Below are 57671 nucleotides of genomic sequence, written 5' to 3'. Positions count from 1 at the left end.
AGACGCCTGCGCCAGGTCGCCACCGGGGAAGAGGTCGCGCGTGACCATTTCCAGCGTGGCGCGCCGCGCGGGGTTCAGGCCCAGGTCGAAACCACCGAGTTCCGCCATGCCGCCGACACGGATGCGCTCATCGAAACGGGTGATGGCGATCTTGTAGGTCTCGTCCAGCACGGTGGAGAGCGGTGCGAGGGATGCGTCGAGCATGGGAATCGTCAACGAGTAGCCCTTGACGGGATAGACGGGAAGGTTCAGGCCCAGGGGCTGCAGCATGTCGCGCGAATAGCTGCCCATGGCCAGCACATAGCGATCGGCCTGGATCAGCTCCTGGCCCACTTTCACGCCCAGAATGCGGCGCCCGTCGCTGGCGAGCGCGCTGACCTGCTGGCCAAAGCGGAATTTCACGCCGTTTTCCTCTGCCAGCCGGGCGAGTTCGCGGGTGAACATCTGGCAGTCGCCGGTCTCATCGCCGGGCAGGCGCAGGCCGCCGGTCAGGGGGCTGTTGGCGAAGGCCAGCGCCGGCTCCGCGGCCGCCACGCCAGCCGCATCGAGCAGCTCGTAGGCCACGCCGCATTCTTCCAGCACGGCGATGTCGCGTCGGGCGGCTTCGAGTTGGGCCTGCGTTCGGAACAGCTGCAGCGTGCCGCCCGTGCGCTGTTCGTACGCGATGCCCGTGGACGCGCGCAGATCACGCAGGCAGTCGCGGCTGTATTCGGCGACGCGCACCATGCGCTCCTTGTTGACGGCATAGCGCTGCGGGGTGCAATTGCGCAGCATGGCCGCGATCCACTGCAATTGCCACAGGCTGCCGTCCGGACGCACGGCCAGGGGCGCGTGTTTTTGAAACATCCACTTCAAGGCTTTGAGCGGAATCCCGGGGGCTGCCCAGGGCGCGGAGTAGCCGGGCGAGACCTGGCCGGCGTTGGCGAAGCTGGTTTCCAGCCCTGGGGCGGGCTGGCGGTCCAGCACGGTGACTTCGGCCCCGGCCTGCGACAGATAGTAGGCCGTTGCGGTACCTACCACCCCACTACCCAACACAACGATTTTCATGGAAGAATCCATAGTAGCCAATGAATTCAACGAATATATGAGTTCATATCTGGTGTTTTTAATGGAATATTTATAAGATTTCCGTGGATTTCATCGTTGCAATGTAGATTTATGGGGAATGGCCGTGGAATGAGCGATCTGGATAAATTGGATCTGAAAATCCTGTCTCAGCTGCAGAAAAATGGGCGGGTTTCCATCACCGAACTGGCGGAGCACATCGGCCTTTCCGCCTCGGCCTGTGCGGAGCGGGTGCGTCGGCTGGAGCGCGACAAAGTCATCACGGGCTATCACGCGCGCGTCAGTCCCACGGCGGTGGGAAAGACGCTGCTGGTGTTTGTCGAAATCAAGCTGACGACCAAGTCCGAGGAGATCTTCGAGCGCGTCAAACAGGAGTTGCTGCTGGTGCCGGAAGTGATGGAGTGCCACCTTGTGTCCGGTGAATTTGACTACCTGGTGAAGTTCAGACTGCGCGGCATGGAGGAATACCGCCAGCTGCTGGGCACGATCTTGAAGCGGCTGCCGGTGCCGGCGCAATCGCACAGCTATGTCGTCATGGAAGAGATCAAGGACGATCTCTCGCTGCAACTGGGCTGAGGGCGGACATCAGCGCGGGGTGCGGGGCCTATCCACTACACCGCCGCCTCGACCCCCAGCACCGCGGCCACGCGCGATGCCATGTCGGCCTTGACGTAAATGCCCGTGGTGGAAATGTCCGCATGGCCCAGCAGTTGCTGCACCACGGCCAGGTCCTTGCCGCTGGCGCGCAGCGACTGGTGGGCGAAGGTGTGGCGCAACCAGTGGGCCGAGGCCTTGAGGAAGTCGGTCTGGGCCGCGCCGGGCTGCTCCTGCACCTGGCGGAAAAATCCCTTGAGCACGCCGTGCAGCCGCGCCGCCGACAGGGCGCCTGTGGCGTTGGCTTCGCGTCGGGCGTTCGACGCCAGGTCGCCCACGGTGCCGGGGTGGCCCATGGCCAGGCGCTCTTCCAGAATGCCCAGCAGGGGGCAGTCGCTCTTGGGAATGTCGGCGTAGCTCGATAGCTGGCCCGAGGCGATCAGCGCCAGCCGGTCCTGGTAATGGGCTTCGAGCGCCTGCAGCGTTTCGGGCTTGAGCGGCACCATGCGCTCGCGCTGGCCCTTGCCCGAGAATTTCAAGGCCCAGATGTCGGACTCGTTGTTGTCCAGGCGCACGCGCTCTATATGGCCCCAGCTCATGTTCACGGCTTCGGCGCGGCGCAGGCCGGCGGTCTGCAGCAGCAGGATGGCGGCGCGCAGCCGGCGTTTGACCGGGCCGTCGGCCATGTCCTGCAGGGTGGCGCGAATGGCTTGCAGGGCTTCGTTGGAAAACGAGCGCATGACGTCCATTTGCATGTCCCGGCGCTTGCTGCCGCGCACGCTGGCCACGGCGTTGGCGTCCAGGTAGCCGCTGGCATGCCAGTCGCGGTACATGGTGGCGATGGCGCTCATGGTCTGCTGGATGCTCAGGTCGCCCAAGGGGCCACGCAGGGGCCGCCAGTCGGGCGAGCCTTTGGTGACCGGCGCTTTCTGGCACCAGTGGGCCGGCGGGGCGCGCAAGAAAGCCTTGAAAGCGATGAAGTCCTCGGTGGCCAGGGAGGCGAGCGGGGTCTGGCGCTCGACCAGGGCCCACAGGATCAGGCGCTCGACGGCACGGCGGTAGCTGTCCTGCGTGGCCGCGGATTTTTCGGCCAGGGTGGCGAACCAGGCCTGCACGGCTTCGCGGTCGGTATGGGCCTTGAGGGTGTTGGGCCGGTGCGAGCGAAACAGGCCGTCGTCGCCCAGCAGGTGCAAAGGCCAGGCCAGGACTTCGAGCGGAACGACGCCGAACAGCTCGGGAGTCCCCGGGCTGCGCGCGGGCAGGTGATTGGCCACGGTGGCTGCAGGAGCGAACTCGGCGTAAATCATCTCCTGCGCAATGCGGTGGTGGATGTTCACGCCGATCGCGCCCTGGTGGTCGGAGAGCCACAGCAGCAGGCGCTGGGCCCGGGTGCGGCCCACGCCGGGCAGCTGGGCGTACCAGCGCCGCCCTTGCAGATTGATCCACTGGATGGCGTTGCTGAGCGTCAGCACGCCATGCTGGCGCAATTTGGCGCAGATGGCCGCATCCAGCCAGAGCTCGGTGGGGTCCTGGGGCTGGGGGTGCTGGGCCACATGGTCTTGCACCCAGCTGATGGCAGCCAGCCGGCCGCGCAATATGTCCGAGGGGGTGGCGGCCTGGTACTCCTGCTGCGCTGCCTGCCCATCGCTTTTCGCCTGGTCCCGCATCTGCTCTTCGTACAGCGCGATGAGTTCCTTTTCGCTGAACATGTCCTCGGCAAAGCTTTCGGCGAAGGCCTCGAGGCTGGGCAGCTCCGGAGCCGGCGCGGGCTGGGCCAGCAGCTGCGCCAGGATGCGCGCGCCCAGGGCCGCATCGGGCAGGGTTTGCAGGCTCAAATGGATGCGTTGCTCCAGGAGCTCGCGATAGGCGAGGGCCGCGCGCCGGTCCATGCTGCCCAGATGCAGCAGATAGCGCTGGGCGGCGAGCTTCACATCGACGCCCTGGATCACGGCGCGCATGAAGGAGGTCTCGCTGGCCGTGATGCGCGAGCCCGCGCTGGCGATTTTTGCCTTCGAGCCCAGGGGGCGGCCGCGGCGCCGCCGGGGTCGCTCGGAGGCATCCGCAGCAGCGGCGTGCTCCTCGCGGTCCTCTTCGATATCCACGACCTGAATGCCGTCTATCCGCGGGCCCATGGCTCCCCTTTTCTGGGCCTGTTGGCCTGGTCGATTGAATTGCAGTGCGTATTATCCCTTGCGATGGTGAAGCGCAGAGGCGGACTGTTGCCGCGTCACTCGGCTTGAATGCCGGCGTCCTTGGCGACCTTGCCCCACTTCACGGACTCGGCCGCGATGAAATCGCTGAACTGGCGGGCGGATCCCCCGCCGGGCTCTATGCCCGCATCGACCAGGGTCTTGCGCACATCCGCCAACTGCAGGATGCGGTTGACTTCGGCATTGAGCTTGCCGACCACGGCCTTGGGCGTGCCCGCGGGGGCCAGCAGTCCGCCCCAGGTGCTGGTTTCGTAGCCGGCGATGCCGGCCTCCTGCATGGTGGGCACGTTGGGAAACACCGCGGAGCGTTGGGGGGATGTCACGGCCAGGGCGCGCAGGCGATCGGAGTTGACCTGCGCTTTGACCGCGGCCACGGTGTCGAACATCATCGTGGTGCGGCCGCTGATCAGGTCGGGGTGGGCCAGCGTGCTGCCCTTGTAGGGCACATGGGTGATATCGATGGCGGCCAGCGTCTTGAACAGCTCGCCCGACATGTGGGGCGCGCCGCCCTTGCCGCTGGAGGCAAACGTCATCTCGCCCGGATGGGCCTTGCCATGGGCCACCACGTCCTTGACGCTCTTGAAGGGGGCGACAGGAGCGACCACCAGCACCAGCGGAACGACATGGGTCAGCGCGACCGGCTCGAAGCTCTTGAGGACATCGAACGGCAGCTTCTTGAACAGGCTGGGATTGATGGCGTGGCTGCTGGCGACCAAGGCCAGGGTATGGCCATCGGGCGCGGCCTTGGCAATCGCTTCCGTGCCAATGATTCCCGAGGCCCCCGCGCGGTTCTCTATCACCACCGATTGCCCCCAGGTCTCGCCCATTTTCTGGCCGATCAGGCGCGCCGCCAGGTCGATGGCGCCGCCGGGCGAGGAGGGCACGACGATGGTGATGGGTTTGCTGGGGAAATTCTGTGCCAGGGCGGGTACGGTGATGCTGCTGGCTAGCAATGCGGCGGTGACGGTTGCGCGAATCATGGATATCTCCTCGTTGGCTGCGTGATGGGGACCGGGGGAAAAGCGCGGCTGGCGTCGTCAGCGGCCGTGGGCCTTGCGCCATTGGGCAAAGTCGTCCAGCGTTTCGGGGTGGGTCGCGGGATACAGGCCGATGATGGAGCGGCCGTTTTGCACCTGTTCGGCGACGAAGTCCTCGAAGGCCGTCATGCCGGTGGCTTCCAGGGCGATCTCCTCGGCGAGGTGGGCGGGAATGACGACCACGCCGTCGCCATCGCCCACCACGATGTCGCCGGGGAACACGGGTGCGTCGCCGCAGCCTATGGGCACGTTGATGTCGATGGCCTGGTGCAGCGTCAGGTTGGTGGGCGCGGAAGGGCGGGTGTGGAAGGCGGGGATGTCCAGCGTCGCAATCTCGGGCGCGTCGCGAAAGCCGCCGTCGGTGACCACGCCTGCCACGCCGCGCACCTGGAGCCGGCGGATCAGGATGGCTCCCGCGGACGCGGCGCGCGCATCCTTGCGGCTGTCGAAGACCAGCACCGCGCCCGGAGGGCAGTCTTCCACGGCCTTGCGCTGGGGGTGGGCCGGGTTGGTGAACGCGGCCAGGGTGTTCAAGTCCTCGCGCGCCGGCATGTAGCGCAGCGTGAACGCCGGGCCGACCATCGTGGGCTTGGCCGCGCCGCCTACGGGCACGGCGCCCTGAATCACCTGGTTGCGCAATCCGCGCTTGTAGAGGCAGGTGCACAGCGTGGCAATGCTGACGTTGCGCAGCAGTGCCGTGGTTGCCGGGGAAACGCTGGAGGAATTCATAAGACAAGGCCCATCAAAATTGTGTTGCATTCTAGTGTTCTAGAATGCGTTAACGTTTCCGGGGGAAACCCTTGTCTTAGAATCAAAATTTCCTCCCCGCAAAATTCATGGCCCGCCCCAGCTTTGTCTCCGCCGCCACCTTGGAAGGCATTGCGTCCCTGCAGCCTTATGACTCGGCCGAAGGCCGTGGCAAGGCCGCGGACTTCGTCTACGCCGCGTTGCGCCGCGCCATCGTGGAGTGCACGCTGCCGCCCGGCGCGGCCTTGAACGAGCCGGTGGTGGCCGAGCAATTCGCGGTCAGCCGCAGTCCCGTGCGCGAAGCCTTCAGGGCCTTGGCCGCCGACGGCTTGCTCGACATCTTTCCGCAGCGCGGAAGCTTTGTGTCGCGCCTGGAGCGCGGGGCCTTGAACGATGCGCTGTTCGTGCGAGAAGCCATTGAGTGCGCCGCCGTGAGGCTGGCCGCCGCCGCGCCCCTGGCGGAGCGAAAAATGCTGTCCCGAATCGTGCAGCGCCACCGCGAGGCCTTGCGCTTCGAGGACCGCGACGCCAGTCTGGCGGCCGATGAGGATTTCCACAAAAGCATCGTGCTGCTCGCGGGCCACGCCTCGGCCTGGAGCGTGGTGCTCTCGGCCCGAACGCGGCTGGAGCGTCTGCGGCGGCTGGCCAACAAGACCATTCGCGGCAGTGAAGAGTCGGTGGAGCTGCACGACCAGATCGCCCAGGCCGTGATTGCGGGCGATGCGCAGCTGGCCGAGCAATTGCTGCGCGACCACATCCGGCAAGTGAGCGGTTTCATTGACCGGCTGGCCGAGATCTATCCGGCGTATGTGGCTTAGCGCGGCCAGGCTTGGGCCAGTGTGATCACCGCGTCCGGCGCTGGATGATCTTTCGGCCAGGGCCATGGGCGGCGCTATCATCGGCCCACGGCGGTATCTGTTCAAGGCCCGGGCCTGATCGCCGACAGAACATGTGAAAGATGGCCGTTTGTTTATGACGATATCAAGAGGTCCATCGCGCCCGGGTTTTCTGCGCAATGAAGTGCTGGCCGATCTTTTCGAGGCGACGGCGGCGCGGCAGCCCGAGCATGCGGCACTGGTCTTCGGCGAGCTGCGACTGAGCTATCGCGATCTGGATGAGCGCGCCAATGGGATGGCGCACCACCTGATGGCGAGAGGCGTGAAACCTGGCGACATCGTGGGCCTGTGGCTGCCCAGGGGCGTCGATCTGCTCGTCAGCCAACTGGCCATCGCCAAGACCGGGGCGGCCTGGCTGCCGCTGGATGTGGACACGCCCGCCGAGCGCGTGGCCGTCTGCCTGGAAGATGCGCAGGCGGTCGGCATCGTCACCGGCCATGGTTTGCACATGCCGTTGAACGCAGCCGCCTGTCCGGTGTGGGACCAGGCCGACCTGCGCGCGCAGACCGCACCGCCCTTGTTGCGCCGCCATGGCGCCAGGCCGGAGCACCCGGCCTACGTCATCTACACCTCGGGATCCACGGGCAAGCCCAAGGGCGTGCCGATCAGCCAGGGGGCGATCTGCCATTTCCTGCGCAGTGAGAATTCCGTCCTGGGCGTGCGTGCCGACGATGTCGTCTACCAAGGTTTTTCGGTCGCCTTCGACATGTCGTTCGAGGAGATCTGGATTTCCTATTTGGTGGGGGCCAGCTTGTGGATCGCCCCGCGCGAGATCACGGCCGACCCCGATGCCTTGCCGCGTGCCCTGGTCGCTCACGGTGTCAGCGTGCTGCACGCGGTGCCGACCCTGTTGGCGCTGTTCAGCGTTGACCTGCCTGGCGTGCGGCTGATCAACCTGGGGGGCGAGATGTGCCCGCAGGCGGTGGTGGATCGCTGGGCCACGCCTTCCCGGCGGATGTTCAACACCTACGGGCCGACCGAAGCCACCGTCTCCGCCAGCATTGCCGAGTTGCACGCAGGTCAGGCGGTGACGATTGGCGCCCCGCTGCCGAACTATGGTCTGCTGGTGGTGGATGGCGCGCTGAAGCTGCTCGACACCGGCGAAATCGGCGAGCTGTGCATCATCGGTCCCGGTGTTGCCCAGGGCTATCTGGGGCGGCCCGAACTGACGGCCGAAAAATTCGTCGCCAACCCGTGGATGGCAGACCCGGCGGAGCCGCGCCTTTACCGTACCGGGGATCTGGCGCGCCTTGATGCGCAGGGGCAGGTGCATTGCCTCGGACGGGTCGACGATCAGGTCAAGGTCCGCGGCTTTCGCGTCGAGCTCGGCGAGATCGACGCCCAACTGAGCCAACTGCTGAACAATGGCACGGCGGCCGTGGTGCTCAAGCCAGTCAACGGCATCGATCAGCTGGTGGCCTACGTGGTTGCCGGCGGCGATGCCGTGCCCACGCCTGGCGATTTGCGCCTGCGCTTGCGCGCCGTCTTGTCGCCCTACATGGTGCCCAGCCATTTCGAGGTCGTGCGCGAACTCCCTCGCCTGACCTCGGGCAAGATCGATCGCAAGGCCTTGCGCGCCTTGCCCATGAGCGAGGTCACCGCGCCCGCCGCATCGGACGAAGCCGAGAACGAAGTCGAGGCGGCGTTGTTCGCCGCGCTGGCGCGTCTGTTTCCCGGCCAGTCCATCCTGCGCACGGCGGACTTCTTCGACGACCTCGGCGGGCATTCGCTGCTGGCGGCGCGCCTGGTTTCGACGCTGCGGGAAGATGCGCGTTTCGTGCACATGACGGTCAATGACGTCTACCGCAACCGGCAGCTCGCGGCCATCGCCGAGGCCATGCAGGCCGGGATGGCCAAGCTCGGCGGCGCCGCCTTGCCCGAGTTCGTGGCCGTTCCCCGGTCGCGCCGCATGCTCTGCGGCGCGGTACAGGCGCTGGCATTGCCGTTCATGATCAGCCTGAATGTCATGAACTGGCTGGCCCCCTTTTTCACCTACCACTATTTCACCGGCGATGCGGGGGACAGCATTGCAGCCGCCGTGCTGGCGTCGGTGCTGGTCTTTCTTGCCAGCCACCTTTTCAGTCTGGCGGTGGCGATTCTCAGCAGCCGGCTGGTGTTGCGCGGGATCCAGCCCGGGCGCTACCCCTTGTGGGGCGTGACCTATTTCCGCTGGTGGCTGGCGGATAGACTGCGCCAGATCGCTCCGGCCTACCTGCTCTCGGGCTCTTCGCTGTACAACGGCTACCTGCGCGCCATGGGGGCGCAGGTGGGTGAGGATGTCGTGGTCGGCTCGGTCACCATCCAGCTGCCGCATCTGCTGCGCATAGGCGATGGCGCCAGCCTGGGCTCGAACGTCAATCTGGCGAATGTGCGCGTCGAGCGCGGTGAACTGGTGGTCGGCGCCATCGATATCGGCGCCGAAGGCTACGTGGGTTCGTACGCGGTCATGGAAGGGGATACCGCCATCGCTCCCTGGGGCCGGCTCGAAGGCCTGGCGGCCCTGGCGCGTGGCGGCCGCATTGCCGAGCGTGAAGTCTGGGATGGCTCGCCGGCGCGCCTGGTGCGCCAGCGCCAGTCCGGTGAGCGCCGCGCTCGGCCGCCGGTCACGCGGGCCCGGCGCATGGCCGAGTCCTTGTTCTTCACGGTCGGTGCCGCGCTGACGTCGGTGCTGTTCTTTCTGCCCATTTTCCCGGCCTTTGCGCTGATCGATGCCCTGGACGGCAGGGCGCTGACGCCGTCGCTCCAAGTGCATGGCTATGTGCTCTCGGTTTTCGAATACGCCTTGCTGGCTCTGCCCGCCAGCGCCGTGCTGATCGTCGGGACGGCATTGATCGCGGCGGCGATCCGCTGGACCGTACTGCCCAAGCTGCGGCCCGGAACCTGGCCGGTGCACAGCAACCTGTACTGCCGCAAGTGGCTGGCCAACCAGATCCAGGTGGCCAGCCTGCATGTACTGCATGGCGTGTATGCCACGGTATATGCACCGGTCTGGTATCGCATGCTGGGGGCGAAAATCGGGCGCCATGCCGAAATCTCGACCGCCATGGGGCTGATTCCGGACATGCTGACGCTGGGCGACGAGTCCTTCATCGCCGATGCGGTCATGCTGGGCGACGAGGAAGTGGATGGCGGGTGGATGTCGATCGACTATACGGTCATAGGCCGGCGCAGCTTTGTCGGCAACGGCGCTTACGTGCCCGACGGCACGACCTTGCCGCCCGACGTGCTGATCGGCGTCCAGTCCAAGGCGCCCGGCAGCGAGATGATGCAGCCGGGGCAGACCTGGGTGGGCTCGCCCGCGATCAGCCTGCCCTCGCGTGAAATCCTGCGGGGCTTCCCCGAGTCCATGACGTTCAAGCCGTCGATCTGGCGCTGGATAGGCCGCGCGCTGGTGGAAGCGCTGCGCATCGTGCTGCCGCTGTCCCTGATCATCGGCGCGGGATACGTGATTGTGCAAAACCTCATGCCGGTGGCCGGCGAGGAAGCATGGCTGGAACTGGTGCTGGATCTGGGCGTGGCCGGCATCTACTACGGCGTCGGCTGTTTCCTGTTCGTGGTGGCGCTCAAGTGGCTGCTGATCGGCCGCTACCAGCCGCGGGCGACGCCGATGTGGACGCCCTTCGTCTGGACGAGCGAAGCGCTGACCAGCATTTACGAGGCGATTGCCGTGCCCAACTTCCTCGAGTACCTGCGCGGCACGCCGATGCTGCCGTCTGCGCTGCGCCTGCTGGGCGTGAAGATAGGCCACGACGTGTACATCGATACGACCGACATCACCGAATTCGATTGCGTCCAGATCGGCGATCGCTGTGAGCTCAACGCATGGTCCGGCCCGCAGACCCATCTTTTTGAGGACCGGGTCATGAAGATAGGCCGGATCCAGATCGGTGACCGAGTGACGCTGGGCACGCGCAGCACGGTTCTGTACGACACCGTGATCGGGAATGGCGTATTGCTGGGCCCGCTGACCCTGGTCATGAAGGGGGAGAAGCTGCCGCCCGACAGCGCCTGGTTCGGCTCGCCAGCCCAGTCCTGGACGGGGTGATGCTCGTGACCCCCATGCCCCCTGAGCACAGGCCGGCATTGCGCGCAGCCGATCCCGCGGTGTGGCTGCTGCAAGGCCAGGGCCGGCATTTGCGCGGCGAGGCCAGGGCGCTGTTGCGGGCGCTACTCGCCGGCTATCTGGGGATGGCGCCCGAGCAGGTGCCCTTGCATTTCGTGCCCGGTCAGGCGCCGCAGGTCGACGCGCAGTGGCAAGGCATGGGCTTGTCGATCAGCATGAGCTACAGCCAGGATGTGGCGCTGATTGCCCTGTGCCCTGGCGCCCGCATAGGCGTCGATGTGACCGCCATCGCCGCCCTGCCGGACTGGGCGCAGGTGGCGAGGCTGTACCTGGGCCCGGAATCGGCGGCGCGCCTGGCCGCATGCGAGGCGGTGGCGCGCGAGACGATGTTCGCGCTGGCCTGGGCAGAGCTGGAAGCCCGCGGCAAATGCCTGGGCCTGGGCTTGCAGGAATGGTCGCCGGCCCGGCATGAGCGCTTGCAAGAGCGCTCCATCCTGGTGAGCGCGGCGGCGCTGGATGGATTGCGCCCAGGCCAGGCCTGGGCGCTGGCGGTCACACCTTGGTGCGCACGTAATAGCGTTGCGGCAGGCACCAGGCGATGATGACGAAGCTGACCACCAGGGCCGCGGCCAGCGCATACAAGCCCATCGAGGCGCTGCCCGTCACATCCTTGACCTTGCCCACCATATAGGGGCTGATCAGGCCGCCCAGCTGGCCTATGGAGTTGATCAGTGCAATTCCCGCGGCGGCGGCCATGCCCGTCAGAAAGCGCTGCGGGAACACCCAGAACAGGCCGATGGCCGAAATCACGCCCGTGGCGGCGAGCGTCAGCCCGAACATCAGGGCGGTGGTGTGCTCGCTGTACATGCCGCAAATAAAATAGCCTGCGCCGCCCGCCAGGGCGCTGAGCGCCAGGTGCCAGCGGCGTTCACCCGTGCGGTCGGAGTTCCGGCCCAGCAGGATCATCACCACGCCCGCGACCAGATAGGGGATGGACGAGATCAGGCCGATGGTGAATGTGTCCTGCGTGCCTGCCGTCTTGATCAGCTGGGGCATCCAGAACACCAGGCCGTAGATGCCGCCGGCCAGGCACATGTAGATCAGCGACAAGGTGTAGGTGGCAGGTTCGCGCAGTGCGGCGCTGAAGTTGTGGGCGTCCGCCTCCTTGGCGTCGCGGCTGACCATGTCGCTCCAGAACTTCTTGTCGCTGGCATTGAGCCACTTCGCATGCGAGATCTCGTCGTCGAGGTGCAGCCAGACAATGAGGCCCAGGACAATGGAGGGCAGGCCTTCGAGCAGGAACAGCCATTGCCAGCCGTGCAGGCCCATGGCGCCGTCCGTGAACTTCATGATGCCGCCCGAGATGGGGCCGCCGATGACGCCGCAGAAAGCGATGCCGGACATGAAGATGGTGTTGATGCGGCCGCGGCGCTTGGACGGGAACCACTTGGTGAAGTAGTACAGCGCGCCAGGCACGAACCCGGCTTCCAGGGCCCCGACCAGGAAGCGGATGAAATAAAAGCCCATCTCGCTGGTGACGAACATGGTGCAGGACGAGGCAATGCCCCAGGTGACCATGATGCGCGTGATCCAGACCCGGGCCCCCACGCGGTGCAGGATCATGTTGCTGGGCACTTCAAACAGGAAGTAGCCCACGAAGAAGATGCTCGCGCCCAGGCCGTAGACCGCGTCGGAAAATCCCAGCTCGCTTTGCATCTGCAGCTTGGCGAAGCTGATGTTCACGCGGTCCAGATAGGCCATCACCCAGCAAATCACCAGCAAGGGCATGAAGCGCCAGAAGACCTTGCTGTAGACCTCCTTCTCGCGTGAGGCTTCCCTGGTGTTCAATCCACTTTCCACATGCAGTGCAGTGTCCATTGCTTGTCTCCTTTTATTGATATGTCGCGCCGCTATGCTGCGGCGTGCGATGTGCGTCAGTAGGTGGCGCGGCCGCCGGAGAGGTCAAAAACCGCGCCGGTGGTGAAGGAGTTTTCGGCACTCACCAGCCAGCCCACCAGCGAGGCGATCTCGTCGACCTGCACGAACCGGCCCCGCGGGATCTTGGACAGCATGTAGTCGATGTGCTGCTGCGACATCTGGTCGAAGATCTTGGTCTTGGCCGCCGCGGGCGTGATGGCGTTGACGGAGATGTTCTGGCCCGCGGTTTCCTTGCCTATGCTCTTGGTGAGTGCAATCACTCCGGCCTTGGAGGCGCTGTAAGCGCAGGCGTTGGGGTTGCCTTCCTTGCCCGCGATGGAGGCCACGTTCACGACCCGGCCGTAGCCCTGGTCCACCATGCCCTTGACCAGCACCTTGTTGACGTTGAAGGTGCCGCTCAGGTTCACCTTGAGCACCTGGTCCCACTCGGCTTCGGGGTAGTCGACCGTGGGCGCGTTCACGCCCGCAATGCCCGCGCTGTTCACCAGGATGGACACAGTGCCCAGGGCCGCCGTGGTGTCGGCCGAGGCCTGTTCCACGCTGGCCATGTCGGTGATGTCCGTGACGACGGTGTGGACCGTGCCCAGGCCCTCCAGTGCCTGGCGGGCCGCCTGCAGTGCGCTCGGGTCGCGGTCCCAGATGGCCACCGCCGCACCGCCTTCGAGCAGGCGTTGCACCACGGACAGGCCAATGCCCTGGGCCCCGCCCGTGACCACGGCCACCTTGCCGGCGAAATCGTATTGGTTCATGGGGTTCTCCTCAGGCGGCGACGACGCGTTGCTGTTGTTCACCCAGGCCGTCTATGCCCAGGCGCATGGTCTGGCCGGCACGCAGGTAGACCGGCTCGGGTTTGATGCCCATGCCTACGCCTGGCGGGGTACCGGTGGAGATGACATCTCCGGGGTAAAGCGTCATGAACCGGCTCAGGTAGGCAATGATTTCCGGCACCTTGAAGATCATGGTGGCGGTGTTGCCGTTCTGGTAGCGGTGGCCGTCGACTTCCAGCCAGAGCCCGAGCTGGTGGGGATCGGGCACTTCATCGCGGGTGACCAGCCAGGGGCCCGTGGGGCCGAAGGTGTCGCAGCCCTTGCCCTTGTCCCAGGTGCCGCCGCGCTCGATCTGATAGGCGCGCTCGGACACATCGTTGACCACGCAGTAGCCCGCGACATGCTCCATGGCCTGGTGCTCCTCGATGTAGGAGGCGGTCTTGCCAATCACCACCCCGAGCTCGACTTCCCAGTCGGTCTTGACGGAGCCGCGTGGAATCCGCACGTCGTCGTTCGGTCCCACCACGGCCGAAGTCCACTTGTTGAACACCACCGGCTCCTGGGGAATGGGCATGTTCGATTCGGCGGCGTGGTCGGCGTAGTTCAAGCCTATGCAGACAAACTTGCCGATGCGGCCCACGCAGGCGCCCAGGCGCGGCTGGCCTTCGACGCGGGGCAGCGTGGACAAGTCCATCGCCTGGAGCTGGCGCAAGGCCGGGCCGGCCAGGAAGGGGCCATCGATGTCCGCGGTCAGGCTGGAAATGTCCCGGATGTGACCTTGTGGGTCCAGAACACCCGGTTTTTCCAGACCCAGAGGGCCGTAGCGCAACAACTTCATATAACGTCTCCATATGCTTCATTGGGATGGAGCAAAGTGTAGAAGCCGCGTTGACGCTTCCCCATGCGGAGATGGCCGCCCAGAGAACAGAATGGAATCTCCAGACAAACCCGAACAGGACAATCCCCAGCTCGCGAGCCTGCATGCCATGGGCGGGCGCCTGAAATTCAAGCAGCTCAAGCTGCTCATCGCCATCGAGGACATGGGCTCGGTTCACCAGGCCGCGGCGCTGCTGCACATGTCGCAGCCAGGAGTGAGCAAGGCCTTGAAGGAAATCGAGGAAGCCATAGGCGTGACGCTTTTCGCGCGCACCCCGCAAGGCCTGGTTCCCACCGACATGGGCGGCTGCGCCATCCGGTACGCGCGTCTGATGCTGTCCAGCCTCTCGCACATGCACCAGGAGTTGCTGAACATTTCCAGAACATCGGGGCTGCGCATTGCCGTGGGGACCATTGCCGGGGCCCTGGCGGCGGTGCTGGCCAATGCCTTGATCACGTTCAACCAGCTGCACCCCGATGTCACGGTGGAATTGCAGGAAGGCACCAGTGCCGACCTGCTTGAAGGCCTGCAAAGCGGCGTGCTGGATCTGGCGCTGTGCCGCACTTCCGTGGCCAAGCGCACGGACATCTTCCATTTCGAATGGTTGCATGACGAAGAAGTCGCCGTGGCCGTGTCGCCCATGCATGCCTTGAGCCAGACGCGCAATGTGCGCTGGGAGCAGGTGGTGCAGTACCCATGGATACTGTTTCCCGGCCATATGCCCTTGCGCACGCTGCTCGAGCGAGAAGCGGCGAGCAACGGCGTGGTGCTGGGATTTCGGCCGGTGGAAACCGCGTCGACTTTCGCCACCGCCTTGCTGCTCAACAAAAGCCCGGAAATGGTGGCCTTGATGTCACTGGAAACGCTGGAGTTCTTCGCCGCGCGCGGCACGGTGGCGCGTCTGGATCTGAAAGTGCATGCCAGCGCGGAGCCCTATGGCATCGTCACGCGCGCCGGCGCGGTGGAACCCGACATCCTGGCCGCGCTCAAGGACTGCATCCGCCGGCAGGCCTTGTCCGCGCCGCGGCGCCCATAAACGGCAGGCCATGGGCGGGGCCAGCGCAGGCCGGCCCCATAGGTGCGAGAATTTCGGCCTTTTACCCAAGGACCCGCTGGCGCGCTTTTCCATGTCACTTTTCGACCCCACCGTTCTCATTTTGCTGGCCCTGGCCGGCGTCAGCGTGTTTGCCGGCAATCACACCGTGGCCGCCGCCATGGTGGCGCTGATCGTCATTCGCCTGTCGCCCCTCGCGCTGTATTTCCCCTGGCTGCAGAAGAATGGGCTCAACATCGGCATTTTTCTGCTGATGATCGCGGTCATGGTGCCCATCGCCAGCGGCCAGATCGCGGCCCTGGATCTGTTGAAGTCATTCACCGAGTGGAAGTCCGTCGCGGCCATTGCGGTGGGCATCTTCGTCGCCTGGCTGGGCGGGCGCGGCGTCACTGTCCTGTCGGCGCAGCCCGGCGTGGTGGCCGGGCTCATGGTCGGCACCATCCTGGGCGTGGCTTTCTTTCGCGGCGTGCCCGTGGGACCGCTGATTGCGGCCGGGCTGCTGTCCTTGCTGCTCGGAAAGTCGTGAAAGGCGGGGGCCGCGTCTGGCTCCCGCTCACCTGCCGTCGAACTATGCGGTTCCGTCAGAGCCCATGAGCGATGCATTGACCGCTTGGTACTCGAAGTCGCCATCCTCGAAGATGACGAGAAACCAGAACGATTGTTCGGGACTGCCAAGCAGCTCCTTGAGGTCCGAAGCGGGTCTTGAGAGCTGGACTCTGACGTCGAGCGGCAGCTCCTGGGCTTCGGCCAGGCGCTGCCTGGGCACGGCTTCCAGCTCGGGCGCTGCTTCCCTGAGGTCCAGCAGCACCATCAGGTCGTTCGTGCCGAAATGCCGCTGAGCGGCTTGGGCGAATGTGAAGACCCGATCGTCGATGATCTCCATGAGGCGTTGCGAAGACGATGTGCTCAAGCGAACTTACTCCTGTGGCTGGTGAATTGCCTGGGATGGTACGCCAAGTCGGCAGGGGCCCATGCCATCTGCCGGCCGCCCCTCAAGCCACGGCCACCGGCTTTCCATAGGTGTCGCGCAGCGTGCTCTTCATCACCTTGCCCATGGCGTTGCGGGGCAGTTCGGGCACGAAGAACACATGCTTGGGCACCTTGTAGTTGGCCAGCTGGCCCTTGAGGGCCTGGATGATCTCGTCGCCGCCGAGGCCGTCGTTCTTGCGCACCACCACGGCCGTCACGGCTTCGCCAAAGTCCCGGTCGGCGATGCCGATCACGGCGGACTCGCCCACGCCCGGCAGGGCATCGATGGCCATTTCCACTTCCTTGGGATAGACGTTGTAGCCTCCCGAGATGACCAGGTCCTTGGCGCGGCCGACGATGGTCAGGTAGCCGTCACTGCTCAGAATGCCCTGGTCGCCCGTGCGGAACCAGCCATCGGCCGTGAATTCCTCGGCGGTTTTTTCGGGCTTGCGCCAGTAGCCTTTCATCACGCCGCTGCCGCAGATCTGGATGCCGCCGATCTGGTCGGCGGGCAGGAGCCGGTCCTGGTCGTCGGTGATCCGCACCTCGACACCGTCAATAGCCTGGCCCACGGAGCCAATGCGCCGCTCGCCCGCGCAGGGGTTGGACGTGATGATGGCCGACTCCGTCATGCCGTAGCGCTCCAGCACGATCTGGCCCGTGCGCTGCAGGAAATCGCGGTTGGTGTCGGCCAGCAGGGGCGCCGAGCCGGACACGAACAGGCGCATATTGGCGCTGCAGGCGGCGGTGAAGCCGGGCTGGTCGAGCAGGCGGGTGTAGAAGGTGGGCACGCCCATCATCACCGTCGCCCTGGGCAGCAAGGACAGCACCTGCTGGGCGTTGAATTTCTTCAGGAACAGCATGCGGCTGCCCGACAGCAGGGCGCAGTGGCCGGAAATGAACAGCCCGTGGGCATGGAACAGGGGCAGGGCGTGGAGCAGCACGTCCTTGGCGGTGAAGCCCCACAGCTGGGTCAGGGCCTGGCCGTTGCTCAGCAGGCTGGCGTGGGTGAGCATGGCGCCCTTGGGGCGGCCGGTGGTGCCCGAGGTGTAGATGATGACGGCCACCGCATCGCCAGGCATTTGCACGGTGTCGAAGTCCGCGGCTTGCGCCTCGGCCAGCAGGTCCAGGCTGCCGTCGCCTGCGTCGCTCAAGCCCATGACGTGGGCGACGCCATGGCGCCGCGCGAGTTCACTCTTGGCGGCAAGCTCCGCGGGCTCGCAGACGAATACCCGGGGCTCGGCGTCGCCCAGGAAGTACTCCAGCTCGTTGATCTGGTAGGCGGTGTTGAGCGGCAGGTAGATGGCGCCCATGCGCAGGGTGGCGAGGTAGAGGCAGTAGTTGCGGGCCGATTTTTCGACCTGCACGGCCACGCGGTCGCCGGGCTGCACGCCCAGCTGGGTCAGGGCGTGGGCGTAGCGCGCGGTCGTGTCCAGCATCTGGGCGTAGCTGAGGATCTGGCCGTCGTCGGTTTCGAGGAAGGGCGCACCGCCGGCCTGGCGGGCGATGATTTCAAAGGCGGCGAAGATATTGGCGTTCATGGCTTGGCGGGAGTGGGTGGCGTTTGCGGGAGGGGCGGAGGTCAGACCGGCGCGCTGACGGTGTCCGCCACGCCCAGTTCGACGTAGTCGGAAGCAGCGGCGCAGGCATTCGAAATGGCCGCATCCGGGCGGGTCAGAATGCTGCTCAGCGATGTCTGGGGCAGCGTTCGCACACTGCCTTCGGGAGCGATGTCCACCGAGGACGCCGCGCCGGCGACGGCGATGTAGATGCCGCCGGAGATCTCGCCGGCGATGCGCAGTCGCACGGCCTGGCCGCGGTGCACGCGGCGGCGCACGCTGCGCGCCAGGTGCACCAGGTACTGGCTGAGGATCAGGTTCTCGTCCCCCAGGTGCAGGCTGTGGCCGGCGCAGTCTATCCACAGCTCCAGGGGGGTCTGGGTTTGTTCGACCAGGGCGGCGAATTGCAGCGCATCGGCGGCCCCGACGCAGGCCCGTCCGCCGCAGCGCAGCGTGCCCTGTTCGGGGCGGCCGGCGAAGCGCGCTGTCGGCGGTGGCGCGGTCTCGCCCAGGCGCAGGCCGAGCATGCGGCGTTCTTCGTCCAGGGTGTCCGGCAAGGGGCCGGTGGGCAGTTCCTGCACCCAGTCCCGCAGCGCTGCGGCATAGGCGGGCAGGCTGTCGTCAAGCAGGCGCTCGGCGCCGCCATGGCGGCAGCGGGCCAGGCCGCCGATGGCGTCGCGCACCGCGGCCAGGGAGCCGCCGCCGGCGCTTTCCAGCACCCGGGGGCCGGACATCGCCAGCACGGTGTCCGGGGCGTAGCAGCGCTGGCTGGCAGCGAAAGCCAGCATGCTGGCCCCGCCAAAGACATTGCGCCCGAGCAGGGCGATCATGGGCAGACCGGCCAGGCTGGCGTCGAGCAGCTCGGTCATCAGCGCGCGCAGCGCGCCCTGGATGGCCAGCCCTGCGTCCAGGCGGGCGCCGGCCGAGTCGATCAGCAGCACCAGGGGGGTCTGCGTTTGCCGCGCGCGGCGGACCATGCGGCGCAGGTCCGCGCATTCGGCGCTGCCCAGCACGCCCTTGTCCAGCGCCGGATCGGTGGCCACGGCCAGGACCGGGCGGCCGGCCACCGTGGCGCGGGCCAGGCGCAGGCCGGATTCGGCGGGCAGCAAGCTGTCGGATCCGGCGTCGAACAGCGCTGCCAGCCGGTCCGCGACCGGTGCGCTGGTGAAAGGGGCGGCAAGCACGGCGTTCATGTCTGTCACTTGTTGTCCGCGCCCGCGCCAGCGCGCTGCGTGATGGCCTTGTGCTTGGCGCCGTCGCTGATCGCCCAGTCCTTGAACTCTTGCGGCGAGACCGAAGGCCAGGCCACGTTGCCCTGCTTCTCCAGCCTGGCCTTGACTTCGGGGTCGCGCAACACCTGGGCGCTGGCCTCGAACAGCTTCTTGACCATTTCCGGCGGCAGCTTGGCCGGGCCGTAGAGGCCGAACCAGAGGTTGAAGTCGTAGTCCTTGATGCCCGACTCATTCATGCCCGGCAGATCGGGAAACAGCGGCGAGCGCTCGGCCGTGGTCACTGCCAGCGGCTTCAGCTTGCCGGCCTGGACCATGGGCATGACCGAGGGCGGCGTGCCGAAAGTCATGTCCACGTCGCCCGCGGCGACTGCCTGGATGGACGGCGCGCCGCCCTTGTACGGCACATGCAGCATGTCGATGGCCGCCGCGTGGGCAAAGGCAGCGCCGGCCAGATGGGTCACTACGCCGGCGCCAGAAGACGCATAGGTCAGCTTGCCCGGATTCTTGCGCGCCTGCTCCATCAAGCCCTTGACGCTTTTTTCCGGGAAATCCTTGTTGACCGCCAGCAGCATGGGCGAATTGCTCCAGCGCGCGATGGGCGTGAAGCTTTTCACGCCGTCGTAGCGCGCGCTCTTGTACAGCAGTTGGTCGGAGCCGTAGAGATTGGCCGTGCCCAGCAGCAGCGTGTAGCCGTCGGGCTGGGCACGCGACACCAGCTCCGACGCCAGCGTGGTGCCCGCGCCCGGCCGGTTGTCGACGACCACCGCCTGGGATAGCACGCGGCCGAGCTTTTCGCCCACGATGCGTGCCACCGCATCCGCGCCGCCGCCGGCGGGGAAGCCCACGACCAGCGTGATCGGCCGGGAAGGATAGGTATCCGCGAATGCCACCGAGCCGGCGGCAACGGTCAACGCGGCCAGCAATGCTTTCTTGAACATGTCTTGTCTCCTTGGGGTTGGACTTCAGGGTCGCAGCTGCCCTGCAGTCATCGCCCTGAACTGCCTTTTTTCGGTCCGCGGAAGCGGCCCGTGGCGGTTTTTATGGGTCCAATGTAAGAGTGCTGTAGATAATTTAAAAATATGATATTTTTATTGCTCGATCGGATTTACTTATGAATGAGCAACAAACATGGACCTGCGGCAGCTGCGGTATTTCGTCAAGGTAGTGGAGTGCGGCAACGTCACGCGCGCCAGCGAGGCACTGCATATCGCGCAGCCGGCCGTCAGCCAGCAGATGCGCAATCTGGAGCGCGACCTGGACATGCGGCTGCTGGAGCGCAGCGTGCATGGCGTGGCGCCGACCGCGGCCGGACAGACGCTTTATCGCCATGCGCTGGAGCTGCTGCGCCAGGCCGACAGCACGCGCGAGCTGCTGCGCCAGGACGCGGAGCTGCCGCAAGGCCGTGTCTCGGTCGCCTTGCCGTCGAGCACGGCGCGGATGGTGGCCATCCCGCTGGCACGCATGATCCGCGACCGTTACCCGGGCATCGCGCTGGAATTGGTGGAAGCGCCGAGCGCGGAGCTGGCCAGCCTGCTCACCAGCGGACGGGTGGATCTGGCCGTGATCGTCGATGCGGTCCCCACGCGCAGCATCGCCATGCAGCATCTGCTGACCGAGGCCTTGCACCTGATCGCCTGGCCGGAATTTCCCATGCCGGATGGGCCCATCGCTATTGCGGAACTGGCGCGCATGCCGCTGCTGCTGCCGAGTGCGCCGAACACGATCCGCAGCCATGTCGAGTGGGCCATGCGCGAAGCCGGCTTGCCCTGCGAGATCCGTTTCGAAGCCAGTTCAACGGCCTTGCTGTTCGCCGCCGTGATGGCGCAGCTGGGCGTGACCATACTGCCCTGGAGCGCTGCCCATATCGAGCTCAGCGAGCGCAAGCTCAAGCTGGCCAAGGTCGACCACCGCCTGTTCTCGCGCGACCTGTCCCTGTGCTGGCGCGATACGGCCTTGCTCAGCAATGCCGTGCAAAAGGCCAAGGCGAGCATTCTCGAGCTCTTCGACGGTCCCGAGAAGTGGCCGGAGTGGGTGGCCTCGGCGTAGTGCGCGCTGGACGGGCTACGCCTGGTCGGGGGGGCCGAAACCGGAGGCGGGTGCGACCGGCAGCAGCAACTGCGAGGCCCGTCCCGGCGCCATGTGGATGCGGTTGCGGGCCGTCTGGCGGGGTCCGGCGCTGCCTTCCGGCGCGCCCGTGTTCGGGTTCACGTCGAAGCGGGGGAAATTGCTGCTGGAAATGTCCAGGCGGATGCGGTGCCCCTTCTTGAACAGATTGGACGTGGGCATGGGCTCGATCGTGATTTCAGCCACCTCGCCGGGCGCCAGCAGCTCGGGTTGTTCCCAGGACCGCCGGTACCGGCAGCGCAGGATGCCGTCGGTGAGATTCATGGCGTAACCCTGCGGATAGTCGGCGCTGGGGGGGTAGAGGTCGATGAGCTTGGCGGTGAAATCGGTGTCGGGCGCGCTCGACGAAATCCACAGCTTGATCACCACCGGGCCCGTGATTTCCAGATCCTGCGCCAGCGGCGGCGACTCGAACACCAGCACATCCTCGCGTTCGGCCAGCGGGCCATGGGGAAGCCGCGCACCGAATAGGTTTTCGTGGGTGCGCTGGTCGTAGGCACCGGCGGTCATCAGCGGCTCGCCGGAAGTGATGGAGCCGCCTATGGTGGGCACCGGGTTGGCCGGATCGAACGTATACGCCAGCACATCGTCCTGTTCGGCAGGCTGCAAGGCCAGTGTGCCGTCGGCGTGCAAATACCAGGGCACGAACTCGGTGCCCGGCAGCGGCCAGTCGCTGGCACTGCGCCAGCAGCCGCCGTGATCGAGCCGCCCCTGGGCTGTGCGCGTGCCCGTGCCTCCGCCCATGCGGAAGTAGCGCACGGCGGGATCCTCGGCCGGGGCCGGGGTTTCGCCTTGCAGCCAGCGGTCAAACCACTGCGCACGCAAGGCGAGATAGTTCTCCGCCAGCGAGCCGTCCAGCCTGGCCGCGGGCCCGAAATCCACGTCCCCCGCGTAGCTCACGCTGCGCTCGCCATGGGTCCAGGGGCCCAGAATCATGCGGGCCACGCCGCGTTCGCGCTGCGAGATGCCGGTGTAGTTGTCGGTCGTGGTCTGGGCGTAGGGGTCCCACCAGCCGCACATCAGCAGGGTGGGGATGCCGTCGAATGTGTCGTAGTGGCCCGCGGCATACAGCTCCGGCTGACGCCAGTAGTCATCAAAGCTGCCGTGCTCCCATTGCTCGAACAGATAGCTTTCGTACTCGGGCGCCGACCGGAGCGGTGAATGTCCGCGCTGCCATGGCATGGCGGCGAACCACGCGCCTATGTCCTCGGCGGCCAGCGCCGCGTGGATGGCGGGATCGCGCTTCGCGGCGCCGCTTTCCAGCGCATTCTTGTGGGCCCAGGTGGCTTGCTTGAGTTCAAAAGCGCCGCCGTGGCGTATGCCGCCGCGAAAGGCATTGGCAAAACCGCCGCATTCGATGAACATCGCGGCCAGCCCGGGCGGGCGCTGGCTGACCAGCGCGGTTTGCGTATGGCCGGCATAGGACATGCCGTAGGTGCCGATGCGGCCGTTGCACCAGGCTTGCTGGCCCACCCACGCCAGCGTGTCGAAACCGTCGTCCGCCTCGCCCAGGTACTTCTTGAAGCGCCCTTCGGACGCGTAGCGGCCACGGCAGTCCTGCACCACCACGGCGTAGCCGCGTCGCGCAAAGCGGGACGCAATCTCCGCGCGCTTCACGGGCCGAGGATCCTGGGCCGTGCGTTCGCGTATGGTTTCCTTGTGCTTGCCGTAGGGCGTGCGCTCCACCAGCACCGGAAACGGGCCGGGCCGGCCGTTGCCGGCCGGTAGATAGATGTCGGTTGCAAGGCAGACGCCATCGCGCATTTCAACCTTGACGCTGCGCAGAATCTTCACGCCGTCGATGTCATCGCTCGTCATTCGGGTGGGATCCTTCAGTCGATTTTCAGGTTGCGCTCTTTGATGACCTTGGTCCAGCGGGCCGTGTCATCCTTGATGTACTGCGCCAGTTCCTGCGCGCTGCTTGGACGCGGTTCGGCGCCTTGCTCGATCAGCTTGCGTACCACCTCCGGGTCGGCCAGCGCGCGCTGCAGGTCGGTGCTGGTCTTGGCGATGATGTTGGCCGGCGTACGCGACGGCGCGAACAGCGCATACCAGATCTCGTACTCGAAGCCTGGCACACCAGACTCCGCCACGGTGGGCACGTCGGGCAGGGAGCGGTCGCGGCGCGCGCTGGCCACGGCCAGGGGCGTGAGCTTGCCGGCCTTGATGTACGGCATGACGCTGGGCACGGCATTGATGCCCATTTGTACGTGCCCGCCCGCCAGTTCGTTCACCGAGGGGGCGCCGCCCTTGTAAGGCACGTGCACCATCTTGGTGTCGCTCATGGCCATGAAAAGCTCCATGGCCAGGTGGTTGGGGCTGCCATGGCCGCTGGAGCTGAAGTTCAGCTCGCCGGGATTCTTCTTTGCCAGCGCCACCAGTTCCTTGACCGACTTGATGCCCAGCGAGGGGTGAACCACCAGAACGGGCACATTCGCCACGACCCGCCCTATGGGCGCGAAATCCCGTGTCGGGTTGAAAGGCAGTTTGGAATTGATCAGCGGGTGCGTCACGATGCTCGAGCCCGCACCCAGCAGCAAGGTGTAGCCATCGGGCGCTGCCAGGGCGGCCGCCTGCAGTCCCGGAACGCCCGGGCGGTTGTCGATGATGACGGGCTTGCTCCAGTAGTCGGAGAGCTTGAGCGCCACCACGCGCATGGCGTTGTCGGCCGCGCCGCCCGCGGGAAATGGCACGATGATGCGCACGGGTTTGTCGGGGTAGGCCGCGAAAGCGGCTTGCGTGCTCAGTGCTGCCAGGGCGGCCAGCAGGAAACGTCGGGTCTTGATCATGATCATGCTGCTTTAGAAGTTGTGCTGAATGCCGGCGCCGACACTGCGGATGGTGTCGTTGGGCAGCCGTGAATTGGGGTCTTGGCGATCGAAAAAGGCATAAATGCGGGTCCGCTTGCTGAGCGGATGGTCGTAGCCCAGCTGGAATTTCTTGAGGCTTGCGTTGCGATCGCTTTGCACATCACGCGTCATGTAGTTGGCGACGAGCTTGCTGTCGCTGCTCCCCACCTTGACCGAGGCGCCCACCAGCCGGATATTGACCTGGCTGCGCGTGGTCGGTCCGCCCTGGTAGTTGTCGCGCCCGGCAATGGCCCAGGCCTTCACGACGCCGAAGTCATAGGAACCCACCAGCATCCATTTGTCCTTGAAGCTGTTGAGGGTGGCTCCGCCCTTCCTCTTGTCCTGACCGTAGGCTACGCCAAGTCCGAGCGGGCCTTTGCCTTCGCCGTAGCTCAGGGACAGATCGGTCTGCTTGATGTCGCTCTCCGAACGTACCGGCCCGGCGGGGACTTCGGCCACGCCTTCACCGTTCATGTAGTAGCGCGCGCGAAAGACCACATCGCCGAACTTGGGGCTGATGTAGCCAATCGCATTGGACTCGCGATTGCGCGAGTTCAGCACCGAGGTGCCGATCGCCGTGGCCCCGGCATCGTGGATCACGAACTCGGTGTGGCGCGTGATGAGCGAATAAATGGGCGAGCCGGTCGGGTTGACGGAGTCGAGTCGCCCAGTGGCGATCGCCCCGAATCCGCCCGTGAGGCCGACATAGGAGTTGCGAAAGGCCGGCGTGTTCAGCGCACCCGTATCGGCGGCCAGGCCCATCTCCAGACCGAAGACCGCGTTCAGGCCCCCGCCCAAGTCTTCCGTGCCCCGAAAGCCGAGGCGGGAGGCGTTGTCTCGCACAAGTGCCTGGGTGAGCGAGCCTGTCTTGGTGCTTTCCAGGTTGGTGTCCAGCCTGCCGTAAATCGTGACCGTGCTTTGCGCCAGGGCGGCCAGGGGCGCAGCGGCGGCGCAGGCCATGGCGAATGAAAGGCTGGTCAATCTGATCTTCATGTTCTTGCTCCTGAATGCTTGTTTTGTTAGGTGATTCGCTGTATCAAATTTCTGAAGCAGATCCCATCCCTGGTTTGCTTGCTGTTGCCTCGTGACGCATCATTTTGTGATTGCACGCCAATAATGATACAGCGTCTCATTGTGCGATACAAGAAAAACAAAACAGGCCTGAACGCAGCGCAAGAACCGCTCCCTGGACAGCTGCGCCAGCCAAGCGCGTCACTTTTGCGGCTCCCGGCCGGGGGGAGGGCGCCAGTAGAATGGCCTGCTGATTCACACTACCGCCGGAGATAAATGGACTACACCGTCGCCTCAGTCGATGAGGCTCTTAGCTTGCTGGTGCATGTCGCCAATTCGCCGGGGCTGGGAGTCACCGAACTTGCCAAGCGCTCGGGCAACACCAAGGCCCGGGCGTTCCGGCTGCTCAGCACGCTGGAGGACCGCGGATTTGTGCAGCGGCGGGGCGAACTTGCGACCTACCAACTGGGCTACAAGACACTGCTGATCGGACTGGCCGCGCAGGAGCAGGTCAGCCTGGTACGCCAGGCCGAGCCCTACTTGCACGCGCTGGGTGAGCGTTTCAACGAAAACGTGCAGGTGCGGGTGCGCGACGGCTTGGAGTCGGTGTGTGTCGCGCGTTGGGAGTCCACCCACGATGTGCGCATTCATGGCGGGGTTGGCAGGACCCGGCCGCTCCATGCCGGCGCCTCGGGGAAAATTCTGCTGGCCTTTGCCGATGAGGCCTTGAGCCAGGCCTACCTGGGGTCGGAGCTGCACCGCTTCACCGCCAGCACGATCACACAGCGCAGCAAGCTCACGCAGGAACTGAGCCATGTGCGGCAAAAAGGCTATGCCACGTCGATTGGCGAAATCGCCATGGATGTCATTTCATTGGCGGCTCCGGTGCGTGATGCCAGCGGCCAGGTGATTGCGGCGCTGGGTATCTCAATACCTTCCAGCCGCCTGACCCCGGATGGCCTGGAGCGTTTCATTCCACCGGTTTGCGAGGCGGCTCAGGCGCTTTCGGCCGAGCTTGGCTACCGCCACGAGCGCTGACGCGGGCCTCAGAGCGGCGAGAATGGAACGCATGCAAAGAACATCTCATTTTCCAGCTGCGGCCCGCCGCTGGCTGGTTCCCGGTTTGCTGGCCGCCGTCGCCGTCGCGGGCTGCTCCTCGGCACCGCCGGTCGCCACCAAGCCAGCGACACCATCGCTGGCCGGCGCCAGCGCGGCCCCCGCCGACGAAATCGAGCACAAGCAGAAATTTGCCCGCTGGGTGGCGGAGTTTCGCGCCAGCGCAGGCGCGGCCGGCATCGACGAGGCAACGCTGCAATCCGCCTTCGATGACGTGCGCTTCGTGCCGCGCGTCATCGTGGCGGACCGGGCGCAGCCCGAGTTCACGCGCACGGTGTGGGCCTACCTCGACAGCGCGGTGTCGGCGCAGCGGGTCGCGCGCGGCCAGGACAAGTTGCGCCAACTGCGTCCCGGCGTCGACGCCATCACCGCGCCCTACGGCGTGCCGACCGAAATCATCGTCGCGATCTGGGGCATGGAGAGCAATTACGGCAGCAATGTCGGCGACATTCCGACCATAGACGCCCTGGCGACGCTGGGCTTCGAGGGCCGGCGCGAAGCGTGGGCGCGCGGCCAGTTGCTCGCCGCCTTGAAAATCCTGCAGAACCGCGATATTCCCCGCGCGCAGATGATTGGTTCGTGGGCCGGTGCCATGGGCCAGACGCAATTCCTGCCGTCGAACTTTCTGGCCTATGCGGTCGATGCCGATGGCGATGGCCGCCGCGACATCTGGGGCAGCGTGCCCGATGTGATGGCGTCGACGGCCAACTTCCTGGCCCGCTCCGGGTGGCAAGCCGGCCAGCCCTGGGGGCAGGAGGTCCGTTTGCCGCCGGGATTCGACTACGCGCGGGCCGACGATGTGCGCCAGCCCGCCAGCCAATGGGCGAGCGAAGGCGTGCAGTCCATGGACGGCGCGCCGCTGCCTGCGCTCGAAGGCGCCTCGATTTTGCTGCCCGCTGGCGCACGCGGGCCGGCCTTCCTGGTCGGGCAGAACTTCCGCACCATCCTGCGCTACAACAACTCGACCAGCTATGCGCTGGCCGTCGGCTTGCTGGCGCAGAAGCTGGCGGGCGGCCCCGGGGTGCAGACGCCCTGGCCGCGCGATCTGCAGGCACTGAGCAGCAGCCAGGTGCGGGCCTTGCAGACGGCGCTGAACGCCCGTGGCTTCGACACGGGAACGCCCGACGGCACCATGGGCCCGGCCACGCGGCGCGGCGTGCGCCAATACCAGCTGAGCGTGGGCCTGCCGGCCGACGGCTATCCGACGCTGGATCTGCTGCAGCGCCTGCAGTGACGCGCAAGCCGCTGTCGATATCGTCGCGCACCAGGTGCCAGGGACCGGCGGCCACCCCAAGGCCGGGGACGGCCGTGCCCACGCGGCCTTGATCGTGCATCCGACGCCGTGTCTAGCGCTTGGGAGGCGAGGGCGGCAGAATCCAGCCCGGATTCTGCTGGATGAGGCTCTGGCTGACGGCCTGCACTTCCTGCATCGCGGTCGTGGCGATGGCCGTGGGACTGCCCAGGCGGCGCGTCACGATGCCGACCGAGCGCAAAGGGCCGTCCGAGATCTCGGAGGTCTGTAGCTCGTTGACGCTGGGGATGGTCTTGGTGCCCAGGTAGGGCAGCACGGCCACGCCTATTTCTTTCTTCACCAGCGCGACAACCGTCGCCATCTGCTCCACCTGCATCTTGGGCCGGTATTCAATGCCGCGATTCAAATAGGCGGCACTCATGTAACGCATGGCCGTGCTGGCATCCGTCAGCGTGATCAGCGGCAGGTGCATCAGCTGCTCCAGCCGGATACGGTGAGGCACTTGCGCACGCCATTTGCCGTGGCTCAGCACCATGAACCTGTCGCGCAGCAGTTCCTGGTATTGCAGGTCCGGATGCGATGGCGCGACCGATGCGAGGGCAAAGTCCACTTCATGGTTCAGCAGGCGCTGTATGCACATGCTGTTGGCGCAGTCATGCAGCGTGATTCGCGGGGCGTTGATGGCCTGCTCCAGTGCCGCGCACACTTCCGGCAACACGACCTGGGCCAGGGACGGCCAGGCCGCAATCGACAGTTGCACCGCAGCCTGCTCGGCCGACGACTGCATGCGCTGCAGGCCGGCTTCGTACTCGCCGACGATGGTGCGCGCAATCGTCGCCAGATTGGCGCCGCCTGCCGTGAGCCGGACGCTGCGCGTGGTGCGCTCGAACAGCGTCAGGCCCAGGCTGGCTTCCAGGTCGCGTATCACTTTGCTCAGCGACGGCTGCGTCATGAACAGCTGTTCGGCCGTCTTGCTGAAGTTGAGCGACTCGCTCAGCGCCAGGAACATGCGCAGCTGCTTGGGGGAGATATTCATTCTTTTTAACTATAAATCAATAGATAGAAAGAATTTCAGAAATATATGTGATGCACCTAGCATCCACCTGTCGCTGACGAATACCGCAGCAAAAAACCTCGTGCACACCGCACGAAACCCACCCAACAGCAGGAGTAGGCAAGTGGCCCGTATACCTTACGCAGATTGCAATAACGAGGCCGTGCGCCCTTTGGCCCAGCGCATCGTCGCCGAGCGCGGCGAAATCCTGCATCTGTACCAGATGCTGATGCACAGCACGCCCCTGGCCGAAGGCTGGCTCAACTACCTGACGGCCGTGCGCCAGAAAACCTCTCTTTCCGGCGCTCTGCGCGAGCTCATCATCATGCGCGTGGCCTTGCTGAACAACGCGCCCTATGAAGCCGATCAGCATGCGCCCATCGCGCTGCAGGAAGGCGTTTCACAGGCCAAGCTCGACGCCCTGAATGAATGGCGTGCCTGCGCGCTGTTTGATGCGCAAGAGCAGGCCGTGCTGGCCTACACCGACGCCATGACGCGCCAGATACAAGTCCCCGACGACGTGTTTGCCGCCGTCAGGGCACTTTATGCGCCCCCGCAAATGGTGGAAATCACCGCCACCATTGCCGCCTACAACATGGTTTCACGCTTCCTGGAAGCGTTGCAGATTCACTCGCACGACGCGCGTTGACGGGGGAGCAGAAGGCAGGCCCAAAGAGGCGTCGCTGCGACCGGGTTTCAAAACTACCAACGAGGAGACAACACCATGATCAAGAAATTCACCTGGGTGGCGGCTTTGCTTTTGCCTCTGGCGGCCGGGGCCCAAGATGTCTGGCCTGCCAAGGCCATCACTTTTGTCGTGCCGTATCCGCCGGGAGGCCCCACGGATTTGATGGCGCGGCTGATTGCCACGCCGCTGTCGCAGAAGCTGAATGTGCCGGTCATCGTGGAGAACAAGGCCGGTGCCAGCGGAAACATAGGCACGGCGCAGGTGGTGAAAGCCAAGGCGGACGGCTACACCATCCTGCTGGCGGCCAGCGGCAACCTCACCGCGAACCAGTATCTGTACAAGAAGCTGGACTTCGACCCTATCAAGGATTTGGCGCCGGTCATTCAGATCTCCAAGTTTCCCCTGGTGCTGGAAGTCTCGGAGAAAAGTCCCATCAAGTCGTTTCAGGACTATGTGAAATTCGCCAAGAACCCGGACAACCGGGCCACGTTTGGCTCCGCCAGCAATGGCTCGCCCCAGCACCTGGGCGCGGAGCTTTTCAAGGAAACTGCCAAGGTGGACCTGTCCCACGTGCCCTACAAGGGCGCCGGCCCGGCCCTCATCGATTTGATGGGCGGGCAGATCACCAGCATGTTCGATATTTTGGGCAGCTCGATTTCGCACATCAAGTCGGGCAAACTCCGGCCGCTGGCCGTGACCACCAAGGAGCGCTCCCCATTGCTGCCGAATGTGCCCTCGATTGCCGAGATGGGTTTTCCCAACTTCGAGTACTACGCATGGCACGGCATATCCACTGCGGCCGGCACGCCCAAGCCCGTCATCGCCAGGCTGAACACCGAACTGCGCGGCATTTTCAACGACCCCGCCTTCAAGGCGAAGTGGCTGGAAATCGGCTCGGAACCGGTGGCCGGCACGCCTGAGGAGTTTGCCGCCTTCATTCAATCGGAGGCGCGAAAAATGGGGCCGCTGATCAAGGCGCTGGACGTTCACCTGGACTGAAGCGCGACTGGACGAACAAAGGGTGCCGCCGGGCACCCTTTTGCTTGCTGCGGATAGCTCGACCTTTACTGGTCCAGAGCGAGGCGGTAGACGCTGTAACTGCCGTCGCCGCCGTTGATGCCGTTGTCGTCGGCCCGGTCCAGGCTGATGTTGCTCAGGCCCGCGGCCAGGGCCACGCCCAGCTCGTTCGGGGCGGATTTGAACAGCAGCTTGCCCTTGGTCGCCACCTTGGTGAAACGCCAGCTGCTGCTCGAGCCGTTGCCGGCGCGGGTGATGGTCTTCTTTGCCTTGACGTAGTTCAGCACCACTTCGCGGTTGGCGTCGGGCGAGGCCCAGACGATGTCGAAGGCCTGGCCCTTGCCCAGGATGAAGGGCGCACTGCTGTTGGCGCGGTAGTTGTTGGTGGCGACGATGAACTGCTGCGCATTGTCCATGGGCAGACCCTTGTAGCGCAGGTTCTTGATGCGTTCGCCGCCCTTGGCCGGGTCGTTGACGTTGTACCTGGCCTGGGTCACGTCGATCTCGTAGCTGATGTCGGGCGTGGTGAACACATCGAAGTTGTAGCCGGGGAAGGACGCGCCGGGCTGCAGACCCGTCTTGCCGTCATTGAGCAGCCACTGGTCTTCGGTCTTGTTCGGGTCGATCTGGTTGAAGCGGTGGGCCGCGTTTTCCAGCCACAGCTTGATCTGCGCGCCCGTGACCTTGACTGCATGGATGGTGTTGTTGTCGTACAGGTAGAGGTCGGCCGCCGCCGCCACGGTCATGGTGCCTTGGGCCACGTCGGTGAAGTCCGTGCTGCCGGAGAAGCCCGCCTTGAAGGGTGCGGTCACGGACAGCACCGGCAGGCTGGCGTACTGGGGCAGGCGGGTCTTGACGTAGTTGGCCACGTACTCCTGCTGCGCCTGGTTGACGATTTGCAAGGCACCCACGTTGCCCACGTCGGCGAACATCGAGCTCAGGCGGAAGTCGCTGCTGCCTATGGGCGAGGCGACGTAGCTGCGGGTCTTGCTGTGCAACTCCTGCACCGCGGCCACCACGGCCGGGTCGGAGTCCACATAAACGGTCTTGCCTGCGGCGTCCTTGGAATCGATGGTGCGCACCTGCACGTCCGTCTTGGCGGTGTCCACCGACCATTTCCCGGCCGTGCCGTCCCACTTCAGCGCGTAGTGGATGACGCCCAAGGCCTTGCCCCAGGAGCTGGCCATGACGGCCGGCACGCCGTTGACGGTGCCCTTGGCGTTGTCGGCCCCCGCGAACCGGTAGGCGGGGCTGGTGCCACGGTCGGGGAAGGTCTTGTGCTCGTGGCCCATCACGATGCCGTCAATGCCCGGCACATCCTTGGTGATGTAGTAGCCGGGGTTCTCCATGTGGGCGAAGTAACCGCTGGCACTCATGCCGCCGTGCAGCAGCACGAACACCAGGTCGGCCCCCTTGGCGCGCGCCTCGGGCACATACCTGGCCGCGGTGTCGCGGCCGTCCTGCGTGCTGATCTTGCCTTCGAGCTTGTCCTTGTCCCAGTTCAGGATGCCGGGCGTGGTAATGCCGATCACGCCGATCTTGATCGGCAGCGTGACGCCCTTGTCTTCCTTGCCCGCGTAGTAGTTGTAGCTGCGCGCGTAGTAGTGCAGATCGGTGGTCTCCAGCAGCGCCAACTGGGCCGTGGCATTTTGCGCGGCGGGTGGCGGGGCGTGGCCCTGCGTCTACAGGCAGGCGGCCAAGCGCTGGCTTGATCCCGACACACTTCTGACTGGGCCATGGCTCACCCTCGCCAAGGGCTAAGCCTCCAGACACCGGGCGGGTCAGTCCATGCGATGCGCTGCCACTGCGCCTGGCGGTGAAACACTTGTTAATGAATGACACGTTAATTAACATTCACAATACACAGAAAATAGGTCTGCCAGATGTCTGTGATTGTTCCTCCCGCTGAAAAAAACCGTGGCCGCCTTCTGTGGGGGCCTGAATCCTCGTCTCCCTTGAGCGACGAGACGCAGCATCTGGAGCGCTGGCGCCGTCGCACGTGGCAGCTGCACGCGTCGGTGCTGCTGAGCCACTTGTATGCCTTTGGGCTGTTTCTTGGTCACAGCGGGGCTGGCTATGCCCCATTGCAGGCGGTGTTGCTTTACGGGCTGTGGGTGGGCTTGGGCATGGCCTTCATCACCTGGGCCTACTCCAGTGGCTGGAGCCGTTCCAGGCGGGATCCAGGCTTGTTTCTGGTGCACCAGTTGCTGTCGGTGACTGGGGTTCTAGGCCTGCTCATCGCAGCGCCTCAAGTGGCATTCCAGGCGCTGGTCATGTTGCTGGTCTTCAGCACGGATGGGTTTCTGGCCCGTCGGCGCACCAGCTTCTGGATGACCTGGAGCGGCACGCTCATTGCCGTGGTGGTGATCATCGCGTGGCTGGGCCCGCAGATGCGCATGACGACCGATACGCGGGCCGGGCAGGCGTTGGCCATCGGCGTCATGTTCGGCGCGGTCGTACGCTGCAGCATTCTGGTTACCTACTTTCGCAGCATGCAGTACCGTCTCAGTGCGAGCAATGAAAAGCTGGCAGTCGCGCTGACCCAGATCGAAGAGTTGGCGCGCAAGGATGATTTGACGGGCGTGGCGAACCGGCGCGGCATTATCGAGCGCTTGCAGCAAGGCATTGAGACCGCCCAACGTGATGGCTCTGCGCTTTGCGTCGCGCTGCTGGACATCGACTATTTCAAACAGGTCAATGACCGCTACGGCCATGATGGCGGAGACCAGGTGCTGCGTGCTTTCGGGCAGCTTTTGTCATCGCAGCTGCGCAGCGTGGATTGCGTGGGCCGGTACGGCGGAGAAGAGTTTCTCCTGGTGTTGCCTGGCACCACCTTGGGCCAGGCGCAGATGCTGCTGGAGCGCATTCGGCAACACACGGAATCCTTGCCATGGTCCCAAATGCTCCATCCGGATCTGCAGGTGACATGCACCTTGGGCGCGGCCCGGTATCGGCCTGGTGAAGCCCTGCAAGCGCTGGTGTCCCGCGCGGATGCCGCCATGTACCGCGGCAAGCAGGCGGGGCGTAACCGCGTGGCGCTCGACGAACTCTAAGGCCGAACGCTAAGCATCGGGCCGGCGGCGCATCATTCCATGCGGATATTGCGCTGCTTCACCAGCTTGGCCCACTTGGCGGATTCGCTGTCGATGAAGGTCGCGAAATCCTGGCTGCTGCCGCCCCCAAACTCATTGCCCATCAAAACGATGCGGTCCTTGACTTCGGGGTGTTCCATGGCCTGTGCAAACGCCGCCTGCAGCTTGTTCACGATCTCCGCCGAGGTGCCTTTGGGCGCCACGTATCCCATCCAGTTGGAGACGGTCACCGCCGGGTAGCCCAACTCCGTGAAGGTGGGGACATCCGGCATGAAGCGCAGACGTTGGGCCGAGGTCACCGCCAGCGCCTTGATTTTCTTCGCCTGGATCGTCGGCATGGCCGCACCCGTTTGCTCGAACATCAGATCGACCTGGCCCGCCATCAAGGCGGTGGACGCGGGGCCGCCGCCCTTGAAGGGCACGCCAAGCATGTCAATGCCTGCGGCTGCCTCGAACAGCTCCGCGGACAGATGGTGCGCGCCCCCTGGTCCCGCGTTGGCGATGTTCAAGGCCCCTGGTTTGGCCTTTGCGGCGGCAACGACATCCGCGACGCTGCGGTAGGGCCTGTCCACCGGCGCCACCAGCACCAGCGGGCTTTTTTCCAGCAGGATGATCGGCACAAAAGACTTGGGGTCGAAATTCAGCTTGGGATAGATCCAGGGGTTGACCGCCAGCGGGCCGAAGCTGCCCATGGCGATGGTGTAGCCGTCGGGAGCGGCACGGCCGGCCAGTTCCATGCCGACGTTTCCGCTGGCGCCAGGCTTGTTGTCCACGATGATCGGCTGGCCGAGGATTTCTCCCATGCGCTTTGCCACCAGACGGGTCTTCACATCGGTGTTGCCGCCTGCGGCAAAGGGCACGATGATGGTGATGGCCTTGGCGGGATAGTTGCTCGCCGCGGGCTGGGCGACTGCCCAGGCACTGGTCACGGCCAGTACCGTACCCACTACCAGCTGGCGACGTTTCGATGAACTAGCTTGCATTGTTGTCTCCTGAGTCAACGAGAATGACGGTTTGCTACCGCCTTGGGGAATCCAACCCAAGCGATGCCGCCAGGGCATCATTCGGGCGTGATGTTGGCGGCCGCCACGATGCGCGCGTACTTCGTGGTTTCGCGGCCTATGAATTCGCGGAATTGCGCTTGCGTGGTCGGCTCGGGCTCTCCGCCCTGCTCGCGCAGACGCTTGACCAGGTCAGGGTCCTTGAGCGCGGCGGCGATGCTTGCATTGAGCCTGGTTTGAATGGCCGCAGGCGTTTTGGCCGGGGCGAACACGCCAAACCAGTTCTCGAGGTCATAGGCCTTGGCCGCGGGGGTTTCTGCGATGGCCGGAATGTCGGGCGCGAAACTGGCGCGCTGGGCCGATGTCACCGCCAGCGCCTTGACGCGGCCGCCCTTGAGAAACGCCGCGGCGCCCGCATAGCTGACGAACGTCAGATCGACGGTGCCCGAAGCCACATCGACCAGCTGACCCGACGCGCCCTTGTAGGGCACATGCTGCATCTTGATGTTCAGGATGGACTGCAGCAGTTCGCCGTTGAGGTGCTGGGGATTGCCCACGCCGCTGGTCGCATAGGAGAGCTTGCCCGGGTGCTTGGCGGCATATGCGGCCAGCTCGGCAATGTTGTTGGCGGGGAAATTAGGATTGGCCAACAGCACGTTGGGCACACGCGATAGCAGGGCGATAGGCGCCAGGTCGCGCTCTGGCTGGTATTGCATGCGGCTCTTGTAGACCAGCGGATTGATGGCCGTTTCGCCCGCGGAGCCCAGCAGCAGCGTATAGCCGTCGGCCGGCGCCTTGCTCACGAAGGCGGCACCGACCATGCCGCTGGCGCCCGGCTTGTTGTCCACCAGCACGGTCTGCTTCAGGCTGACGCGCAGCTTTTCGGCGAGCAGCCGGGCCATGGCATCGACGCCGCCGCCGGCGGAGAACGGCACGACGATGGTGATCGGCTTGGCGGGGTAGTCGCTGCCCTGGGCCGCCGCGGGCAGCGCCAGCGCCGTAGTGCAAAGCATGAGGGTGCAAAAATGGGTCGATTTCATGGGATCTCCTGGATGGGTCGTCTGGTCTATGCGCGGCGTCAAGCCGAAAACACCATGCACACCGGGCTGCCGCAATGCAGCTGCGCGCCGGTGGCCGCGAGCGCTCCGGTGTGCGCATCGACGGCAAAGGTGACGATGGCGTCGCTGTCCTCGTTCAGCGCGAACAGGAAGCGGCCGTTCGGCGCGAGCGCAAAGCAACGCGGCGTCTTGCCGCGCGTGGGCTCGGCGCCGAGAAAGCGCAGGCAGCCCGAAGGGCCGTCGATGGCGAACACCGCCACGCTGTCGCCGCCCCGGTTGGAGCTGTAGAGAAACCGGCCGGGTGCGTCAATGGCGATACCCGCGGCCCGACTGTTGCCGACAAAGCTGTCCGGCAGCACGGGCACTACCTGGAATGGGTCGAGCGCGCCACTGGCCGCGTCGAAGCGGTAGGCGGTGACGCTGGAATCGAGTTCGTTGACCACATAGGCCAGCGGCCGGTGGGGATGGAACGCCAAGTGGCGCGGTCCCGCGCCTTCGCGCGCCGCTACCCAAGGCACGGCGGCGGGCACAAGCCGCCCTTCGCTGAATGCAAAGCTGAAGATGCGGTCCAGCCCCTTGTCGGGCACGACGACGAAGCGGCCCGAGGGGTCAAAGGGATTGAAGTGCGGCTTGGCCTGCTGCTGCTCGACACGGTGCGGCCCCACCGGCCCCTCCAGCGCGATCAGCTGGCACAGCGGCGCCAGCGCGCCATCGGCCTTGATCGGCAGCACGGCCAGGCTGGCGCCGAGGTGGTTGGAAACCACCAGGAAGCTGCCGCTCGGATCCAGGGCCAGATGCACCGGATTTCTGCCCTGCGTGCTTTCGCGGTTGATGAAGCGCAGCAGCCCGGTCTGGTGCTCCACCGCGAAGGCACTGACTTCGGTCGCGTCACCATGCACCGTGTAGAGGAACTGCCCGTCCCGGCTCAGCGCCAGAAACGAGGGATTGACCAGGCCTTTTTCAATCGCCACCAGTTCCAGCGCGCCCTGCACGGGATCGAGGCGAAAGATGCTGATGCCTTCACCCCGGGCATTCCTTTCCCGGGTGGTGCGGCTGCCTACATAGGCGTACATAAGGTGTCCTTGAAGCGCGGATGGGCCCGCTCGAAAATCGCTAGGGTTTGCACTGGTTTGCATTTTATGAATGAAAAATGCAAAATTCACCCTATGGAAAACACCGAGATCCCCACGTTGGCCCTGACGGCCAACGGCACGACCTACCGCGCCACCGACCTGCGCAAGCTCGCTGGCACGCATCTGGCGCAGATGCCGGTGGTGTTGCGTCTGCTGCTGGAGAACGCCGCGCGCAACATGGCGGGCAGCGAACGCGATGCTGCGGTTCAGGCGTTGCTGGACTGGACGCAGACCGGGACGAGCGAAGCCGAGATCGCCTACCAGCCTGGCCGGGTGCTGATGCATGACACCACCAGCACCCCCGCGCTGGTCGACCTGGCGGCGATGCGCAGCACGCTGGCGGAGGCCGGCGTCGACGCGTCGGTGCTCAACTCCAGCCTGCCGGTGGACGTCTCGGTGGACCACTCCCTGGCCGTGGAAGCCTTTGCGCGCACGGATGCGCCGGGTATCAACATGGAGTTCGAGATCCGCCGCAATGCCGAGCGCTATGGCTTCTTGCAGTGGGCGTCGAAAGTGCTGCAAGGGGTGCGCATCCATCCCCCGGGCACGGGCATCATGCACACCATCAACCTGGAGCAACTGGCGACCGTGGTGACCACGGAGCAGCGCCTGGGCGCAAGCTGGCTGGTGCCCGACATGATGATTGGCACCGACAGCCACACGCCAATGATCAATGGCATCGGCGTGCTGGGCTGGGGGGTCGGCGGGCTGGAGGCGCAGACGGTGATGTTCGGCATGCCCACCATGCTGCGCATCCCGGATGTGATTGGCGTGCGCCTGATCGGGCGCTTGCGTGCGGGCGTGCTGGCCACCGATCTGGCGCTCGCGGTGACCAGCCGCTTGCGCGCCATTGGCGTGTCTGGCGAGTTCGTGGAATTCTTCGGCTCCGGCGTGTCGACGCTCACGGCCGGCGACCGCGCCGTGGTCGCCAACATGGCGCCCGAATACGGCGCCACCACCGGCTACTTTCCGGTCGATGACGCCACCCTCGACTACCTGCGCGCCACGGGCCGCGGCGCCGAGGCCGTCGAGCGCGTGCGCGTGCTGACCCAGGCCCTCGGGCTGTGGTTCGACCCAGGCGCCCATCCGCGGTTCACGCGCAGCATTGAAATCGATCTCGACGCCATCGAGATGCATGTCGCGGGGCCGCGCCGGCCACAGGATCTGCGCGGCTTTGGCGAAACAGCGGCCTTGCTCAAGGCCTTGAATTTCATGCCCAGGGGCAGTGCCGCGGACATGCCGCGCCACCCCATCGTCATTGCCGCCATCACCAGTTGCACCAACACCTCAGACCCACGCTTGTTGATAGCCGCCGGCCTGGTGGCGCGCAAGGCCCGGGCGCTGGGTCTAAAGGTGCCGCACTGGGTCAAGACCTCGACCGGCCCGGGTTCGCCCGCGGCCGCGGCCTATCTGCAGCGTGCCGGGCTCACCGACGATCTGTCGGCCGTGGGTTTCGACATCGTCGGCTATGGCTGCACGACCTGCATCGGTAACTCGGGCCAGCTGACGGTGCCGGTCCAGGCGGCCATGGCGCGGGGCGCCATCCACCCGGTGGCCGTGCTGTCGGGCAACCGCAATTTTCCGGGCCGCGTCCATCCCGACCTGGACCTGGGCTTTCTGATGTCGCCGCCCCTGGTGATTGCGTTTGCGCTGGCCGGAGATGCCGAAAAGGACTTGCGCGTCGACCCCATCCAGGTGACGGCGGACGGGCGTTGCGTCTTTTTGCAGGACCTCTGGCCGTCCACCGCGGAAATCGACGCCTGCCTGGCCGCATCCCAGGACCCGGCGGACTATGGCCGCGCGTTCCAGATCGCCTTGCAGAATCCGCTCTGGCACCAGTTGCCGGCACCGGACACGCCGCTCTATCCCTGGGAGCCGAAGTCCACGGCGCTGCGCCGCCCGCCGTTTGCCAACCTGAACGAAGGCAGCCTGCTGGGCCACTTCACCGCCTATCCACTGCTGGTGGTGGGCGACGACGTTACGACCGACCATATTTCGCCGGCCAGCGCCATTCCCAGGGACAGCCTGGTGGCCGACTTCCTGGTCGAGCGCGGCGACGACCGCAACGACCTGAACGTTTTTGCATCGCGCCGCGGCAACTGGGAAGTGATGGTGCGCGGCGCGTTTCACAGCAAAAGCCTGAAGAATCTGCTCGCGCCCGACGTCCCGGTAGCGCATACCGTCCACGCCCCCAGCGGCGACGTCATGCCGCTGTATGACGCCGCGCGCCGCTACGCGGACGATGGCGACGCGGTGGTGCTGGTGGCCGGCGAGCGCTATGGCACGGGCTCCTCGCGTGACTGGGCCGCCAAGGGGCAACGGCTGTTGGGCATACGCAGCGTGCTGGCCAACAGCTTCGAGCGCATTCACCGCTCCAACCTGGTCGGCATGGGCATCCTGCCGCTGCGCTTCCCGCCAGGAGTGACACCCGCGTCGCTGAATCTGGTTCTTGGCGATCGCATCGTGGTGGACGCCCGCGCGCAGGCCATCACGCCGCGTGGCCCGGTGGTGGTGCGCATTCTGCGCGCCAACGGTGACAGCGAGCAACTGACCGCGACAGCCGCGGTCGAGACCCAGCTGGAGGTGGACCTGCTGCGCAAGGGCGGCGTCATTCCCTCTACCTTGCAGCGGATGCTGCAACAACACCCACAGGAAACCGCAGCGCAATGTCCCGCTTGAATGGACAATTCGATGCTATGCGTATCGAACAAACCATTGCCACCAAGATCCTTGAGTTGATCAAGGCGGAGGAGATGAGCGTGGGCAGCCATCTGCCTGCGCAACTGCTTGCCGACCGTTTGCGGGTTTCCCGCTCGCCCATCAACGAGGCCTTGGGCATTCTTGCGGAAAAAGGGGTTCTCAAGCGCGAGGCAAACCGCGGCTACTTCCTGGCCACGCCCGTGGTGGTTCCCACCCACGCCTTGGTGGAACAACTGGGCATCGGTGAAACCAATGTCGTCTCGGATGTCTACTTTCGCATTGCCGACGACCTTTTGCGCGGACTGCTGCCCCGCGACGTCAAGGAAACCGAGATCAAGCAGCGCTATGCGCTGACCCCGGCCCAGCTCAACAGCGTCATGGCGCGGATCTCCAGCGAAGGGTGGGCCGAGAAGAAGCCCGGCTATGGCTGGAGCTTTTCCTCGATGCTGACCACGGCCGACAGCCTTTTGCAGTCCTACCGCCTGCGACTGGCTCTGGAACCCGCGGCCTTGCTCGAGCCCGGCTACCACTTGGCGCCAGACGTCATCGAGCGCTGCCGAGCCGCGGAGCGGCATCTGCTGCAAGGCGGCATCGAGACCGACAGCGCGGACCAGCTGCACGAACGCGGCGTGCGCTTTCACGAATCGCTGGTCGAAGGCTCGGGCAATCCGTTTTTCATCGACACCATCCGGCGCGTGAACCGCGTGCGCCGCTTGCTGTCCTACCGCTCCATGCAGGAACGCTCGCGCTACCGCGAACACTGCGAACAGCACCTGCACCTGCTCGATCTGCTGGAGCGAGGGCACAACGACGAAGCCGCGCAGGCCATGCGGGTGCATTTGTCGAGCACGCTGCGCAATCTCGAAAAGATCAGCGGAATTCTCAAACCTTGACCCTTTGCACCATGCACATATCCCCCGACATTCTTCAAGCATTCACGCCCACGGGCGTTCTTCGGGCGTCCATCAATCTGGGCAATCCCATCCTGGCCCACCGCAACGTGCAGACGGGGGAGGTGGGCGGGGTGTCCGTGGACCTGGCGCGTGCTTTTGGCGCGCAGCTGGGGGTGGCCGTGGAACTGGTCGTCTTTGACACGGCGGGCAAGTCCGTCGAGGCCGTGGCCGCGCAGCAGGCCGATATCGGCTTCTTTGCCATCGACCCCTTGCGGGGCCAGAGCATCCGCTTCACCGCGCCCTATGTGTTGATCGAGGGCGCCTATCTGGTGCGCGAGGCCTCGCCGCTGCAAGCCAATGAAGAGGTGGACCAGCCCGGCACGCGCGTGACCGTGGGCAAGGGCAGCGCCTATGACTTGTTCCTGAGCCGTGAACTCCGGCAGGCAACGATCGAGCGCGCCGCCACCTCACCGGCCGTGGTGGACAGCTTCTTGGCGACACAGGCCGATGTGGCGGCCGGCGTCAAGCAGCAGCTGCAGGCGGATGCGCAGCGCATTCCAGGCCTGCGCCTGCTGCCAGGCCGTTTCATGGTCATTCAGCAGGCCATGGGCACGCCCACCAGCCGGGGCGAAGCCGCGGCGGCGGCGCTGCACGCCTTTCTTGAGGAGCGCAAGCAAAGCGGCTTCATCGCTGAAGCACTCCAGCGCCACGGGATAGAGGGCGCCAGCGTCGCGCCGGCGCAGAGCCGCAGTTAAAAGTCAGCCCACCGCTTGCACAGGAGCTGGCTTTGCTGCCAGCGGGGATCTGGCGCGACGGCCAGGGCCCTCATCACGCCATCTCAGATTGAACCCCTTGAACGATTTCTCATTTCGCAAGATCGCAGTGGCCGCATTCGGCCCGGCGCTGCTGTTTGGCATAGGCGACGGGGCCATTCTTCCCGTCGTCGTCCTGCTGGCCCGGGAGCTGGGCGCATCCATTCCCATGGCCGCGCTGGCGGTGACGCTGATCAGCATCGGCTGCGTGCTCAACAACATTCCGGCTTCGCTGTTCACCGCGCGCTGGGGCGAGCGCACCGCGATCGTGGTTGCCGGGCTGTGGAGCGCGCTGGGCATGGCCGTCTGTTTCTTCGCGACGCACTTCGGCGTGTTCGCCCTGGGCTGCTTCATGATGGGCATGTCGCAGGCCATGTACAACCTCGCGCGCCAGAGTTATATGACCGAGGTGGTGCCGCTGAGCCACCGCGCCCGCGCGCTCTCGGCGCTGGGCGGAGTGGTGCGCATAGGGAGTTTCGTCGGGCCGTTTCTCAGCGCCGCGGTGATCTACTTCCATGGTCTGTCCGCGGCCTTTGCGGTGGGAATGGTGGCGGCACTTTCGGCCGCAGCCCTTGGCTCCCGGATTCCGGACCTGCCCGGCCACCAGCGCCTGCCATCCGCGCAGACGGCAAAGCCGGTCTCGTTGCTGTCGACCGTTGCCGACCACCACCGCGTTTTCCTGACGCTGGGCCTGGCGATCTTGCTGGTCGGCGCGGTGCGCGCGTCGCGCTCGGTCGTCCTGCCGCTGTGGGCTGACCACCTGGGCCTGGGCCCTAGCGCGGCCTCGCTGATCTTCGGTGTGGCCGGCGGCATCGAGACGCTGGTGTTCTATCCCGCGGGCAAGGTGATGGACGTCAAGGGCCGCCGCTGGGTCGCGTTGCCCGCGATGCTGTTCATGGGTGCGGGCATGCTGCTGATGCCGCTGACCGGCAGCCTGGCGGCCCTGCTGCTGGTGGCCATGCTGATCGGCTTTGGCAACGGCATCAGTTCGGGAATGAACATGACCTTGGGCGCCGATCACGCGCCGGTGCAGGGGAGGTCGTATTTCCTCGGGGTCTGGCGTCTGCTGGCGGACATCGGCGCTACCGCCGGGCCCGCGCTGCTGTCGCTGATTGTCTCCGCGGCGTCGCTCGCGACCGGAATTGCCGCCATGGGCGCCGTGGCCGCGCTGGCTGCGGCATTGCTGCACCGCTGGATTCCTGCGCAGGCAGCGGCACCGCCGCGCTAGGGCCGAACACGGGATCGCGAGAGCGAAAAATGCCAGTCAGCGTGGACTGACTGGCATGCTGCCGACATCGTGTCAGCTACGCGGCAGGCGCCATTCCTAGTGCACGAACAGCGCGATCAGGATGATGATGGGAATCGGAATGCCCAGCAGAAAAAGCAGGATGGAGCGCATATAAGTCCTTTGGATTCAATGAAACGGGGCGGCGAATCGGCTTGCTTCACCTGGCGTCGCGCTGGCGGCCACCCCAGGTGGCGCTCAGGCTGGCCACGAAGGCGCCGATCAACAGCGCGACAAAGAACCACAACATGGAGTAAGCGGTCGCTTTGCGGGCGGTTTCCGTGGCCTGCTTGGCCTGCTCTTCGGTCTCTTTCAACTTTTGCTTGGCCTGCTCCATGGATTGCTGCACTTGAGCGAAAGTCTTCTGCACTTTTTCTTGTGCTTGCTCGGTAGAGAGGTCGGTGCGCTGGGCAATCAATTGGGCAATGTGGTGGGCGTCGTCGTCGGAAAGCTTTCCGGCCTGGAGCGCATGGGCAAAAATGCCCGTGACTTCCTGTGCCACATCGGCGGTAGAACGCGCGCTGCTTGCCATCTGCTGGCCATCGCTCTTGAGCGGCGGGCTGCCACTGCGGAACAGGCTGTTGACCCAATAGCCCAGGCCATCGGAGGAGGGCGCGTGCGCGCCGGCGATACCTGACACCGCGGATGCCGCCGCGGTGCCTGTCGCGCCTATGGCCGCCGCGCCCAGGCTGGTGGCGCCCGATGCAACAGCCCCCGCGGCCTTGACGCTGCCGACGATGGCGCTGCCCGCGACCGAACCCATGAGCGCGACCATCAGCAGCGTGGCAAAGGACCAGGCGAGAAAGCCATGGGCCGTGTCGCGAAAGTAGACTTCGTCGGAGTGAACACCTTCCCAGCGGGTACGCAGGCGACCGGCAATGTAGCCGCCCATGCCCGCGGAAGTCAGTTGCGTAAAGGCAAACCAGCTGACGGCGGCCCAACCGATGGTGCTGCCCTCAGCACCTTGTCCCGACCATACGGAGATGGATGACAGGCCCAGACCTATTCCCAGGATGAAGAGCAGAAGCGACATGACGGCGGCGGTCAGCGCCCCCGCGAAGATGGCGGCCCAGGACACCGCATTCTGGTCCAGCAGTGCGGCGCTGGGAGGGGCTCGCGGTGGAGTGCTCTCTGGCGAGACGTAAGTGGATGTGGTCATGGTGAACGGTGGCTAAGTTGCGATCGTTCTTTTTCGCACAGTACTTTCTTGCGCCTTGTAGGGAAGGGGGAGGCGGGCATGCGGCCGATGCGCAGCTTGCGTTGTCAGGTAATGGCTCGCGGCTTCAGGCCAGGCGCAAAACCTCTCCAAGGGCAGCTTGCCTACATGGCGCTTGGCCATAGCGGGTCAAACTGGTACCCGAAAGGAGCATTCATGCCCAATCCCAAGGAAAACCCATCGCCCCGTCCTGTCGAGGTCCAGGTGAATACCGCTCAAAAGCAAAAGCCGGGTGACCCGGAAAACCAAGCCAAGCTTCCCCACGAACGCGATCAGTCCACCCATATGACCGATCAAAAAGCCGATCCCAAGATGCAGCAAGCCCACAAGGATCTGACCAGAGGCCTGGAGGACACCGATGCCCGCGGCGCGGATGGCAAACCATTGGGCAGCAAGAAGCCGACGAAGTAGCCGCGCGCTCAGTGCGCAGCAGGGCTGCCACAGAGCGGGATTTTGCGTTTTTAGCCGCACCCGGCGTGTTTACGCCCGGGCAGCATGCGGCGCCTTGGGTAGCCGGCTCAGGCTATTCACGCAAGGCGCGCCAATGCCGGCACACGCATCGCTCCAATAAGTCACGGCAAGCGGCCCTTATCGTTACCTATGTGCGCCTTGCTGAAGTGGTACGTGAGCGGGGTATGAAAGCACGTAACCACCGACCAGGGCAGAGGGTGCAAAGGTTGCTTTGGAGCGGGGCTTGTCCGGACTTGTAGCCATTCTCGGCTTGACGTCTCCCCTGAATTCCGGACTTTCAAAACTAGAGTTACGGTTGCTTTCCGGCAGGCCCAAACGGGCAAAAGGAGAGGCAATGAAAAGGTCGAGATTTTCAGAGGAGCAGATCGCCTATGCGCTGCGGCTAGCAGATTCAGGTACGCCGGTCGTCGATATGTGTCGCCAGATCGGCATATCCGAAGCGGCGTACCACACCTGGAAGAAGAAGTTCGGAGACCTGGGTGTCACAGAGCTCAAGCGACTGAAGATGCTTGAGGACGAGAACACCAGGTTGAAGTGCATCGTCGCCGACCTGACGCTTGACAAGCAGATCCTTTAGGAGCTCGTCCGAAAAAAGATCTGAAGGCTGCTAAGCGGCGTGAGCTGGCAGCCTGGATGCAGAAGCGCTTCAAAGTGAATGTACGCAGGTCATGTCGATTGGCGCTGCTGAGCCCTTCGGTCTTCCGCCTACTTGGTATGGCGGAAGGGGGCAGGTCAATTTACTTCGAAGTGGTTCAGGAATTCGAAGGGGACTTCAATAAGGGCTAAGGGCTCCCGCTGGTGCTTATGCCCTTGTACCCGTGCTCAATAAGTGAGAGCCCCTCAGCGTAGTGCTTCTCAACATAGTGCCGCTTTCTAACCAGTTGGCCATACTCGTCTCGCGGCTTGCCCTTAGAATCTCCCCGAAATGAAAGCCAATTAAAGCTCGTGGTTACAGAGAAATCGTCGTCACAGACCAATAGCTTTCTATGGGTATTACCGATATAGACGAAGTTGAAGTTGCTGAAACGTTTGGCCAACGCATCCAGCGCTTGCTTCGCTTGAGGGGTGATCGCGGGCTTGTTCTGGCCGGCGAGACCAGGGGCCCCCGGACGGCGCGCGTCACCTTCGTCGATGCCATAACCGATGTGCACCGCGACGCCACGTTGCAGAGCTGCTTCCAAATCGAGCAGGAATGGTTGATCAACCACTTGGTGCCGGATCCAAGGAGAAATGATCAGCAGATTTTTGCGCGCATCCTTCAAGGCGTTTCGAAGAATCTCGGGATGCCTATGGCACAGAAGCGATTCAAGCGTGTTGTCCGCACCCTCTACAGCTTCGGCAGTGACAACAGGTGTTGTCTGGGGCGGTGGCAAGTCAGGACTATCTGGCTGCATAGCCTGTACTCCATCTCGAACGAGCGCCTCCGTGCCCATCAACAGTCTGGCACCCACGCGGTCTGGTCCACCAGCTTGCCGGAAGGCTTGCTCATGCGCCATCGAGGCACCGTCCTCGCGCCAGAAGACCACGTCCACGACAGAAGGCTCGGCGGTGCGGCGATAAAAGAGCATGAGACACTCCAGAAAACGAAGCTCTCGACGGTCGATGCTCTTGATTGCCACCAATTCCTGTTTTAGCGCCATGGCCGGTTTGTGTCTTTCAATGATTGTGTCCAGATAGTCCAGGCCGATGTCTGCAGGCTGTAACGAACGCGCATTGGCACCCGGAACTTCGACACGGCCAAGCTCGGTCATTTCCCTCGATCTGTTCAGTTGCTCAGGAGCAACCGCAATCACCTTGCGCGTCAGCGCATCCCAGCAAATAGGCACGGTTCGCTCCACTGGTACGACGGCACATGCCTCGGCTACAGCCGTGCGCCCGGGCCCCGTGAGCTTGAGAGTGGCGTGTGCATCGCCGGCTGCCTTGCTGTACTGAATGAACTCCTTCTTGTTCAGTTCAGCGAGGACAGGCACCATGGCCCGCTCGGAAAGACCCAGGAAGCTGTAGATTTCGTGCGGTGCACTCAGGCCGGCTCGCATCGCACGAAGCACAGCAGTTTCGATGGGCGGCAGGGGCCTCGTCTCCTTTAGAATCAGCCGGACATTGAGTACGTAGACCGGTAGCCCGGCTTCCTTGAAGCACACCAGCTGCTGCCCCGGACGGCTGTTCGCTGCTTCGTTAAGCATAGTTTGCAGTGTCATGCCGTCAGCTCCTGTACGTGGCAATCAGCAGGATTGCGTTGCATGTGATCAATTACCCGCTTGAGGGGGTTGATTGAACCTTTGACGGTTTGACAATAGTGCAGATCCCCCACAATTCCCAGCAGCTCCTTGCCGCGTGACAGAGCCACATTGATGCGTTCCATTTCCTTTAGGAAGCCGAGACTGTCAACACCCGACCGGGTGACCGAAAAAAGCACTACGTCCGCCTCTCTCCCCTGAAATGCGTCCACGACATTGACGTAGATGTCGCTGAAGCTGCTCCACTCGTGCCGGCGGGTCTGCACGCTTTGGTCCAATCGCTGGCGTTGCTCGCCATATCCTGTAAGCAGGGCAACGCTGATACGGTTGCTTTTTTTGGCGTTACCCCGAATCGCTCTGTCCAGACGTCCTAGCAATTTCAAAATGACTTCGACCTCCGTGTCGTTGTAGTGTGAGGTTCCCCAGGGCCGCGATTGATGTCGAGCCAGTTGGGATGTAGAGAACCAAGTGACTGGCTTCTGCCACACGCCCTGTAAGTGCAAGGCCGGCTCACGCGCGACACTGCGCAACTCGCCATCGTAGAAGCAGTCAGACACCAGCTTGCCAAGCGCAGGAAGCATGCGATGTTGCGTTGTGAGCGTCTTGTGCAGGTCCGTAGGAAGTCCATCGGTCAAGCGTTGAAACAGCGTCAGCCTTTGATCGACCGGAGTAAGACCGTAACGCTCCAGCATCCCCTTTTGCTGAAGCTCCCTATCCTGGAATGGCGAAAGCTGCTTGTTGTCCCCCACCAAAATAGTCCGGTGCGATCGAGCCATCGGGACGAGGACCTCTGTCGGTGTTGCAATCGAGGCCTCATCAATGATGCACAAATCATAGGTGAGCTCATTCTTGCCTGGAACACTTGCCACGCCCAAGCAGGTGCCTGCGACAACCTGTGCTGACGCTACCAACGCGGCCTTAAATTCAGTGCTCCGTCCGAATTCGGCAGACCAGTCCGCGTGGATGTGTAGGAGTTGCTTCAGTTGGGGGGCTGCGGGTGAGTCGTTCTCAAATGCGGCCACCCAGTCGCGCAATTCCTCACCGGAACACTCCATGAGTCCAACCAGCGTTTCATGGGACATATGGGCAGCCAAGTCCTTGCGCGCTTTCACCAAGCTTTGCTCGAGATCGACCTGCTCTGCGGCCAAGCCTGCTAGCTCGTCCCTATGCTGACGGATCACTTCAGCGGGCAGAGGTGTTTGCTTCTGGATCTCCAACACATCAACGACCACTTGAGTTTGCTTGATGACGGACTCGAGGCGCAACTGCAGACCTAAGTAGGTATCAAGTGCTATCGAACGCCGAATCTCCCACAGTGGGACGCCGGTTTTTGCCGCTCTATCTTCAAGGAATGCGACACCAGATGCCAGCGCCTCATTGCGCCGGGCAGGAAGTTGCTCATCAAGCAATAGCCAACGTGTCGAAGCTGCAATCCGATCATCTTCGCGTTGACCAATACGGATAGCTTCCACCGCCCCTCCAGAGCGCGCTACGATGCGCTCCAACGAGTTGTCTAGTGCGACGTGGGTCTGCGATGTCAAGAGAACCCGAGCATTCGGCTGCATGCGTAGCGTCTGCAGCACCAGTTCGGTGATGAAAGTCGTTTTTCCAGTGCCTGGTGGTCCCTCAACCACGAGCAGATCCGGGGCCGCCAAGGCAGCGCGCACCGCATCCTGTTTGTCTTCATCCATGTCTTTCTGGATGAACTCTACTTCGGGGAGCGGTGGCACAAGAACTCTGGCCGGATTGGCAATGAGTTGCCCAAGTTCAGGGTTAATCGATCGCCCATGGCGTACTGCTTCCACTGCCAATCGTTGACGATCGAGCGCCATGTCGCTTCGGGTAGAGTCTGTCTCTACGCGTCCCTTCTCTGGCAATGACGCGATGCTTATCCGATTTTTCTCGCCGGGCCGGAGCAAGAGCGTGCTGCCCTGTGCCTTGACCACAACGCCTTGGAAATCATCTCGTCTCCCGGTTTCGATGATTACCTGCTGATCCGCCAGCCCGGAGGCATCTTCCCCTTCTAGAAGAGTCAGCCGGACAAAGTTCTGATATTCTTCCCGCTTCTCGTATTTCAGCGATATACGCCGTTGCTTCTCCAGTTCCGACTTAGCGGCGAGAAGATCTAACCACTTGCCGAATAGCTTGCGTTCCTGTTCCTCCACGCGCTGATGCTTGCGTATCTCATGCTCTTCGGCCAAGCGTTCGCGCATGGCTTCGAGGGCTAAGTTCGAGATCTCCGGCGAAGTCCCGCTGATGCTCAACCGTACGCGCAAATCGAAGGCTTGGCGCGACTTCCGCTCCAGCTCCGACACCGAGTAGTCTCGCGCACTGACCAGCACCAAACGCGAGCGGGACTCGTCCATGCGTCCAATATATCCGTACTGCGCACCGTAGATGCGCATGCTCCAGCCGGGCTTATCACCATGTTCAGGCTCCTGTTCACCAGTAGCCTGAAGCAGGTCTGCGGTGATGAAGCTGTCCGCGCTAGGGCCGGTAATGGCCAAGTCATGCTCAAGCGTGAGGCGCACATTGTTGGTCAGCGCGACCAGTACTACAGGCGTGGATCGCTGTGGTGGAGGCGCTGCCTTAAGCAGTTCGGCCAAAAGCACTGACGCCATCCCAGGTCTGTCCTCAGGGTTGTCCTGGTTTAGACACCTTCGCAGAACCTCCTTGACGTTTGAATCTGCGTCGAGCGCGTCGATGGAGCGCAGCAAGTCGGCGGCACTCTTGAGCGGGGTCGCGCTGAGAAGGCTCAGGCTGAGCGCCGCGAAACCATAGACGTCCCGGCTATAGCTGTAACTGCCGTCATCCGGCTCCGGTGGCGAAAAGGGTGCTGATGCGAAATGCGCTAGGGTGATGCCAGGTGCAAGGAAATTACGGATCTTGGAGATTCCGAAGTCGCAAAGTCTGACTTGCCCTTCGGGTGTAACAAGGATATTGCTTGGCTTGACGTCTCGATGAGCCACACCGCGCGCATGTGCAAATGCAAGTGCCTCCAGAACTGGACGGCCCAGGGAGTCGTAGTACGTGTCCCAGTCGCCGAAGACGGCCTGGAAAGGCTCCCTGTCGAGAAATTTTGTCTTGAGGTCTTGTTCCACCCAATCCATGACTATGTAGTGCACATCCGCGCCATCGTCGCGCCCGGAGTCGTGGATACGAATGACGTTCGCATGTTTGAGCTCTGAAAGCGCCTGCACTTCGCGGCGAAAGGACTCTTCGATGACGTCATCCGCCGCGCCTGTGCAACGGAAGACCTTGATAGCCACCGTTTCGCCGGTTTCTGTATCGGTGGCGAGGTAGACCGATGCGAGCCCGCCACTGCGTGGTTGTCCACGCGTGACGTAGCGTCCGTCAGCCAAGACCAGCCTTGGCATCTTCAGCGTCGCTGAGCGTTTTAGCGCGATTCCTTGTTCTTCCATAGCCCCATCCTCTCTCACATCAGATCGTTGTTAATTGCCATAAATTTGCAGTTCCTGTTCGTAATTCTGGCAGTAAAAGGGAGGGCCGCTGCCGAATTGGAACTGAACCAGATTGGTGATTAAGACGTAAGAAAGCCTTTTCGGTACAAAATACCGGACCGCCGGATGCTTCCGTTCATCGTTCCATAGGGGCGGTCAATGAGATGTTCTTGGGTAGTGTTGAGCCCAGGGAAGAATTTATGAAGGAAAAGAATATAGTTCCACTAATGCCAAAATGAGGTAAATTTTTTCATTTCAAGGGAGTGGGTGGAACCATAAATTATTAGAAGATTAAACGTGGCGCGCTCCTCTCATGCTTGCCATGCAACGCGCCATCGTGCCTGAATTCGACGCGGCAGATTGGCATGAGCTTGGCTACTTGGCGGGGTTTCATGACTTCATACGGGGCCACGGATGACTTCCCCGAAGCCTGGGGCGTAGAGAAAAAGACTACGCCCCCTGTGTCTCCCAGGTTCTTGACTTTATTGTAGTTATGGATTGCCCAAAAATTCACCCGTATCTAGAACGGGGCCAGGTAAAAAAGATGATTGCACAGGGCTATCAAATGGGCCACGTACCCTCAGTTTGCAGGTAGTCTCCGTTTACGGTATCGTGCGTCGGACTCTGGCAGCCGTTGATAATTTTCTTGCGACGTCAGGATAACCTATTACGATCGACAGGCTTCATACGGCCTTGTATGGGTACTTGAATTCCGTTTACAGACAGTGCGATAACTCATCCATGATGGATCCACTCTTACGCTGGCATATAACGCGCTTAGCACCCACCACCTCGCATTGCAATCGTTGGGTGAGAATGGTCGAGAGAGTGGAATGATTTTTATATCGGTTGCTTCTGTTTTTTATGCGCTCAATACCTTCAGAAACCAAGGCAGGGTCGCGCATCCCAATGAATGCGTCTTTTGCTTGTCTGAGGGGCATTGGTTGTCAATGCAGTGCGCACGATCTTTCACTATTTGAGTCAGAAGATCCGTATGTGGCTGACGATCCTGTCTTATCCACGCTGCGAGAGGATCGCTGCACTAGTGGCCGGTTTTAAGGCACCCTGCAAGTCGGCCTGCGTGCAGTTGTAGTGGCAAGACCTTTAAACAGGTCCTTCAAAAGCTTGGGCGCGCCAGCCAGGTCATTAGTGACTGGATTGGCTTTTACAACCACCAGCGCCCGCACCGGGCACTGAAGATGAAGACGCCCGCTGTGGCATATGCGGTAGCGGCCTAACCTGTGCAGGAACTGCTGGGTCTATACATCGGTGCATCAGGCCGCCTGTTTGGGGGACGTGTTGGTACCCGCGATACCGGCTGCGACCGCCCGCCGCAGCGGCGGCCGAAAGTCGATGTCTATCTGTCCGATGGCATGTTGCGCCTGCGCTCCTAGCGACGCGAGTTGGTTCGCAGGAACGATCTCGCCGAACAGTTGTGCGCGCAGCACCTGCGCGCGCTCGGTGACTACCTTCATGCGCAGGTCGTCGTAAGTGCCTTCGACGGCAACGGTGTAGACATCCAGTGTGGGCGGTTTCTCTCCTGCATTGAGGGCCGTATCGCACGCTGCCATCCAGTCGCTGTCCTGCCGGTCGACGCGGCCAATCTGTTGTTCGATGCGACCCGGGTTCCAGTCCAGATGGAACAGCACGAGGGTGCGGCAGGCGCGATGCAGATTTAGTCCTTCGCTCATCACATCCGACTGGCCGATCAGCACGCGTGGGTTGAGTTGGGGGTTATTGAATGTTCCTTGGCGTGCGCGCCGCGTCGCAGGTTTTGTGTCGCCAATCAGGAGCTGCGCGAATGGGCTCATCCGGAAAACGAAGTCGTTGGCGTCTTTCTGCAGGTCCGCTTCGAGCTGCTCGATGATTTTCGGCCACCTCATCGCGGCCGCGATGCCGGGATCGTCCTGCGCCTCGTCGGGCGGGTCAGGATCGCGCACGCTGCACAACAGGCCCGTGGCCTGCGCCAGTACGGTCGCCTTGCCGTCCGCATCACCGACAGCCCAAAGCTTATTTTCGACGCACAACTGCTGGACAAGCCACGTCGTGAGCGTCTTTTCGCTGGCAGGCGACAGCGGATCGTTTCGGCAATGTATTAGGATGGCTTCCTTGCACAGGTCACGCAGGTGGCTGCGGTCGGATTCGTAACGCGCAGCCAGATCTGCGGCACGTCTTGCGAATGCGGGGAGGTCCTTTGCGTCGAAGCCGAATTCCGGTTCCGTCAGCCAACGCCGTAGATCCGCGTCGTCCGGGTCGACACCTCGAGGAAGCGGAAGTGCCTGTCCCTCGCTCACGTGGCGCAGGTAGTGGCGGATGTTGAGCGCGCGCTCGAGCGCCCTCAGCGATTCGATGAATTCACCAAAGACCAGTACCTTGCCGTTTTTCGCCAGTTTCTCGACGAGACAGATTGCGTGCCGTACGCGTGGGTGCCACTGCAGTGACCATCGCCTGTCGGCGGCGAGATCCGCGTGGTCTCGGTCGAGATCGTGGATGCGTTCCCGCCAATACGCCACTCGCATTCCCTTGGCCCCGTCGCCTGGGTTCGCCGCTGCGGTCTCCGGACTCTCGGGCAGGAGTGGTAGCGCCTGCGCAAAGCGCGAGCCTGTGGTCTTGACCTCGAATGCGGTGTCGGCGCCACGCGCCGCGGCGGACAGGGCTTCCGTCAGGGCGAGGTAGGTCCGGTCCCGGCTGGACATGTCCGCAAGCCGCTTTACGCCGGGAAGCAGCTGTCGATGTGGGTGCGCGGCGTGAGCGGCTCCGGTGGCCTGCGCAAAGCGCTGGACCGTCGCGTCATCGCGCCACAAGCGCCGTGTGACCAGCGGTTTGAGTTTCGCGTTGAATTCGCAAGCCGCGCTACGCAGGGCCGCCAATTCGGTGTCGGAACCGACGTGCAGCCCCCGGGCGGCCTTTTCGAAAGCCGTCACCACGTCCTTGAGGCCGCCCACGCGCTCGTCGTCAAGCCCGATGCGGTTGAAGATCGTGACCCACTGGCTGGCGTCCATCTCCATCGGGGTCGCGGTGAGAGCGACGCGCTTCGCTGCGCGTGTGCGTTTAGCCTCGGGGCGAAGCAGGATGTGGTTGAGCAGCCGCGACAACCTGCTCTTGCGGGTCGTCTCCGCAGCCTTCTCTGTCTTGGTCGCGTCGTCACCTGCGCGGCCCTTGTGTGCTTCGTCGATGAGGATCAGGTCGAACTGGCCTACGAGCTGGCCCACGAGGTCTTCGAAGAGTTCCTGGTTGGCGCTGTTCGAGAACGCGGCGGGCGATGGTTTCCCAAGCGGCCCGGTGCGCACGCTCTTAAGCGACGACGGTGACCCATTCTTTACAAGCCACTTCACGGCGTCGGCCTGGTAGTCACTGATGACCAATTGGCCTGCACCCTTCACCTGGCGGCCGTCGACGAGTTCCTTTTTCAGCATGAAGGGCAGCGCCCAAAGTTCCGGGTGTCTTGCGGTCTTCGTCCGCGGCAGGCCGAAGGTATGCGAAATGAATGTGATGGGCGCGTGTGCCGCTACCGGAAACGCCTTGCCTATCGTGAACAGGTCGCGAAACGTGCGCAGCACGCCGCCGCCGGGCCACCAGTTCTCCAGCCAGGAAGCGCCGTGTTCGACTGCCTGCCGCAGGAATCCCGCCAACTCCTCATCGCGCCACTGGAAGGTGAGTCCCGGCGGGATCACGATCGCGACCCGTCCCCCACAGTGGGCCACACAAACCGCCAATGCGATGGCGAGCCGCGTCTTGCCAAGGCCCACTTCGTCCGCGATCAGTACGCCGGGCTGGCGGGAGAGGTTGTCCCGCAGCCACTGCAGCGAAGCGTCCTGTCCCGCGCGCCAGAGCTGCGGCACATTCTCCAATTCTTCGAGGCGGTCAAAGACTTGATCCCAATCCAGCACAGTCAGCCTCCGGAAGTGGCGCACCAGCCGGCGCGCAATTGGTCCACGACGGCCGAGTACTGAGCCTGTAAGGCGGGCTCCCCGGCCAGCCATGCCGGCGTGAAGCCGGGCTCAAGCAGGGCGTCGAACAAGTCGACTCCTAGCTCCATCATGCCCTGCCGGTCGGCATCGGCAGTCTGTTCGAGCAGCAACACGCGCAGTTGGCCCAGCCAGTAAGGAAACTCTTCGCGCGTGACCGCTTCGTTGCGGTCGGCAATCGCTTCGATCATGGCGGCCAAGGAGCGCAGGGGATAGGGCGATGCCTTGAGCGCTCCCCGGGACTTCGCACCTCCACCGTCGTCGATGTCCTCGTCGTCGTAGTCCGTCTCAAGAGGTGGCGGCGCGGGAAAGGCCAGCAGCGCCTTTAGCACACTGCCGAAGGGCACCTGCGGCATTGGGCGCCTGCAGAAAAGGCCGTCCGCGGAGAACACCGGAACTTCCCATTCCTGCTGCGTTCCGTCTGCCGAGGTTGACCGCACGCGAAGCACCGTGGGAGCCACAGGCGACGGCCACGGCACACTGGAAGCATCTGCCGCTGCGGCAATCCAGTCGCCATCCGCTACCTGGATCCACAGCGGCTGCGCGGCCACGGCACTGCGCTCCAGCAACAGCCGGCTGGGGCCGGCCGCGTCTTCGTGCAGGTACCTCGCCAACAGTAGCGGCGGTGGGTCCGCTGGCGTGAACAGGGGCTCACCGTCGTCTGTGATCGCGGCGGCGATGTCCGCATTGGTCGCGAACGCCCCGCATGCCAGCCGTTTCCACACCTCGTTGACCTTGCCGCCGTCTATGAGTACCGCGCCGGCTTCCACGTTGCCGAGCGCGCCGGAAGGCGCCCTGCTGCCGCGCCGGCCGAGGCGTGCTGCGTTCATGTAGCCCCGGCGCGAGAGGTTGCCGGAACCGATATAAAGAAAGCCGACTTTGCTGCTGCCGGATCGCACGGGGCCGAGTCCCGCGACATATTTGGCATGCAGCAAGCTTCGGCCTGGGGCCTTGCCTTTCTGCAGGGGGTCGCAGGGCTTGCACAGGTGCCACTTGCCGAGATGGCCATCCTTCAACTTGCGCTTGCCTATCCAGTTCGCGAGCTGGCCGGCCTGCGACGTGTTGAAGACAAGGTAGCGAGTGCCCGGCCGGCCGAGCTTTTCAAGTTCATGCAACACCTCGGGTTGCGACGAGCTTCCCGTGACCGCTTGTTCGAAGAATCCGGAGCCCGCGACGAGCGTGTTGATGCCGTCAGTAGGAAATCGTTCGCGGATCTGCGTTGCCAGAGGTGTGCTCAGGCTGTGCACGAACTGCGCCACGGGCGGCTTGATGATGCGCTTCACGGCCTTGCTCAACCTGATGCGCCATGCATCGAGCCAGTCGATCGCGAGCGGCTGCGTTTCCAACTTGTCCAGGTGATCGCCGTAGAGGCCGCTGAGCAGTCGCTGGAAGAAGTCGAACGCTGCGGCCACGTCGACCAGGGCCTGGTCGCCGTCCGCGTCATCGGCGGCCCATTCGGTCTTCCAGAAGAAATCGATCTGCGCCTGGCGCGACCAGGTCGCTTCGGTCCAGTTTCCGGTGGAGACAATCAGGCGCCATCGCGTGGTCTCCGCGTAACGTGAAGCGCCGAACCCGAGTAGTGCGACTTTTGCGTGCAACAGGGTTGTGCGTTTCTGCCAGGCCGCAGCGACGCAGGGCGCCAAGTGCAGCAGGCCAGGAACAGCTGTGGGCGGGATGCGCCGTGAAGAAGCATCAAGCAGCAACAGGCTTCGAACCAGTCCGGATGCCTGACGTTCCACAGGAGTTTCGCAGGTGAAGGCCGCCAGCGCACGCTGGAGTACAGGTACGTCGGCGCTTAGCCCACACAGTAGCGCGTGCGTGCCGTGCTCTCCGGGCGGTGGCGTGAAGAGCGTCTCGAGGTTGTAGCGTTCAGTGGGCATGGTCGAAGCGTTCCCCGGCTTCCTCAAGAAGCCGCCGCAGGCGGATGATGGGCCGGGGGACTGCCAGCTGCGGGTCTTGCTCGGCCTCCGGGACGCCGGATGGGTCGTCTGCCACGAGCTCGCGCGTGTAGCCAATGCCCCGGTCGACGCGATCGCCGATCACGGAAAAAATCATGGGAATCCTGGAACACAAGGCCAGAGTGCGTGTTGCGAGCGGGGCTCCTGCGCCTTGCTCGGCGCAGAACGCAACCGCTTCCGCGGGCGCATCTTCCGGGAGCAGCCTGTGCAAGGCGGCCGCCTCGCCTTCGAGCGCCGCAAAACGGTCACGCACGCCGGTGCGCACAGCCAGGGCGGCCCCGAGGAGCGGGCCGTCGTGGATTGCATTGCTTACCTCCTGTGCGGCGGCAAGACCGGCGGCCCGGAGGTCCTCGAAGGCAAAGCAGACCGCCAGCCGCTTGCGCATGACGGCGCCCGGCAGGCCGTCGAGAAACGATTTGCGGCCTTGGGCGTCGGCGAGCCGTTCAAGCGGGATTTGGTGGAGAAGGCCGCTGATGGTGCGGCGGCCTTCATGTGCGAGCACCTGCTGGTACACGAGCGTGCGCTCCGCATCGGTGGCGCTCTCAGGCAGCAAGGTCTTCTTCAGTGCTTCCGGCACGCGCTGGATCTCTTTCGTTCCATTGCGCAGCCACTCGACGAGCCGCATCCGCGCGTCGGTGTCAGCCATTGCGCTTTCGGCCAGTTCAGAACCATGCTGCGTGAGGGTCAGCGCGCTGAACCGCGTTTCCTCATGGCAGAAACCGAGCCCGGGCAGAGCGCGTGTCGCGGCACGGCGAAAGGGCACCGTGACATAGGCACCACCGCGCGAGACGGCGTCGAAGCTCAATGCTGAAACGTCGGCGAACTTGCGCTTGCCTTGGACCCTGTCGTCGTCGACCCGGCCCGCCTTGGTGCGGCGTACAGCGATCCAGCCTGCCAATGCTTCGAGGCCTTCGGCGATCTGGGCCGCACTTGATCTCCCGTCGAGTTCGGGGGCCAAGCGAAGGCCCATGCAAGCCCAGCTTAACTGCCGCACAAAAAAGGCTCCCCCGAGGCCGGGGACGGCCCATTCATTGAAGCGAAGGATGGCGGGGCGTAACCCGAAATCGAGCCGCAACCGGGATGCGCTGGACTCGGCAGGTTCGATGGGCCCCCAGGTCGAGCGTGTCTCGGAAAGCATTGACTGAGGTTAACCGAAATCTAATCCGTCACCCTGCCTGGGCTCAGAATTCTTCGTGAACAACCTAAGCGCATGGCGATCCCATCTTGAAGGTACCGCGTGAAGCGGGCATCGCCCCCACGATGGAGAAAATCTTGAATCAAGACCTCCCACGGCGGCGTAGTACAGCAAGCAATTCAAGGCCGAGGTGTTAGCCCGCTGAGCTTAGCCTTGAACCAGCGTGGGCGGTGTGGCCTTGTCGCAGGGCCTGCATTTGAACATGGTGCATCGCTAGATCCGCGAGAACGGCAAACATCGGCACCGCCTGCATTCGTGTCTTTGCCGGTGCAAACTGCGCCGTGTGCTACCTCACTCGAAGCGGTCCAAGGGCATGGCCAAGACTCTAAGTCTCGGGCTTCTTCACGGTCGACGAGGCAGCTCAGTGGTAGCGGTCGTGTCCGATGGAGGCAAGACGTTGGGAATTGCCTTCTACGCTGAAGCGCAAGGAGGCACGCATCGGGCGCCAGGGGCCGGCCCCGGTGACCGAAATTTGTGAACCGGATTGGTGCCTGTTTTGCTAAGCAGGTTTGCGAGTGAGTCTATCCAACTCGGCCTTGATCTCCATGTACCGAGATGCAACCGCCTCTTTCTCGTAGTGATTGCTCCAATCGCAGTATTGCATAGTGAGGCCCCCCGGTAGCTCGCGATAAGCAGTATCGATCCGTCTGTTCACGCTTCCCTGATGCCTCAGAGAGCAGAGGGGGTCAGGCCTGTATGTTTGTCTGCTTGACGGCCACGCCTAGAAACAGCCTTCGCTCGCAACCGAATAGACGTTGGCGCTTACTGTTGCTTTTGTTGATGCTAGGTATCACCAGAACGCTGATCCGCAACGCTGGAGAGTGACGGCGAGGAGGGCATTCTTGCCCAGACTACGCTCGGCATACCGTCCGTCCGCTGACCCACAAGCCACGGCCGCTAGGCTTTTTGGATGCCATTTATTTAATTACTGAACGTTTGGCGCATCATATCTCTCATTGTGGTGCGTGTTGATTAATTCGACATTTGCAAGATAGGCAAGGCAAAAATGAGGGCGCTCAGAGGGGGGAAGAGGGCAAGTAGGCGTTGGGAGGCTGGATGGGGAGCGTGGCGA

Annotated in this window: 44 protein-coding genes and 1 pseudogene (1 of these 45 cut by a window edge); 20 read left to right on the top strand and 25 right to left on the bottom strand. The window is 63.9% G+C overall.

Translation table 11 applies throughout. The features are described 5' to 3' along the window. On the bottom strand, positions 1 to 1047 hold the 5' portion of the coding sequence (locus N0K08_RS10000) for a D-amino acid dehydrogenase (RefSeq protein WP_261500127.1). The gene continues 246 nt to the left of window position 1, outside the view; only the first 1047 of its 1293 coding nucleotides appear in the window; the start codon lies at positions 1045 to 1047; the stop codon falls past the left edge of the window. A gap of 129 nt (positions 1048 to 1176) precedes the next feature. On the opposite strand from N0K08_RS10000, the gene N0K08_RS09995 reads away from it, so the two are divergent. Beyond that, a complete protein-coding gene (locus N0K08_RS09995) occupies positions 1177 to 1641 on the top strand; it encodes a winged helix-turn-helix transcriptional regulator (protein ID WP_261500126.1) in 465 nt (154 codons plus the stop codon). 35 nt (positions 1642 to 1676) lie between these two features. Here the strand turns inward: N0K08_RS09995 and N0K08_RS23235 are convergent, their stop codons facing one another. The 3 genes from N0K08_RS23235 to N0K08_RS09975 form a co-directional block, all read right to left on the bottom strand. Further along, a complete protein-coding gene (locus tag N0K08_RS23235; RefSeq protein ID WP_315967993.1) occupies positions 1677 to 3791 on the bottom strand; it encodes a tyrosine-type recombinase/integrase in 2115 nt (704 codons plus the stop codon). 95 nt (positions 3792 to 3886) lie between these two features. After that, a complete protein-coding gene (locus tag N0K08_RS09980; RefSeq protein WP_261500125.1) occupies positions 3887 to 4849 on the bottom strand; it encodes a tripartite tricarboxylate transporter substrate binding protein in 963 nt (320 codons plus the stop codon). A gap of 57 nt (positions 4850 to 4906) precedes the next feature. Next, positions 4907 to 5635, bottom strand: a complete 729-nt coding sequence (locus N0K08_RS09975) for a ribonuclease activity regulator RraA (protein WP_261500124.1) — start codon at positions 5633 to 5635, stop codon at positions 4907 to 4909. A gap of 107 nt (positions 5636 to 5742) precedes the next feature. Here N0K08_RS09975 and N0K08_RS09970 point away from each other — a divergent pair, with 107 nt between their 5' ends. The 3 genes from N0K08_RS09970 (at position 5743) to N0K08_RS09960 (ending at position 11214) form a co-directional block, all read left to right on the top strand. Continuing rightward, on the top strand, positions 5743 to 6471 hold the full coding sequence (locus N0K08_RS09970) for a GntR family transcriptional regulator (RefSeq protein WP_261500123.1): 729 nt from the start codon (positions 5743 to 5745) through the stop codon (positions 6469 to 6471). Between the two features lie 154 nt (positions 6472 to 6625). Continuing rightward, positions 6626 to 10594, top strand: a complete 3969-nt coding sequence (locus tag N0K08_RS09965) for a Pls/PosA family non-ribosomal peptide synthetase (RefSeq protein WP_261500122.1) — start codon at positions 6626 to 6628, stop codon at positions 10592 to 10594. After that, the gene (locus N0K08_RS09960) at positions 10594 to 11214 is read left to right on the top strand and encodes a 4'-phosphopantetheinyl transferase family protein (RefSeq protein ID WP_261500121.1); all 621 of its coding nucleotides are present in this window, start codon (positions 10594 to 10596) and stop codon (positions 11212 to 11214) included. The genes N0K08_RS09965 and N0K08_RS09960 overlap by 1 nt, the downstream gene beginning before the upstream one ends. On the opposite strand, the gene N0K08_RS09955 is transcribed toward N0K08_RS09960, so the two are convergent. Genes N0K08_RS09955 through N0K08_RS09945 form a run of 3 tightly spaced genes read right to left on the bottom strand, consistent with a single transcriptional unit; the run spans position 11165 to position 14155 of the window. Further along, entirely contained in the window at positions 11165 to 12490 is a 1326-nt protein-coding gene (locus tag N0K08_RS09955) for an MFS transporter (protein ID WP_261500120.1), read from the bottom strand. The two genes, N0K08_RS09960 and N0K08_RS09955, sit on opposite strands and share 50 nt — an antisense overlap. Before the next feature lie 56 nt (positions 12491 to 12546). Beyond that, on the bottom strand, positions 12547 to 13299 hold the full coding sequence (locus N0K08_RS09950; RefSeq protein ID WP_261500119.1) for an SDR family NAD(P)-dependent oxidoreductase: 753 nt from the start codon (positions 13297 to 13299) through the stop codon (positions 12547 to 12549). 10 nt (positions 13300 to 13309) lie between these two features. Then, entirely contained in the window at positions 13310 to 14155 is an 846-nt protein-coding gene (locus N0K08_RS09945) for a fumarylacetoacetate hydrolase family protein (RefSeq protein ID WP_261500118.1), read from the bottom strand. A 91-nt stretch (positions 14156 to 14246) separates the two neighbouring features. Between N0K08_RS09945 and N0K08_RS09940 the strand changes: the two genes are divergently transcribed. After that, on the top strand, positions 14247 to 15230 hold the full coding sequence (locus N0K08_RS09940) for a LysR family transcriptional regulator (protein WP_261500116.1): 984 nt from the start codon (positions 14247 to 14249) through the stop codon (positions 15228 to 15230). Positions 15231 to 15321: 91 nt separating this feature from the next. Next, positions 15322 to 15774, top strand: a complete 453-nt coding sequence (locus N0K08_RS09935; protein WP_261500114.1) for a DUF441 domain-containing protein — start codon at positions 15322 to 15324, stop codon at positions 15772 to 15774. A gap of 42 nt (positions 15775 to 15816) precedes the next feature. Here the strand turns inward: N0K08_RS09935 and N0K08_RS09930 are convergent, their stop codons facing one another. From N0K08_RS09930 to N0K08_RS09915, 4 genes are all read right to left on the bottom strand, one after another. Continuing rightward, positions 15817 to 16131: a hypothetical protein gene (locus N0K08_RS09930; RefSeq protein WP_261500112.1), complete on the bottom strand. Its 315-nt coding sequence runs from the start codon at positions 16129 to 16131 to the stop codon at positions 15817 to 15819. A gap of 109 nt (positions 16132 to 16240) precedes the next feature. Beyond that, positions 16241 to 17758, bottom strand: coding sequence for an AMP-binding protein (locus N0K08_RS09925; protein WP_261500111.1), 1518 nt, complete (start codon positions 17756 to 17758; stop codon positions 16241 to 16243). Positions 17759 to 17799: 41 nt separating this feature from the next. Further along, positions 17800 to 18969 carry a carboxyl transferase domain-containing protein gene (locus tag N0K08_RS09920; protein ID WP_261500110.1) on the bottom strand — a complete coding sequence of 390 codons (1170 nt, stop codon included), beginning with the start codon at positions 18967 to 18969 and terminating at the stop codon, positions 17800 to 17802. Positions 18970 to 18974: 5 nt separating this feature from the next. Then, positions 18975 to 19946, bottom strand: coding sequence for a Bug family tripartite tricarboxylate transporter substrate binding protein (locus N0K08_RS09915; protein ID WP_261500109.1), 972 nt, complete (start codon positions 19944 to 19946; stop codon positions 18975 to 18977). A 190-nt stretch (positions 19947 to 20136) separates the two neighbouring features. Between N0K08_RS09915 and N0K08_RS09910 the strand changes: the two genes are divergently transcribed. Then, a complete protein-coding gene (locus tag N0K08_RS09910) occupies positions 20137 to 21054 on the top strand; it encodes a LysR substrate-binding domain-containing protein (RefSeq protein ID WP_261500108.1) in 918 nt (305 codons plus the stop codon). A gap of 15 nt (positions 21055 to 21069) precedes the next feature. On the opposite strand, the gene N0K08_RS09905 is transcribed toward N0K08_RS09910, so the two are convergent. Genes N0K08_RS09905 through N0K08_RS09895 form a run of 3 tightly spaced genes read right to left on the bottom strand, consistent with a single transcriptional unit; the run spans position 21070 to position 24974 of the window. Next, positions 21070 to 22950 (bottom strand): CocE/NonD family hydrolase, encoded by a 1881-nt coding sequence (locus N0K08_RS09905; RefSeq protein WP_261500107.1) that lies wholly within the window; start codon positions 22948 to 22950, stop codon positions 21070 to 21072. Between the two features lie 14 nt (positions 22951 to 22964). Beyond that, a complete protein-coding gene (locus N0K08_RS09900) occupies positions 22965 to 23921 on the bottom strand; it encodes a Bug family tripartite tricarboxylate transporter substrate binding protein (protein WP_261500106.1) in 957 nt (318 codons plus the stop codon). Positions 23922 to 23933: 12 nt separating this feature from the next. Beyond that, positions 23934 to 24974, bottom strand: coding sequence for a porin (locus tag N0K08_RS09895; RefSeq protein ID WP_261500105.1), 1041 nt, complete (start codon positions 24972 to 24974; stop codon positions 23934 to 23936). Positions 24975 to 25268: 294 nt separating this feature from the next. On the opposite strand from N0K08_RS09895, the gene N0K08_RS09890 reads away from it, so the two are divergent. Next, a complete protein-coding gene (locus N0K08_RS09890; protein ID WP_261500104.1) occupies positions 25269 to 26030 on the top strand; it encodes an IclR family transcriptional regulator in 762 nt (253 codons plus the stop codon). A gap of 22 nt (positions 26031 to 26052) precedes the next feature. Continuing rightward, positions 26053 to 27342: a lytic murein transglycosylase gene (locus N0K08_RS09885; RefSeq protein ID WP_408642937.1), complete on the top strand. Its 1290-nt coding sequence runs from the start codon at positions 26053 to 26055 to the stop codon at positions 27340 to 27342. A 112-nt stretch (positions 27343 to 27454) separates the two neighbouring features. Here N0K08_RS09885 and N0K08_RS09880 read toward each other — a convergent pair whose 3' ends face one another. Further along, positions 27455 to 28396: a LysR family transcriptional regulator gene (locus N0K08_RS09880; RefSeq protein WP_261500102.1), complete on the bottom strand. Its 942-nt coding sequence runs from the start codon at positions 28394 to 28396 to the stop codon at positions 27455 to 27457. A gap of 142 nt (positions 28397 to 28538) precedes the next feature. On the opposite strand from N0K08_RS09880, the gene N0K08_RS09875 reads away from it, so the two are divergent. Together N0K08_RS09875 and N0K08_RS09870 are read left to right on the top strand one after the other, a co-directional pair. Then, positions 28539 to 29063: a carboxymuconolactone decarboxylase family protein gene (locus N0K08_RS09875; RefSeq protein ID WP_261500100.1), complete on the top strand. Its 525-nt coding sequence runs from the start codon at positions 28539 to 28541 to the stop codon at positions 29061 to 29063. Between the two features lie 75 nt (positions 29064 to 29138). Beyond that, positions 29139 to 30101, top strand: a complete 963-nt coding sequence (locus N0K08_RS09870; protein WP_261500098.1) for a Bug family tripartite tricarboxylate transporter substrate binding protein — start codon at positions 29139 to 29141, stop codon at positions 30099 to 30101. A gap of 65 nt (positions 30102 to 30166) precedes the next feature. Here the strand turns inward: N0K08_RS09870 and N0K08_RS09865 are convergent, their stop codons facing one another. After that, positions 30167 to 31753, bottom strand: a complete 1587-nt coding sequence (locus N0K08_RS09865) for a 5'-nucleotidase C-terminal domain-containing protein (protein ID WP_261500097.1) — start codon at positions 31751 to 31753, stop codon at positions 30167 to 30169. A 249-nt stretch (positions 31754 to 32002) separates the two neighbouring features. Here N0K08_RS09865 and N0K08_RS09860 point away from each other — a divergent pair, with 249 nt between their 5' ends. Then, on the top strand, positions 32003 to 33172 hold the full coding sequence (locus N0K08_RS09860; RefSeq protein ID WP_261500095.1) for a GGDEF domain-containing protein: 1170 nt from the start codon (positions 32003 to 32005) through the stop codon (positions 33170 to 33172). A 32-nt stretch (positions 33173 to 33204) separates the two neighbouring features. Here the strand turns inward: N0K08_RS09860 and N0K08_RS09855 are convergent, their stop codons facing one another. The 3 genes from N0K08_RS09855 to N0K08_RS09845 all read right to left on the bottom strand — a co-directional run bounded on the left by N0K08_RS09855 (position 33205) and on the right by N0K08_RS09845 (position 36343). Next, on the bottom strand, positions 33205 to 34194 hold the full coding sequence (locus tag N0K08_RS09855; protein ID WP_261500094.1) for a Bug family tripartite tricarboxylate transporter substrate binding protein: 990 nt from the start codon (positions 34192 to 34194) through the stop codon (positions 33205 to 33207). A gap of 77 nt (positions 34195 to 34271) precedes the next feature. After that, entirely contained in the window at positions 34272 to 35252 is a 981-nt protein-coding gene (locus N0K08_RS09850) for a Bug family tripartite tricarboxylate transporter substrate binding protein (protein ID WP_408642936.1), read from the bottom strand. A 38-nt stretch (positions 35253 to 35290) separates the two neighbouring features. Next, positions 35291 to 36343 (bottom strand): lactonase family protein, encoded by a 1053-nt coding sequence (locus N0K08_RS09845; protein ID WP_261500093.1) that lies wholly within the window; start codon positions 36341 to 36343, stop codon positions 35291 to 35293. A 93-nt stretch (positions 36344 to 36436) separates the two neighbouring features. Here N0K08_RS09845 and acnA point away from each other — a divergent pair, with 93 nt between their 5' ends. From acnA to N0K08_RS09825, 4 genes are all read left to right on the top strand, one after another. Further along, positions 36437 to 39082, top strand: coding sequence for an aconitate hydratase AcnA (acnA, locus tag N0K08_RS09840; RefSeq protein ID WP_261500091.1), 2646 nt, complete (start codon positions 36437 to 36439; stop codon positions 39080 to 39082). A gap of 17 nt (positions 39083 to 39099) precedes the next feature. Next, positions 39100 to 39996: a GntR family transcriptional regulator gene (locus tag N0K08_RS09835; RefSeq protein ID WP_261500090.1), complete on the top strand. Its 897-nt coding sequence runs from the start codon at positions 39100 to 39102 to the stop codon at positions 39994 to 39996. 11 nt (positions 39997 to 40007) lie between these two features. Continuing rightward, positions 40008 to 40751 carry an ABC transporter substrate-binding protein gene (locus N0K08_RS09830; RefSeq protein ID WP_261500088.1) on the top strand — a complete coding sequence of 248 codons (744 nt, stop codon included), beginning with the start codon at positions 40008 to 40010 and terminating at the stop codon, positions 40749 to 40751. A gap of 97 nt (positions 40752 to 40848) precedes the next feature. After that, complete coding sequence (locus tag N0K08_RS09825; RefSeq protein WP_261500087.1) at positions 40849 to 42036, top strand: MFS transporter; 1188 nt, start codon at positions 40849 to 40851, stop codon at positions 42034 to 42036. Between the two features lie 217 nt (positions 42037 to 42253). Here the strand turns inward: N0K08_RS09825 and N0K08_RS09820 are convergent, their stop codons facing one another. Next, entirely contained in the window at positions 42254 to 43252 is a 999-nt protein-coding gene (locus N0K08_RS09820) for a hypothetical protein (RefSeq protein WP_261500085.1), read from the bottom strand. A gap of 213 nt (positions 43253 to 43465) precedes the next feature. Between N0K08_RS09820 and N0K08_RS09815 the strand changes: the two genes are divergently transcribed. After that, complete coding sequence (locus tag N0K08_RS09815; RefSeq protein WP_261500084.1) at positions 43466 to 43720, top strand: hypothetical protein; 255 nt, start codon at positions 43466 to 43468, stop codon at positions 43718 to 43720. Between the two features lie 283 nt (positions 43721 to 44003). Next, entirely contained in the window at positions 44004 to 44357 is a 354-nt protein-coding gene (locus N0K08_RS09810) for a transposase (protein WP_261500083.1), read from the top strand. A 205-nt stretch (positions 44358 to 44562) separates the two neighbouring features. On the opposite strand, the gene N0K08_RS09805 is transcribed toward N0K08_RS09810, so the two are convergent. Together N0K08_RS09805 and N0K08_RS09800 are read right to left on the bottom strand one after the other, a co-directional pair. Beyond that, positions 44563 to 45978, bottom strand: a complete 1416-nt coding sequence (locus tag N0K08_RS09805) for a phospholipase D-like domain-containing protein (protein ID WP_261500081.1) — start codon at positions 45976 to 45978, stop codon at positions 44563 to 44565. After that, the gene (locus N0K08_RS09800; protein ID WP_261500079.1) at positions 45975 to 49439 is read right to left on the bottom strand and encodes a serine/threonine-protein kinase; all 3465 of its coding nucleotides are present in this window, start codon (positions 49437 to 49439) and stop codon (positions 45975 to 45977) included. The genes N0K08_RS09805 and N0K08_RS09800 overlap by 4 nt, the downstream gene beginning before the upstream one ends. A 352-nt stretch (positions 49440 to 49791) precedes the next feature. On the opposite strand from N0K08_RS09800, the gene N0K08_RS23305 reads away from it, so the two are divergent. Both N0K08_RS23305 and N0K08_RS09795 read left to right on the top strand, forming a co-directional pair. Further along, positions 49792 to 49896, top strand: coding sequence for a hypothetical protein (locus N0K08_RS23305; RefSeq protein ID WP_408642935.1), 105 nt, complete (start codon positions 49792 to 49794; stop codon positions 49894 to 49896). 712 nt (positions 49897 to 50608) lie between these two features. Further along, positions 50609 to 50716: pseudogene (locus N0K08_RS09795) on the top strand (integrase core domain-containing protein); the annotation flags it as partial. 36 nt (positions 50717 to 50752) lie between these two features. Here the strand turns inward: N0K08_RS09795 and N0K08_RS09790 are convergent. The 3 genes from N0K08_RS09790 to N0K08_RS09780 are packed head-to-tail and all read right to left on the bottom strand — an operon-like array spanning position 50753 to position 56362. Beyond that, positions 50753 to 53368, bottom strand: coding sequence for a helicase-related protein (locus N0K08_RS09790; protein ID WP_261500078.1), 2616 nt, complete (start codon positions 53366 to 53368; stop codon positions 50753 to 50755). Positions 53369 to 53370: 2 nt separating this feature from the next. After that, entirely contained in the window at positions 53371 to 55326 is a 1956-nt protein-coding gene (locus N0K08_RS09785; RefSeq protein ID WP_261500077.1) for a hypothetical protein, read from the bottom strand. Continuing rightward, complete coding sequence (locus N0K08_RS09780) at positions 55316 to 56362, bottom strand: hypothetical protein (RefSeq protein WP_261500075.1); 1047 nt, start codon at positions 56360 to 56362, stop codon at positions 55316 to 55318. Before N0K08_RS09780 ends, N0K08_RS09785 begins: the two co-directional genes overlap by 11 nt. Positions 56363 to 57671: the final 1309 nt, after the last annotated feature.

This window comes from Acidovorax bellezanensis, from assembly GCF_025421555.1.
GTDB classification, from domain to species: Bacteria; Pseudomonadota; Gammaproteobacteria; order Burkholderiales; family Burkholderiaceae_C; genus Comamonas; species Comamonas bellezanensis.
This window is presented reverse-complemented; position numbering and strand designations above follow the sequence as displayed.

Excerpts from the sequence above, each read along its gene's own strand:
- N0K08_RS09995 (WP_261500126.1), top strand. The coding sequence starts at position 1,177 with ATGAGCGATCTGGATAAATTGGATCTGAAAATCCTGTCTCAGCTGCAG.
- N0K08_RS23235 (WP_315967993.1), bottom strand. The coding sequence starts at position 3,791 with ATGGGCCCGCGGATAGACGGCATTCAGGTCGTGGATATCGAAGAGGAC.
- N0K08_RS09980 (WP_261500125.1), bottom strand. The coding sequence starts at position 4,849 with ATGATTCGCGCAACCGTCACCGCCGCATTGCTAGCCAGCAGCATCACC.
- N0K08_RS09975 (WP_261500124.1), bottom strand. The coding sequence starts at position 5,635 with ATGAATTCCTCCAGCGTTTCCCCGGCAACCACGGCACTGCTGCGCAAC.
- N0K08_RS09970 (WP_261500123.1), top strand. The coding sequence starts at position 5,743 with ATGGCCCGCCCCAGCTTTGTCTCCGCCGCCACCTTGGAAGGCATTGCG.
- N0K08_RS09965 (WP_261500122.1), top strand. The coding sequence starts at position 6,626 with ATGACGATATCAAGAGGTCCATCGCGCCCGGGTTTTCTGCGCAATGAA.
- N0K08_RS09960 (WP_261500121.1), top strand. The coding sequence starts at position 10,594 with ATGCTCGTGACCCCCATGCCCCCTGAGCACAGGCCGGCATTGCGCGCA.
- N0K08_RS09955 (WP_261500120.1), bottom strand. The coding sequence starts at position 12,490 with ATGGACACTGCACTGCATGTGGAAAGTGGATTGAACACCAGGGAAGCC.
- N0K08_RS09950 (WP_261500119.1), bottom strand. The coding sequence starts at position 13,299 with ATGAACCAATACGATTTCGCCGGCAAGGTGGCCGTGGTCACGGGCGGG.
- N0K08_RS09945 (WP_261500118.1), bottom strand. The coding sequence starts at position 14,155 with ATGAAGTTGTTGCGCTACGGCCCTCTGGGTCTGGAAAAACCGGGTGTT.
- N0K08_RS09940 (WP_261500116.1), top strand. The coding sequence starts at position 14,247 with ATGGAATCTCCAGACAAACCCGAACAGGACAATCCCCAGCTCGCGAGC.
- N0K08_RS09935 (WP_261500114.1), top strand. The coding sequence starts at position 15,322 with ATGTCACTTTTCGACCCCACCGTTCTCATTTTGCTGGCCCTGGCCGGC.
- N0K08_RS09930 (WP_261500112.1), bottom strand. The coding sequence starts at position 16,131 with ATGGAGATCATCGACGATCGGGTCTTCACATTCGCCCAAGCCGCTCAG.
- N0K08_RS09925 (WP_261500111.1), bottom strand. The coding sequence starts at position 17,758 with ATGAACGCCAATATCTTCGCCGCCTTTGAAATCATCGCCCGCCAGGCC.
- N0K08_RS09920 (WP_261500110.1), bottom strand. The coding sequence starts at position 18,969 with ATGAACGCCGTGCTTGCCGCCCCTTTCACCAGCGCACCGGTCGCGGAC.
- N0K08_RS09915 (WP_261500109.1), bottom strand. The coding sequence starts at position 19,946 with ATGTTCAAGAAAGCATTGCTGGCCGCGTTGACCGTTGCCGCCGGCTCG.
- N0K08_RS09910 (WP_261500108.1), top strand. The coding sequence starts at position 20,137 with ATGGACCTGCGGCAGCTGCGGTATTTCGTCAAGGTAGTGGAGTGCGGC.
- N0K08_RS09905 (WP_261500107.1), bottom strand. The coding sequence starts at position 22,950 with ATGACGAGCGATGACATCGACGGCGTGAAGATTCTGCGCAGCGTCAAG.
- N0K08_RS09900 (WP_261500106.1), bottom strand. The coding sequence starts at position 23,921 with ATGATCAAGACCCGACGTTTCCTGCTGGCCGCCCTGGCAGCACTGAGC.
- N0K08_RS09895 (WP_261500105.1), bottom strand. The coding sequence starts at position 24,974 with ATGAAGATCAGATTGACCAGCCTTTCATTCGCCATGGCCTGCGCCGCC.
- N0K08_RS09890 (WP_261500104.1), top strand. The coding sequence starts at position 25,269 with ATGGACTACACCGTCGCCTCAGTCGATGAGGCTCTTAGCTTGCTGGTG.
- N0K08_RS09885 (WP_408642937.1), top strand. The coding sequence starts at position 26,053 with ATGGAACGCATGCAAAGAACATCTCATTTTCCAGCTGCGGCCCGCCGC.
- N0K08_RS09880 (WP_261500102.1), bottom strand. The coding sequence starts at position 28,396 with ATGAATATCTCCCCCAAGCAGCTGCGCATGTTCCTGGCGCTGAGCGAG.
- N0K08_RS09870 (WP_261500098.1), top strand. The coding sequence starts at position 29,139 with ATGATCAAGAAATTCACCTGGGTGGCGGCTTTGCTTTTGCCTCTGGCG.
- N0K08_RS09860 (WP_261500095.1), top strand. The coding sequence starts at position 32,003 with ATGTCTGTGATTGTTCCTCCCGCTGAAAAAAACCGTGGCCGCCTTCTG.
- N0K08_RS09855 (WP_261500094.1), bottom strand. The coding sequence starts at position 34,194 with ATGCAAGCTAGTTCATCGAAACGTCGCCAGCTGGTAGTGGGTACGGTA.
- N0K08_RS09850 (WP_408642936.1), bottom strand. The coding sequence starts at position 35,252 with ATGAAATCGACCCATTTTTGCACCCTCATGCTTTGCACTACGGCGCTG.
- N0K08_RS09845 (WP_261500093.1), bottom strand. The coding sequence starts at position 36,343 with ATGTACGCCTATGTAGGCAGCCGCACCACCCGGGAAAGGAATGCCCGG.
- acnA (WP_261500091.1), top strand. The coding sequence starts at position 36,437 with ATGGAAAACACCGAGATCCCCACGTTGGCCCTGACGGCCAACGGCACG.
- N0K08_RS09835 (WP_261500090.1), top strand. The coding sequence starts at position 39,100 with ATGCGTATCGAACAAACCATTGCCACCAAGATCCTTGAGTTGATCAAG.
- N0K08_RS09830 (WP_261500088.1), top strand. The coding sequence starts at position 40,008 with ATGCACATATCCCCCGACATTCTTCAAGCATTCACGCCCACGGGCGTT.
- N0K08_RS09820 (WP_261500085.1), bottom strand. The coding sequence starts at position 43,252 with ATGACCACATCCACTTACGTCTCGCCAGAGAGCACTCCACCGCGAGCC.
- N0K08_RS09815 (WP_261500084.1), top strand. The coding sequence starts at position 43,466 with ATGCCCAATCCCAAGGAAAACCCATCGCCCCGTCCTGTCGAGGTCCAG.
- N0K08_RS09805 (WP_261500081.1), bottom strand. The coding sequence starts at position 45,978 with ATGACACTGCAAACTATGCTTAACGAAGCAGCGAACAGCCGTCCGGGG.
- N0K08_RS09800 (WP_261500079.1), bottom strand. The coding sequence starts at position 49,439 with ATGGAAGAACAAGGAATCGCGCTAAAACGCTCAGCGACGCTGAAGATG.
- N0K08_RS23305 (WP_408642935.1), top strand. The coding sequence starts at position 49,792 with ATGCTTGCCATGCAACGCGCCATCGTGCCTGAATTCGACGCGGCAGAT.
- N0K08_RS09785 (WP_261500077.1), bottom strand. The coding sequence starts at position 55,326 with ATGCCCACTGAACGCTACAACCTCGAGACGCTCTTCACGCCACCGCCC.